The sequence below is a fragment of the Streptomyces sp. AA1529 genome (genome assembly GCF_000280905.1).
Taxonomy (GTDB): Bacteria; Actinomycetota; Actinomycetes; order Streptomycetales; family Streptomycetaceae; genus Streptomyces.
The window spans coordinates 1-57,671 of sequence record NZ_ALAP01000033.1; the positions used below are offsets into that span (position 1 = coordinate 1).

Genomic DNA, 57,671 nt, shown 5'->3' on the forward strand with positions numbered 1-57,671 from the left:
GCGTCCGTCGCGCCCGCCGCGTCGCCTGCCGCGCCCGCCGCGACGGCGTACCCACCGGCGGACACCGGGCCGCAGGCCGCCGCCGGACCAGGTGGGCTGCGGGAGGACATCGCGCTGTGGCTGACCCGGGTGATCGCCGGCGAAGTGGGCGTGGACCCGGCGGCCGTCGACCGCTGGGAGCGGTTCGACGCGTTCGGCGTGGACTCGGTGGTCCGGACCCGGGTGAACCAGTACCTCGCCCAGCGGTTCCCGGCCGCGTCCCGCACCCTGCTGTTCGAGTTCCCCACCATCGACGAGGTCGCCGACCTCCTGACCACGGACTTCCCGGCCGACTGCCGGACCGCCCTGCTCGGCGCCCAGACGGCTCCGGGCGAGCAGCAGCCCGGTGGTGCGGGGGCGGTTGCGGTGGAGCCGGCTGTGGTGTCGGCGGGGGTTGCGGGTGGTGTTCCTGCTTCTGGTGGGGGCGATGTGGTGGGTTGGTTGTCGGGTGTGGTGGGGGAAGAGGCGGGGGTTGCTGTGGGGGAGGTGGATCCGTGGCGGTCGTGGGATGCGTTCGGGATTGATTCGGTGGTGCGTACGCGGGTGAATCACCGGATTGCGGAGGTGTTTCCGGATGCGTCGCGGACGTTGTTGTTCGAGTTCGGCTGTGTGGCCGAGGTGGCCGAGAGTCTGGCGGCGGACTTCCCCGCCGACAGCAGCGCACTCACGGGCGTCGCCCCCGCGGTGACCGGCGCCCCGGCACCGCCCGCCGAGCCGATACCCGAGTGGCCCGCCGAACCGGCCTGGGCCGCGCCGTTCCCGGCCCGCGAGATCGGGTTCTCCGCCAGCCGGGTGCTGCTCCACCCGGAGGCCGACCCCGACGACACCCAACTGGTCCGCGAGCACCAGGCCGAACTGCTCGACGTGCTGCTCCGCGGCGAAGACCTCGACCGGGTCGGCGGCCTGTTCGACCTGCACGGCGCACAGGGCGCCGCGGGACTGCGCCTCGCGGCCCGCCACCGCGCCCTGCGGGTGCACCTCCGCACCGCCGACCCGGCGCAGGCCGAGGTCGCGGCCCGGGCCGCCAAGGAGCACGGTCTCGAGACGCGGGTCACCGTCGCGCACACCGACCCCGCTACTGCGCACGAGGTGGCGCTGGGTATCGAGGGCAGCCACCTGGCGGCGGACAAGGCCGGGTACCTGGCCGGGATCGCCGCTGCGCTGCCGGAAGGCGGCCGGCTGCTGCTGGCCGACTTCCTGTCCGTCGGCAGCGAGCGGACCGACCCGGGGCTGGGCATCCGGCTCCCCACCCCGGAGCAGTGGGCCGACCACCTCGCCGACGCCGGGTTCGTGCTCGACGACGCGGTCGACGCGAGCGCCCGCGTCGGGCACTTCCTCGCCGACTTCGACGTCGACCAGCACACCGCCGGTCTCGACCCCCGCGCCAAGGAACGGTGGCGGTTCCACACCGACCTGGCCGTGCCGCTGGAGCGCGGTACGGCTGCGTATCTGCTGCTGCGGCTGCGCAAGGACAGCACGGCCGGAGCGGCGGCCGGGCGCGCGGGCAACCGCGCCCGGATCGCCGCGGCCACCCCCTACGCCGAGGCGGTGAACCGCTGATGAGTACGCCGACGACGGCAACGACGCCGACTGCGGCAGCGACTGAGCAGGGCCGGCGTCCGGCCGAGCACGCGCAGCGGCTGCACGCCGCGGCCCGGAACGTGCTCGCCGGGGCCGACCCCGGCGCCGGGCTCGCGGCGCAGCGCGGCACCGACGCGCTGACCCTGCTGGCCCGGCGGATGCTGGCCGGGGCCCTCCGGCGGATGGGCGCCTTCACCGCGCCGGGCGAGGGCGGCACGCCGGACGAACTGGCCGCGGCGCTCGGGGTGGTCGACCAGCACCGGCGGCTGTTCGAGGCGCTGCTGGACATCCTCGTCACGGCGGGCACGCTGGGCCGCGAGGGCGAGCGGCTGGTCGCCGCCTACCCGCTGCGCGAGCTCTCCCGCGCCGAGTCGGACGCCATGGTCGCCGGGCTGGTGGCCGAGTTCCCCAGCGCGGAGCCGACCGTCCGGCTGCTGCGCCGCTGCCTGGACGCCTACCCGGAGGTGCTGACCGGGCGCCGTCCCGCCGCCGAGGTGCTCTTCCCCGACGGTGCCGGAGCCGAGCCGCCCGGCGCCGCTCCGGGCGGCGCCCCGGACAGCGGCGACGTCGTCGCCGCCGTGGCCGCCGAGGCGGCCCGCGCCCGGCTGGAGACGGCGACGGCCGCCTCCGTCGTCGAACTGGGCTCCGGCAGCGGTGCGACGGCCGCCCGGACGCTGCCCGCGCTGGCGCCCTTCGGCGACCGGCTGCGCTACGCCTGCACCGACCCCTCCTCCCGGTTCACCGAGCACGGCAGGCAGCGCTTCGGCCACCAGTACGGCTTCGCCGACTTCACCGTCCACGACATCGCCGTCGCCGCCGCGACCCCGGAACTGCCCGCCGGGGAAGCCGACGTGCTGCTCGCCGCGAACGTGCTGCACGCCGCCGCCGACCCGGACGCGGCCCTGGCCAACGCCGCGGCGCTGCTCCGTCCCGGGGGCGCGCTGGTGCTGACCGAGGCCGTCTCGGCGCCCGAGCCCTCGGTCATGCTCTTCGGGCTGACCGCCGAGTGGTGGCCGCAGCCGGGCGCGGCACGGGCCCGGCTGCCCCACGCGCCGCTGCTCTCGGCGGACGCCTGGCGGGCCGCGCTGGCCGCGGCCGGGTTCGAGGAGATCCGCGTCCACCCGCTGCCCCCCGGCGCGGACGAGGACGACGCGCCGGAGGCGGTGCTGGTCGCCCTGCGGGGCGCGCCCGCCGCGACCACCGCGGCTCCGTCCGTGCCTCCGGCGGCTGTCGCGGCTCCCGCATCGGCCGCGGCTCCCGCGGCGTCCCCGGCTCCGGCACCCCCGGCCGCGGAGGCGCGGCCCGCCGCCGACGCCGGGCCGGCCGCACCGGACGCCGCGGAGCCCGTCGCGATCGTCGGACTGAGCGTGCGCTTCCCCGGGGCGCCCGACCTGCGCAGCTACTGGGACCTGGTCACCGCCAACCGCAGCGCCATCGGCGAGATCCCGGCCCGGCGCTGGGACTGGCGGCAGTACTACACCCCCGACCCGCAGGGCATGGAGGTCATCAGCAAGAGCCACTCCAGGTGGGGCGGATTCCTGGAGGACTTCGACCAGTTCGACGCCGAGTTCTTCGGGATGTCCGAGCAGGAGGCCCGGAACACCGACCCCCAGCAGCGGATCTTCCTCCAGGAGTGCTGGAAGGCGATGGAGGACGCCGGGTACTGCCCGCACGCCCTCGACGCCAAGGTCCGCCGGGCGACCGGCGTGTTCGCGGGCGCCTCCAAGCTGGGCTTCGACCGGCTCGGCCCGGACCGCGGAGTCGACCTGCCGCGCACCTCGTTCGGGGACATGGTCAACCGCGTCTCCTACCAGCTCGACCTCGGCGGCCCCAGCAAACCGGTGGACACCGCCTGCTCCTCGGCGCTGGTCGCGCTGCACGAGGCCGTGCAGAGCCTGCGCTCCGGCGAATGCGCGATGGCCTTGGTCGGCGGGGTGAACCTGTATCTGCACCCCTCCACCTACGCCGAGCTGGGCGCCGTGAAGATGCTCTCGAACCGGCCGGAGTGCCCGGCCTTCGGGATCGGCGGCAACGGCATCGTGCCCGGCGAGGGTGTCGGCGTCGTGGTGCTCAAGCGGCTGGCCGACGCGCGGCGCGACAACGACCACGTGCGCGCGGTCGTCCGCGGCAGCGCGGTCAACCACAACGGGCGCACCGTCGGTTTCACCAGCCCCAGCCCCAAGCGGCAGGCCGACGTCATCACCGCCGCGCTGACGCGGGCGGGCGTCGACGGCGGCACGGTGAGCTACCTGGAGACCACCGTCAACGGCACGGAGATCGGCGACGCGGTCGAGATGACCGCGGTCACCCAGGCGTTCGGCGGCCGGGAAGGGGCCACGGGCCGCTTCCGGCTCGGCTCGGTCAAGCCCAACATCGGTCACGGCGAGGCGTCCTCCGGCATGGCGCAGCTGTCCAAGGTGGTGCTGGCCCTCACCGAGCGCACCCTGCCCCCGACCCGGCTGCCCCAGGAGATCAACCCCGCGATCGACCGGGACAAACTGCCCTTCGAACTGTCGGACCAGCCGGTGCCCTGGGACCCGCCGCAGGTGCACGGGCGGACCCAGGTGCGGCGGGCCGGGATCACCGGGATCGGCGCCGGCGGCGCCAACGCGCACATCGTCGTCGAGGAGGCCCCCGAGGCCGAGGTCCGGCGGAGCGCGGGCCCGGCCCTGTTCGTGCTCTCGGCCCGCACCCCGCAGCAGCTCGCCGACTCGGCCGGGAACTGGATCGGCTTCCTGCGCGGCAACCCGGACCTGGACCTGGCGCGGGTCGCCTGGACCAGCCAGGTGGGCCGGGAGCCGATGCGGTTCCGGCTGGCCGTGGTGGCCGAGGAGCAGGCGGAGCTCTGTGCCGCGCTGGAGCGCTGGCGTGCGGGCGACACCGCCGCCGTGCTCACCGGGGAGGCCAAACGCCCCGCGTCCGCCGTCCGCGCCGAGCGCGCCAAGGGCAGGCCGCTGCCGGAGCTGGCCCGGGTGTGGGCCGAAGGCGGCATGCTCGCCTGGAGTTCGCTGTATCCGCAGGGCACGCCGCTGCGGCTGGGCGGGCTGCCCACCTACCCCTTCGCCACCACCGGCTACTGGACCGACCCCCCGGCCGTCGCCGACCCTCCGGCCGTCGCCCCGCCTGCCGCTGCCCCGGCGGCTTCCCCGGCGCCGGCACCCGCTGCACCCCCTGCCCCGGCGGCCAGGCCCACGGCCGCACCCCCGGCACCGGCACCGGCCGCATCCCGGCCCCCGTCCCCGTCGCGGCCCCAGTCCCCGCCCCCGGTACCGGCCGGAGCCGGGGCCGCCACCCGGACCCCGTCCCCGTCCCCGGCACCGGTCGGCGCAGCAACGCCCGCACCGGCCGCCGCGCAGGGGGACGCCGCCCGGCACCCGCTGCTCGACCTCGCCGGAGCCGTCACCGGCGCGGACGGCACCCTGACCGTCACCGGCAGCGTCTCCCAGGCCGCCCAGCCGTGGCTCGGCGACCATCTCGTCAACGGCCGCGTGCTGCTGGCCGGCACCGCCCTGGTGGACATGGTCGGACGCGCGGGCGAGACCGTGGACACCGCCCGGATCACCGAGCTGACCCTGCACGCGCCGCTCGACCTGACCGGCGGGCAGGAGATCGCCGTACGGCTCGTGCTGGCGCCCCCGGCGGCGGACGGCACGCGCACCGTCGAGGTGACGTCGCGGCCGGCCGGCGCCGCCGCGAACCGGCCGTGGTCCCGGCACGCCGGCGGCACGCTGGCCCCGCTGCGCGGCACACCGGACTTCGACCTGGTCCAGTGGCCGCCGCCGGGAGCCGAGCCGCTTCCCGTCGCGGACTACTACGCCGCCATGGACGCCGCCGGGTACACCTACGGCCCGGCGTTCCAGAGCCTGCGCGCGGTATGGGCGCGCGGTACCGAGGTGTTCGCCGAGGTCGAACTGCCCGCGGCGGAGGCCGCCGAGGCCGGGCGCTTCGGCGTGCACCCGGCGCTGCTGGACTCGGCGCTGCACGCGATGGGCTTCGGCACCTGGATGGAGGGCGGGGGCGGGCTGCTGCCGTTCGCCTGGACGGGGATGTCGGTCCACAGTCCCGGGGCCGGAGGCCGGGCCCGCGCACGGCTGACCGGAGTCGACGGTTCCGGTGTCGCGCTGCAACTCGCCGACGGCGACGGGAAGCCCGTCGCACAGCTCGACTGCCTGGTACTGCGCTCGGCCACCGGCGAGCGCCCCGACCCGGCCCGGGACGCGCTGCTCAACCTCGCATGGGAGCCGCTGCCGCGCGCGGCGGCCCCGGCCGCGGGCGGCCCGTCCACCGGCACCTGGTCGCTGCTCGGCCCCGACCCCTACGGCATCGGCCAGGTGGTCCGGACCGCCGAGCGCGGCGAGTTCGCCGTCCTGTCGCTGCAGGGCCCCGGCGACCTGCCGGTCACCGGCGAGGCGCTCGTGCCCGCCGCGCACGAGGCCACCGGCGCACTGCTGGACACCGTCCGGGACTGGCTGACCGACCCGGCCAACCGCGGCCGCCGACTGGTCGTGCTGACCAGGGGCGCCATCGCCGTCGAGCCGGGGGAACCGGTGCCCGACCTGGCGAACGCACCCGCCTGGGGCCTGCTGCGGGCGGCGCAGTCCGAGTTCCAGCGCCGGCTCGTGCTCGTCGACCTGGACCGGCACGCACCGGTCGCCGACGTCCCCGCCGCGATCGAGACGGCGCTCGCCGCCGACGAGTTCCACCTCGCGGTGCGCGGCGGCCGGGTGCTGGTGCCGCGGCTGGTGCGGGCCGCCGACGACCCGGGCCTGGAGGTGCCCCGCACCCCGGCCTGGCGGCTGGATTCCACCGCGCCCGGCACCCTGGAGAATCTGGCACTGGTACCCGCCCCGGACGCCGTCCGGCCGCTCGCCGCCGGAGAGGTGCGGGTCGCCGTCCGCGCCGCCGCGCTCAACTTCCGCGACGTGCTGGGGGCGTTGGGCATGTACCCCGGCGACCTGGTGCTCGGCGCCGAGGGCGCCGGTGTGGTCACCGAGGTCGGCCCCGGCGTCACCGCACTGGCCGTCGGCGACCGGGTGTTCGGCCTGCTGCCCGGCGGCATCGGACCGGTCTGCGTGACCGACGCGCGGACCGTGCGGCGCATCCCGGCCGGCTGGACCTGGGCGGAGGCCGCCTCCGCCCCCGTGGCGTACCTGACCGCCTACTACGGACTGGTCGAGCTGGCCGGACTGCGGGCCGGCGAGTCGGTGCTGGTGCACGCCGCCGCGGGCGGGGTGGGCAGCGCCGCGGTGCGGCTCGCCGACCACCTGGGCGCCGACGTGTTCGCCACCGCGGCGCCCGCCAAGCACGCCGAGGTGCAGGCCATGGGCGTGCCCGCCTCGCTGATCCGCTCCTCGCGCGACACCGGCTACGCCGCCGCGTTCGCGGCCGAGAGCAGCAACCGCGGCGTGGACGTCGTCCTCAACTCGCTGACCGGCGAGCACATCGACGCCTCACTGCGACTGCTGCCCCGCGGCGGCCGGTTCGTCGAGATGGGCAAGACCGACATCCGGCCCGCCGGGGAGGTCGAGGGGAGCCACCCGGGCGTCCGCTACCAGGCGTTCGACCTCGTCGAGGCGGGACCGGAGCGGATCGGCGCCATGTTCGACGCGCTGCTGCCGCTGTTCGAGCGCGGCGTGCTGCCGCCGCCGACCCGCACCGTGCTCGACGTCCGCCGCGCCCGGGACGCGATGCGCACCATGAGCCGGGGCCGGCACATCGGCCGGATCGTGCTCACCATCCCCCGTACGTTCGCACCCGGCGGCACCGTGCTCGTCGCGGGCGGCACCGGCACGCTGGGCTCGGTGATCGCACGGAACCTGGTCACCGCGCACGGCGTGCGGCACCTGGTGCTCGCCTCCCGGCGCGGCGACGCCGCGCCCGGCGCCCGCGAACTGGCCGCCGAACTCACCGCGCTGGGGGCCGAGGTCCGGCTGGCGCGCTGCGACGCGACCGTCCGGGACCAGGTGGCCGAGGTGCTGGCCGGGATCCCTGCCGGCCATCCGCTCACCGGTGTGGTGCAGGCGGTCGGGGCGCTGGACGACGGCATGCTCGCCGGCCAGACCCGTGCCCGGCTCGCGCCCGTGCTGCGGGCCAAGCTGGACGCGGCCGTCGTCCTGGACGAGCTGACCCGCGCGGCCGATCCGGACGTCTTCGTGACCTTCTCCGGAGCCGCCGGAGTGCTCGGCAACCCGGGGCAGTCCAACTACGCGGCCGCCAACGCGTTCCTGGACGCGCTCGCCCGGCGCCGCCGCACCGACGGGCTGCCGGGACTCTCCGTCGCGTTCGGGCTGTGGGCCAGCGTCAGTGATCTCACCCGGGACCTGCTGGAGGACGAGCGGGCCACCGCCATGATGGTCCGCAGCGGCTTCCGGATGCTGTCCGACCAGGAGGGCGCGGCGCTGTTCGACGCGGCCGTGGCCGGTCCGGCGGAGCTGGCCGTGCCGATGCGGCTGGACCTCGCCGCACTGCGGGCGGCCCCCGTGCACCCGGTGCTGCGCAGCCTGGTCCGCCGGGACACCGCGGCCCCGGCAGCCGGACCCGGGGCGCCCCCCGCCGGTACGGCAACACCCGGGACCGACGAGACCGACAGGACCGACGGGACCGACCGGGCTGCGGGCACGGCACCGCCGCCGAGCGCCGCCGACCCGGCGTCCGGCACCGGGCCCGCGGCAGGCGTCCCGGCGGCGGACACCGGTGCCGGCAGCAGCCCGGCCGCCGCGTCCGGTACCGGCGCCCCCGGGACGCTGCTGGAGCAGCTCGCCGGTGCCGCGCCGGACGGGCGCCGGGCCCTGCTGCTGGCACTGGTCGCCCAGGAGGTCGCGGCGGTCCTGCCCGGCTTCGAGCCCGAACACATCGAGGCGGACAGCGGATTCGCCGAGCTGGGATTCGACTCGCTGACCGCCGTGGAGCTGCGCAACCGGCTCGACCAGGCGACGGGCCTGCGGCTGCCGGTGACCCTGGTCTTCGACCAGGCGACGGCGGGCGCCCTGGCCGGCCATCTGCTGGGGCTGCTGGCCGACCGGATACCCGCCACCGCCGCCGTCCCGCACTCGGCCCGCGGCGAAGCCGAGGCGGGCGGGGACTCCTGGACCGCGCTGCTGGCCCCGGAGAACCTCGCCGCGGTGGGCGCGATCGCCGACCTGGGCGGCGGCGGAGGCGAACAACTCGCCGCGCTCGCGGTCCAGCAGGGCACGGCGGTGCTCCACTCCGTACCCGCGAGCCCCGATGACGCCCTGCCCGGCACCTACGACCTGGTGGTCGCCCTGGGCCGGCTGGTGACCGTACGCCGCAAGCGGGACCTGTTCGCCCGGATCGACGCCGCACTGATCGACGGCGGCCGGATGCTGCTCGCCGACCATGTCGGCACGCTGCGCGGCGACCTCGACGACCGGGCCGCCGGGGTGCTGGTGCCCAGCGTCGACTCGTGGGTGGCGCTGCTGGGCTCGGCCCGCCTGGTCGTCGAGCGGGTCACCGCACCGCCCGCCGTGCTCGACCCGCTGCTGGAGCAGGACGGGCTCGCCGAGCCGTCCCGGCGCGGGTGGACCCGCCCGGCGCTGCTGCGGCTGCGCAAGGCGGCGGCGACGGCCGCGGAGGACAGGGACCGGGCCAACCACCGCGCACTGACCGAGTGGGCAGGCGCCTGAAACCGGGAGGGAGAGACATGTCCGAGATTGTGCGCGTGGTCGAGGAGGCCGCGGCCAAACTGAATCTGACCACCGTCGCGGGACTGGACCTGGCCAGGTCGGTTTCGCTGGTCGAGGCGATCAACACGGAGCTGGGGACGAACCTCTCCAGCGGGGTGGTCGCCGACCACCCCGACATCGGCCGGCTCGCCGCACACGTGGAGTCGGTGCTGGCCGCGCAGGGCCCCCAGGAGGAGGTGGCGATCGTCGGGCTGCACTGCCGGACCGGCGGCGCCGCCGGTCCGGAGGAGTTCTGGGACCTGGTGCGGGAGGGCCGCGACGTCACCCGGGAGATCGACGACCCGGTCGCGGTGCGGATGTTCCAGGAGGCGTTCCCCGGTGCGGCGCTGCCCCGCTACGGAGCGATGCCGGACACCGACGCGTTCGACCCGGGGTTCTTCCGGATCGCGCCCACCGAGGCCGCGGCCATGGACGCGGCCCAGCGCGTGCTGCTGGAGTCCAGCTACCACGCGCTGGAGGACGCCGCCATCGACGCCGCCACCCTGCGCGGGCAGCGGGTCGGCACCGTCGTGGGCACCACCGGGCTGGCACCCCAGGCCGAGTACAACGCGCACTCCCTGCTCGGCTCCGACACCAGCGTGATGGTCTCCCGGCTGGCCTACCACCTCGATCTGGCCGGTCCGGCCCTGGCGATGGACACCGCGTGCTCCTCGTCGCTGGTGGCCCTGGACCTGGCCGCCCGGCTGCTGCTGTCCGACGAGGCCGACCTGGTGCTCGCGGGCGGCGTGTACACGGCCAACCACCCGGGTGTGTTCCTCACCATGCAGAGCCTGGGCACCGTCTCGGGCACCCGCAGGTGCCGGCCCTTCGACGCGGCCGCCGACGGCATGCTGGTCGGGGAGGGCGTGGGCATGCTCGTCCTCAAACGGCTGTCCGACGCGCTGCGGGACAACGACCGGGTGCACGGGGTGATCCGGGCGAGCGGCACCAACCAGGACGGCCGCACCTCCGGCATCACGGCCCCCAGCACCCAGGCGCAGGCCGGACTGCTGCGCGGGGTGCTGAACCGCAGCGGCGTCGCGGCGGAGGACCTGGGCTACTTCGAGGCGCACGGCACCGGCACCACGCTGGGCGACCCCATCGAGATCGCGGGCATCACCTCCGCCTTCGACGGGCTCACCGACCGCACCGGGTACTGTCCGATCGGCTCGGTGAAGGCCAACATCGGCCACACCATGGGCGCCGCCGGCGTGCTCGGTGTCATCAAGGTGCTGCTGAGCATGCGGGCCGGAGTGGTGCCGCCCGCGGCGAACTTCAGCACACCCAGCCCGCACATCGACTTCTCCGCGGCGCCGGTCCGGGTGGCCACCGAGGAATCCGGGTGGGCGCCGGGAGCCGACGGCCGCCGGCACGCCGCCGTCAGCTCCTTCGGCTACAGCGGCACCAACGCGCATCTGGTCCTCTCCGACCTCCCGGCTCCCGCGCGGCCGCAGGCCGCCCGCCCCGGGCGGCACCTGGTGCCGCTCTCGGCGCGCAGCGAGGAGCGGCTGCGGGCCAAGGCCGCCGAGCTGGCCACCGCGCTGCGCGGGCCGCTGGCCGGTGCCGACCTGGCCGATGTGGCCTACACCCTCCAGGTCGGGCGGGAGGCGATGGCGCAGCGGGCGGCCGTGGTCGCGGACTCCACCGCCGAGCTGGCCGACCGGCTGGAGGGGATCGCGGCAGGGGAGAGCGCCGAACCGCAGGACCTGGCACCGCCGTTGGCCGAGGCAGCCAGGCAGTGGGCGGCCGGGGAGCCGGTGTCCTGGGCACGGCTGCACCTGGGTGCGGCGCCGCGCCGGATCGGGCTGCCGGGCTACCCGTTCGAGCGCCACCGCTACCCGCACGTGTGGGCCGACGGCACCCCCATCGAACGCCCCACCGACGGCTCGGCACCGATGTCCCCGGCCGCCTCCGCCGACAGCCCCCGCGGCGTGAGTTCCGCGCAGCCCGCCGAACCCGTCCAGGAGACCGCACCCGGAGTGCCGTCGGTGCTGCCGGAGCTGGACGCCGCGGCGGCCGCGCATCTCGCCGAGCACCCGGACCGCACCAGTCTGCGGGCCGCGCTGGAGGCCGAGGAGCTGGCGGACGAGCTGGCCGCGCTGTGCGAGCAGCTGCTCCTGGCGTCGCTCCGCCGGATGGGCGTCTTCGCCGCGGCGGGGGAGCGGTACACCGTCCAGGAGCTGATCGGGCGGCTCGGCGTGGTGGCCGAGCACCACCGGCAACTCGCCGGGCTGGTGCGGCTCCTGGTCGACGCCGGACACCTCGCCGAGGACGGCGACGGCTACGTCACCACCGAGCGGTGCGCGGCGGCCACCCTCCAGTGGGAGGAGACCGAGGTGGACCGCCTCACCGGCGGGCTGCTGGAGCGCAGGCCGGAGATGGCCGGCTTCGCCAAGCTGCTCACCACCTGCCTGGACGCCTATCCGGACGTGCTCACCGGCAAGCGCAAGGCCCACGAGGTGCTGTTCCCCGACGGCTCCTTCACCGCGGTCGAGGGCGTCTACCACAGCGACCAGGACGCCAACGCGCTGGTCGCCCGGCTGGTCGCGGAGTACACGGCCGCCCGGCTGGAGCGCGACCCGGAGGTGCCGGTGGCGGTCGTGGAGGTGGGAGCGGGCACCGGAGGCACCACCGCCTCGGTGCTGCCCGCGCTGTCCCCCTACAGCGACCGGGTGCGCTACACCTACACCGACATCTCCCGCGGCTTCACCCGCTACGGGGCCGACCGCTACGGCAGCGAGCACGACTTCCTGGACACCGCCGTGCTGGACATCGAACGTCCGGCGGCAGCACAGGGGTTCGCCGGGGGCGAGTACGACGTGGTGCTGGCCACCAACGTCCTGCACGCCACCGCGCGCATCGACCGCACGCTGGCCAACGCGCGGTCCCTGCTGCGGCCCGGCGGCATCCTCATCCTGCTGGAGGTCACCCGGGTGCAGCCGTTCCCGACCCTGACCTTCGGGCTGATGCCGGGCTGGTGGTCGTTCGAGGACACCCGGCTGCCGAACGGGCCGCTGCTCAGCGCCCCGATGTGGCGGCAGGCGCTGGAGCGGGCCGGACTGGGCTCGGTGAGGGCCTACTCGCTGCTGGCCACCCGCGAGGACCGGGCGCTGGAGTCGGTGCTGCTGGCCGAGAACGCCGGTGCCACCGACGCCGCCGCACCGGTCGAGCCGGCCGTGCCAGCGGCGGCCGCGGCGGCGGGCCGGCGCGCCGCGCCGGTTCCGGCAGTGGACGGCGGCGGGACCGCACCGGCCACCGCCGAGGGCGGTGCACTGGAGGCCATGGTGGCCGAGGCGGTCGCCGAGGTGCTCGGACTGGCCTCGGTGGCACCGGCGGACGACTTCCACGAGCTGGGCGGCGACTCGATCCTCGCCACCCAGGTCATCTCGCGGCTGCGGGACCACTTCCCGATCGAACTCGACCTCGGTGGCCTGTTCGAGGCCGGAACCGTCGCCGCGATGGCCCGGCTCGTCGAGACCGAACTGGTCGACCGGATCGACGAGCTCCCCGAGAGCGTCGTCGCCGACATGCTCGCCTGACCCGCGCCCCGGCCCCCACCCCACCGAACTCGGCAGAAGGAGCACTCCCCATGTCATTGGACGAGAAGGCCGGCGCGGGCAGCGATCGGCTGTCGCCGCAGAAGCGGGCGCTGCTGGCCAAGCTGGCCGGGGGCCGTCGGCAGCCGGGGTCCGCGGCGGGCGGCGGCATCCCCCGGCGCGATCCGGGGGTCCGGCCCCCGCTGTCGTTCGCGCAGCGCAGGCTGTGGTTCCTCGACCAGATGGTGCCCGGCAGCCCCGCCTACAACGTGGTGATGACCTTCGCCATCAGCGGCCCGCTGCGCCCGGACCTGATCGGCCGCGCGGTGGACGAGATCGTGCGCCGGCACGAGGCGCTGCGCACCACACTGCCGGACGAGGACGGCGAGCCGTGGCAGCGGGTGGCCGAGGAGCTGACCGTGCCGGTCGTCACGCACGACCTGCGCGCGGAGCCCGAGCGGCTGGACGACCGCGTCGCCGAGCTCGCCGGGGAGCCGTTCGACCTGGCGGAGGGGCCGCTGCTGCGGGTCGTGCTCTTCCGGCTGGCCGAGGAGCGCTGGGTCGTCTTCCTCAACGCCCACCACGTGGTCGTCGACGGATGGTCGCTGGGGCTGTTCTGGGAGGAGCTGCTGACCCTCTACGACGCCTACGACGCGGGCCGGCCGTCCCCGTTCGAGGAACTGCCGATCCAGTACCCCGACTTCGCGCTCTGGCAGCGGGAGCACCTGAGCGGCGAACGGCTGGAGAACCAGCTCTCCTACTGGCGTGAGCGGCTCTCCGGCATCACCGAGCACCTGGAACTGCCCTTCGACCGGCCCCGCCCCGCCGTGCAGAACTTCGAGGGCGGCGACGCCGAACTGGTCTTCCCCGGCGCGGTGCGCGACGGGCTCCAGGAGCTGGCCCGCGACCGGGGCGTCGGGCTGTACACGGTGCTGCTCGCGGCGCTCCAGGCACTGCTGCACCGCTGGACCGGGCAGCGCGACATCCCGGTGGGCTCCCCGGTCACCAACCGCACCCACACCGATGTCGAGCCGCTGATCGGGTTCTTCGTCAACACCCTGGTGCACCGCACCCAGGTCAGCGGTGAGCAGACCTTCGCCGACCTGGTGGCCGCGGTGCAGGAGGGCGCTTCGGGCGCGCAGCGCAACCAGGAGGTCCCGTTCGAGGCGATCGTGGAGGATCTGCGGCCCGAGCGCTACCTCAGCCAGAACCCGCTCTTCCAGGTCTGCTTCAACTTCCTGCCCGCACGTCCGCTGCGCTCCCCGGCCGGACTGACCGTGGAGCGCATCTCCGGCGTACGCAACTCCACCTCCAAGTTCGACCTGTGGATCAGCATCGTCGACCGCAACGACGACCTGCTGGTGGAGGTCGAGTACAACTCCGCGGTGTTCGACCACGACACCGTCGACCGGCTGCTGGCCGCCTACCGCACCGTGCTGGAGGCCGTGGGGCGCGACGCCGGCACCACCATCGCCCGGCTGCCGGTGATGACCGACCAGGAGCGGGCCCGGATCGAGGACGAGTGGGGCCCGCGGTCCGAGACCGTTCCGGTCCCCGCCGAGCTGGCCCACGAACAGTTCGCCGAGCACGCACGCCGCACCCCCGAGGCGGTGGCGGTACGGCACGAGGGCCGTGGCCTCACCTACCGCGAGATCGACGAGCAGTCCGACGCCCTGGCCCGCGTGCTGCGCGACCGGGGGGTGGGCCGCGGCACGCTGGTGGCGCTGGCCACCGAGCGGTCACCGGAGCTGGTCGCCGGCGTGCTGGGCATTCTCAAGGCGGGCGGCGCCTATGTGCCGATCGATCCGTCCTACCCCGCCGAGCGGATCCAGTATCTGCTCGACGACAGCAAGGCGCAGCTCGTCGTCACCCAGCGGCATCTGACCGACCGCCTCGCGGCCGGCGGCGCCGCGGTGGTGACCGTCGAGGGCCATCCGCCGGCGGAAGCACCGGGGCGGCTGCCCGGCGCGGGCCCGCAGGATCCGGCGTACGTCATCTACACCTCGGGTTCCACCGGCAGGCCCAAGGGCGTGCAGGTCAGCCACGCCAACATCACCCGGCTGTTCGCGGCGACCGACCGCTGGTTCGGGTTCGGTCCGCAGGACGTCTGGTCCCTGTTCCACTCCGCGAGCTTCGACATGTCGGTGTGGGAGCTGTTCGGCGCGCTCACGCACGGCGGCACCCTCGTCGTGGTCCCGCACGCGGTCAGCCGTTCGCCGGAGGACTTCCTGCGGCTGCTGCGCGAGGAGCGGGTGACCGTCCTCAACCAGACGCCGCTCGCCTTCCGGCATCTGGCCGCGGCCGAGGAGGCGGCACCGCCGGGCGAACTGGCCCTGCGCGTGGTGACCTTCGGCGGCGAGGCGCTGGACGTACCGGGGCTGCGCTCGTGGTTCGACCGGCACGGCGACCGGCAGCCCCGGCTGGTCAACATGTACGGCATCACCGAGACCACCGTGCACGTCACCTACCGCGAGATCACCCGGGCCGACCTGGAGTGGGCCTCGTCCGGGTCGCCCATCGGCGTCCCCATGCCGGACCTGTCGGCGCGGGTGCTGGACGGCTACGGCGAGCCCAGCCCGATCGGGGTGCGCGGCGAGCTGTACGTGGGCGGCAACGGGGTGACCCTGGGCTATCTGGACCGCCCGGAGCTGAACGCCGAGCGGTTCGTCGAGGGCCCCGGCGGACGCGAGTACCGCTCCGGCGACCTGGTGCGCTGGCTGCCCGGCGGCGAACTGGAGTACATCGGCCGCGCCGACCAGCAGGTCAAGATCCGCGGCCACCGGGTGGAGCCGGGCGAGGTCGGCGCGGCGCTCTCCGAGCACCATGGGGTGCGGGAGGCCGTCGTCCTGCCCGATGCGGACGGCAGCCGGCTCGTCGCCTATGTGATCCCGCAGCGGGACGCCGGCCCCGGCCCCGGCACCGGCGCGGAAGGCGCCACCGCCGCCGACGGCCCTGCCGACACCGCCGCCGCCCACGCCGCCCACGCCGCCGACGCCGCCGGGGACGGCGAACGCGGCGTGGAGTGGCGCGAGGTGTTCGACCGGGTCTACGACGAGGGCCCGGCCGTCGAAGCCGGCTTCGACATCCGCGGCTGGACCAGCAGTTACACCGGCGAGCCGCTGTCCCCGATGGACATGTGGGAATGGACGACCAGCACGGTCGACCGCGTGCTGGCCCTGGGCCCGGAGCGGGTGCTGGAGATCGGCTGCGGTACCGGACTGCTGCTGTCCAGGATCGCCCCGCACTGCGCCGAGTACCACGGCACCGACATGTCCGCGACAGCCATCCGGAACCTGCGCGAGACCGTGGTCGAGCCGCGGCCCGACCTGTCGGACGTGGAACTGCACGTACTGCCCGCCCACGACCTGACCGCGTTCGGAACCGGACAGTTCGACACCGTCGTCATCAACTCGGTGGTCCAGTACTTCCCGGACCCGGCGTATCTGCGCGAGGTGATCGCGGGAGCGCTGCGGGTCGTCGCCGACGGCGGCACGGTGTTCGTCGGCGACGTACGCGCGCTCCAGGTGTTCGACACCTTCCACGCCGACGTGGAACTGCGCCGCGCCGACGCCGCACCCGGCGCCGCCCAGGCGCGTACCCGGATCCGGCACGCCGCCGCGCAGGACCGCGAACTCGTCCTCGACCCCGCCTTCTTCGAACTGCTGCGCCGCGACCATCCCGGGATCAGCCGGGTCGAGACGCAGCTGCGGCGCGGCGAACGGGACAACGAGATGAACCGCTACCGCTACGACGCCGTCCTGCACACCGGCGCGCCGGTGGCCCGGCAGGTGCCCGGCACCGTGCTCGACTGGGCGGCGGACGGGACCACCCTCGCCTCCGTCGAGGAGCTGATCCGCACCCGCGACCCGGAGGCGGTCGTGGTGCGCGGCGTCCCCAACGCGCGGCTGGCCGACGTCGCCGCGGCGCGGGCCGCGCTCGACCGGGCCGGCCCCGAGGACCCCGCTCCGGCACTGCCCGCCGACGGCACCGGGCCCTCCGGCGGCGACGCGGTGCACCCGGAGCGCTGGTGGCGGCTGGCCGGACGGCTCGGCCGCACCGCCCGGCTCAGCTGGACACCGGGCGCCGCGGACGGCAGCTACACGGTGCTGCTCGCCACCCCCGGTACGGCCCCGCAGTGGATCGCCGACCGGCCCGCCGAGCACGTCCGCGCGGAGGACACCTCGACGGACCCGGCGTTCGCCAACACCGCCGCGGCGCTCCTGCCGCAACTGCGCGCACACCTGAAGGACCGGCTGCCGGACTACATGGTGCCCTCGTCGTACGTGCCGCTGACCCGCTTCCCGATCAACGCCAACGGCAAGCTGGACCGCACGGCCCTCCCCGAACCGCTGCCCGAGCTTGCCGACGACGCCGAGGGCGTGGTCGAACCCGCCACCGCGACCGAGCGCGCCCTGGCCGAGATCTGGCAGGAGGTGCTGGGCGCCGGCCGGGTCGGGGCGGGCAGCAACTTCTTCCAGCTGGGCGGCGACTCGATCCACACCATCCGGGTCGTCACGGCCGCCCGCAAGCGCGGCCTCGAACTCACCCCGCAGATGCTCTTCCAGCACGGCACCCTCGGCGAACTGGCCGCCGCCGTCACCGCGGACACCGAACCGGACGGAGCCGGGGCCGCCGGAGCGGACCGGGTCCCGTCCGGCGAGGGCGTCCCGTCCGCCGATGTGCTGGAGCGGCTGCGCGCCGACCCCGCCGTCGAGGCCGTGCACCCGCTGGCGCCGTTCCAGTCGTGGGCCCTGCGCACCCTGCTCGCCCACCCCACCACCGGCGCCTTCCAGGTGCACCGGCTCACCCCCATGGAGCGCGGAACGGTGGATCCGGAGGTGTTCGGCGCGGCGGCGACCGAACTGGCCCGCGCCTACGAGGCGCTGCGCACCTCCTTCGTCTGGGAGGGCGTCGAGGAGCCGATGCAGATCGTGCACCGCGAACCCCGGGTCGAGTTCGAGTACGCCGACTGGCGCGGGCTGTCCCCCGGCGAGCAGGACGCGGAGCTGGAGCGCCATCTGGCGGCCGACCGGGAGCGCGGGGTCGACCCTGCGGTACCCGGGGGGCTGCGCTACTTCGTCGCCGACATCGACGAGGAGCACTGCCTGATGGTCACCAGCCTCAGCTATCTGTGCCTGGACGGCTGGTCCTACGACATCATCGCCCGCCAGTTCGACGCGGTGATCGCCGATCTGACGGCCGGCCGGACCCCGGCACCCGAGACCGGGCTGCGCTTCGCCGACTTCGTCGCCGAGACCCGCGCACGCGACCGGGCGGCCGAGGCGGACCACTGGCGCCGCGCACTGGCCGGACTGCGCGAACCGGTCGCGCTGGCGCCCCGCGTCCCCGGCAACCGGGTGGGCGCCGAGGAGGGCTACGGCCGCCAGTGGATCAGCCTGCCCGACGACCTGGCCAGCGGACTGCGCGCACTGGTCCCGGAACGGAAGACCACGCTCAACACGCTGTTCCAGGCCGGATGGGCGCTCACCGTCGGAGCCTTCACCGGGAACGGCGACCGGGCCGACGTCGCACACGGCATGCTGCTCAACGGCCGCTCGGCCGCGCTGGAGGGCCTGGAGACCATGGTCGGCCCCACGCTGAACATCCTGCCGCTGCGCACCCGGATCGACGGTGCCGAACCCCTCCCGGAGCTCCTGCGCCGGGTGATGGCCGACATGGCGGAGGTCGCGGCCCACGAGTACACCGTGCTCGACGAGGCCCTCGCACACGGCGAACTGCCGCCCGGGCAACTGCCCTGCGAGAGCTACCTGGTCTTCCAGAACGTCGGGATCGACACCTCCGAGCGGTTCCCCCCGGGGTACTACGTGACCCGGATGGGCTTCCCGCTGCGGGTCGACGTCTTTCCCACCAGCACCATGACCCTGCACATGTCCTACTACCGGGACCTGTTCACCGACGAGACCGTCCGCTTCCTGCTGGGCGCCTACGCGGAGGTCATGCGGGCTCTGCTGGACGCCGGGGAAGGCCCGGTGCGCGACGTGCTGGCCGCGGCGCGCCGCGCCACGGCCCCGGCCGGTCCGGTCTCCGGCTTCCGGGAGGGGCGCTTCGTGATCAAGGACGTCCTCGCGCTCGCAGGAGGTGGGCAGTGAGCACCCCGACCGTCTTCATGTTCTCCGGCCAGGGCTCCCAGCACTTCGGGATGGGCGAGAGCCTCTACCACCAGGAGCCGGTCTTCCGCACCGAACTGGACCGGCTCGACACGATGGTCGCCGAACTGCTCGGCCGCTCGGTGGTGGCCCAGCTCTACCACGGCGGCCGGGTGGGCGAGCCGTTCACCGACACCCTGGTCACCCATCCCGCGATCGTGATGATCGAGCTGGCCGCCGTCGAACTGCTGCGCGCCGACGGCATCGTGCCCGATCTGCTCCTCGGGTCGAGCCTGGGCGAGTTCACCTCGGCCGCGGTCTCCGGCGTGCTCACCGTCCCGGAATGCCTGCGGTTGGTCGTCGAGCAGGCCAGGGCGCTGGAAGGACTGCCCGCCGGCGGGATGCTCGCCGTGCTCGCCGACCCCGGGCTGCACGCCCGGCTGCCCGCCCTGCGGGACCACACCGAGCTGGCCGCGCGCAACGGTCCCGAGCACTTCGTGGTCTCCGGGGCCGAGGACGGACTGGCGGCGGCCGAGACGGCGCTGCGCGCCGCGGAGATCCCCTGCCAGCGCGTCTCGGTCGAGTACGCCTTCCACTCGCGGCTGCTGGACGCCCGCCGGGCCGCGTGCCAGGAGCTGCTGGCAGGCCTGGAGCTGCGGGAGCCGCGCATCCCCCTCGTCTCCTGCGCCACCGGGGAACCGGTGGCGCGCCCGACGGCCGAGCACTACTGGCAGGTGGTGTCCGGCCCGATCGAGTTCGAACGTGCCGTCCGCGGCCTGGAGCGGACCGGCCCGCACCGCTACCTCGACCTGGGCCCTTCCAGCACCCTGCACAACCTGACCACCGCGCTGCTGGGCCCCGCGCGGGGCCGCTCGTATCCGCTGCTGAGCATCTTCGGCCACGACAGCCGGCAGCTCGCCAAGGTACGGGACACCTTCCGGCCCGCGCCCGGCGCCGTGCCGCCGACCGTCCGGCCCGCCCCGTCCGGCCGGCCCGCACCGCCTCCGGCGGAAGGAGCTTCGATGCAGGTCGCCAAGGTCTACGGATTCCCGGGGCAGGGCTCCCAGGCCCAGGGCATGGGAGCCGAGCTGTTCGACCGGTTCCCCGCCGAGACGGCCGCCGCCGACGCCGTCCTCGGCTACTCCGTCCGCGAGCTGTGCGAGCACAACCCGCAAGGACGGCTCCGGCAGACCGAGTACACCCAGCCCGCGCTCTACACCGTCTCGGCGCTCGCCTATCTGGCCCGCCTGGCGGAGGATCCCGTCCCGCCGGACTACCTGGTGGGGCACAGCCTGGGCGAGTACGCGGCGCTGTTCGCCGCCGGAGTCTTCGACTTCGAGACCGGACTGCGCATGGTCGCCCGCCGCGGGGAGCTGATGGGGCAGGTCGCCACCGGTTCGATGGCCGCCGTCGTCGGCTGCGACCTGCCGGCCGTCGAGTCGCTGATCGCGGGGATCGACGACGTCCACATCGCCAACATCAACGCCGCCGACCAGATCGTGCTGGCCGGCTCCGACAGCGGCCTGGACGCCGTCAAGCCGCTGGCCGAGGCGGCCGGGGCGCGCTACGGCAGGCTGCGGGTGGGCGGCGCGCTGCACTCGCCGTTCGTCTCCGAAGCCGCCGAGGAGTTCGGCCGGTTCCTCGCCGGCCTCCCGCTGAAGGAACCGCGGATCCCGGTGATCGCCAATGTCGACGCCCGGCCGCACGACGCGGCGGGACTCGTCCACCGGCTCACCCGGCAGATGGACCACCCCGTCCGCTGGCTCGACTCGGTCCGGTATCTGCGGCAGCGCGGCCCGTTCGAGTTCGTCGAGCTGGGCCCCGGCCGGGTGCTGCGCAATCTGGTGGCCCGGATCGAGAAGCAGGCGTCCGCGGAGGCGCCGGTCGCGGAGGCGCCGGTCGCCGCTCCGTCCCCGGCCGTTCCGTCCCCGGCCGTTCCGTCCCCGGCCGGGCCGTCCGCGGACGCCCGGTCCGCCGGTCCGGCGCAGACCCCGGGGTCGGCCGGGGGGCCGGACGCTCCGGCTCCGCAACCGGCGGGTCCGGCCTTCGCAGCGCCCGCTCGGGCCCCCGAACCGGCGGGTGCCGCCGCCCCCGGGCCCAGTGGAACCGGACCGGCGGAGGCGCTCCCGGCGCAGGCCGCGCCGCGGAGCACGGCCGGGTGGGCGGACCCGGACGGGACCACGGAGTTCACCGGTCTCGGCGCCGCCTCGTTCCGCGAGCGCTACGGACTGCGGCACGCCTGCGTCGCGGGCTCGATGTACGGCGGGGTCTCGGGTCCGGAACTGCTCTCCCGGCTCGCCAAGTCGGGTGGTATGGGCTTCTACGGCGCGGGCGGCCTCACCCCGGCCGAGGTGGAGAGCGGACTCGGCACGGTGGTCGCCGGGCTCGGCCGGGACAACCCCTATGGCGCCGCGCTGCCCTACCAGCAGGCCGACCCCGAGCGCGAGATGGCGCTCGCGGAGTTGTACCTGCGGCTGGGGGTGCGGGTGGTGGAGGCGTCCGGCCATCTGGAGATCACCCCCGCGCTGGTGAAGTTCCGGCTCAAGGGCGGAGCGGTGCTGGCGAAGGTCAACCGCACCGACCTGGCCGAGCAGTTGCTCTCGCCCGCCCCGGCGGATGTGGTGCGGCACCTGCGCGAGCACGGTCATCTCACCGAGGAGGAGGCGGCCGGTGCGGGCTCCATCCCCGTCGCGACGGACCTGGTGGTCGAGGCCGGCGCCGGGTGGCTGAGCAGTCCGGCGAGCGTGGCCACCGTGCTGCCCTCGGTCCTGCGGCTGCGCGACCGGCTGTCGGCCGGTGCCCGGCAGCGGGTGCACGTGGGCGCGGCAGGCGGGATCGGTACGCCGGAGGCGGCTGCCGCAGCGCTGTTCATGGGTGCGGAGTTCCTGCTGACGGGTTCCGTCAACCAGTGCACCGTCGAGGCGGCCACCAGCCCGCACACCAAGGACATCCTGCAGAGCCTGTCCGTGCACGATGTGGACGACGCACCCTGGCCCGAGATGTTCGAGCTGGGCGTGCGGAACACCGTCGTCCGCAAAGGGGTGTTCTACCCGGCCAAGGCGGCGAAGCTGCACCAGCTCTGGCGTGCCCACGACCGCTGGCAGGACATCGACTCCGGCACCCGGGACGAGATCGAGCGGCGGTATCTGCGCCGCCCGTTCGCCGAGGTGCTCGCCGAGGTCGGGCCGGGCGGCAGTCCCAAGCAGGACATGGCCGCCGTCTTCCGGAGCTACCTCGTCCAGGGCCTGGCCCTGGCACGGCAGGGCGACGCCACCCGGAAGGTCGATTACCACATCCCCTGCGGCCCCGCGATGGGTGCCTTCAACGACTGGGTGAGGGGCACCGAACTCGAACCCTGGCAGCGCCGCAACATCGATACGATTACCGAACATCTGCTCGGCGGCACAGCGAAGTTGCTCGACGCCCGACGGCGCGAGCCCGTCCGCTGACCGGCCGCCGGTCCCGGTGCGGCGGTTCCGTTCTCCCGGAGGTTTCCCGTAGTGAGTTTCGTGCTGTCACCCGTACCCGAGGGCACCGCGGAGGGCGGTGACCCGATCGCGGTCCTCGGGGTGTCCGGTGCGCCGGATCCGTTCCGGGGCGCGGTCCCCGCCGCAGCCGGTCCCGGGCCCGCGGCGCCGGGGCGACCGGATCCCGGGGCGACCGCGGTGTTCCTGGAGGGGCCGGCCGGCGGCGCCGAGGCGGATCCGGTGCCGGGCGCGCCGGTCGAGCGCCTGCCGCCCGGGGATCCGCCGCTGTGCAACGCCGTCGCGGCGGCGCTCTCCTGGCTGCGTGGCGGCGCCGCGCGAACCGCCGTGGCCGGTACCACGGCGCGGCCGGGCGGCTGGCTGCTGCTCAGGCGCCTGGCCGACGCGCGAGCCGCCGGGGAGCCGGGCCTGTGTCTGCTCGAACTCGCCACCGGCAGCGATCCCGCGGGCCCGGGGGTCACCGAACTGCTCGCCGCCGTACGGCGGTTCCAGGCGCCGCCGTCGGCCGCTACCGGCCGCGCCGCCCCGGCCGCGGCCCCGGAGCGGCCGGCCGCCGCCCCGGAGCCCGCCGCCGGGCCCTACCCGGACCGGACCGGCACAGCCGGGGAGCGGGCCATCCCCGCCGCGGACCGGGCCGCCCCCGGCCAGGAGCGGACCGCCCGCGACCGGGACCGGCCCGCGCTGACCGGTGCGGTGCCCTGGCCGGTGTCCGGCCGCTCGGAGACCGGGATGCGGACCGAGGCGCGGCTGCTCGCCGCGTATCTGCGCGAGCGCCCCGAACTGGACAGCCACGATGTCGCACACGCCCTGGCGACCGGCCGGGGTGCCGCCGAGCACCGTGCGGTCACGGTGGGCGCCGACCGCGAGGAACTGCTGTCCGGACTCGACGCGCTGGCCGCCGGGCACGACCACCAGGGCCTGGTGTGCGGCACCGCGCGGCCGTCCGGCGGCGTCGTGATGATGTTCCCCGGCGCCGGGGGCCAGTGGCGCGGCATGGGCGGCGGGCTGTGGGACAGCTCCCCGGCGTTCCGGGAGAGCGTCCAGGCCTGCGCGGAGGCGTTCGCACCGTACGTGGACTGGTCGTTGGCCGACGTGGTGCGCGGCCGCCGCGGCGCGGCCTCGCTGAACCGGGTCGAGGTGGTGCAGCCCGCGCTGTTCACCGTCACGGTGTCGCTCGCCGCCGTCTGGCGGTCCTTCGGAGTGGTACCGGCGGCCGTACTGGGGCACTCCCAGGGCGAGATCGCCGCGGCCCATGTCGCGGGCGCGCTCCCGCTGCCGGACGCCGCCCGCGTCGTGGCCGCGCGCAGCCGGCTCATCGCCGGGGCGCTGGCGGGCAAGGGCGCCATGCTGTCCGTGCCGCTGCCCGCCGAGCAGGTCCGCGAACGACTGGCGGAGCTCGGCGGCGGGCTCGCCGTGGCGGCCGTCAACGGACCGGCCACCACCAGCGTGGCCGGCAGCCCGGACGCGATCGAGGAACTGTTCGCGCGACTCGTGGACGAGGGCATCCGGGTGGCCCGCATCGTCTCGGACTTCGCCTCCCACTCGGCGCAGGTCGAAGCGATCCACGGCCCCCTGCTCGACGAGGTGGGGCCCCTTCGGCACCGCTCCACCGACACCCTGCTCTGCTCGACGGTGACCGGCCGTGTCCTGGACCCCGCCGCCCTCGACACCGAGTACTGGTACCAGAACCTGCGCCGGACCGTGGAGTTCGACAGCGCGGTGCGGACCCTGCTCAGCCTGGGATTCAGCACCTTCGTCGAACCCTCCGCGCATCCGCTGCTGACCGCCCCGGTGGCGGACATCGCCGCGGACACCGGGACCGAGGTCAGGGCTGTCGGCTCGCTGCGGATGGGGGAGAGCACCGCACAGCGCATGCTGACCTCCCTGGCCGAGGCCCAGGTGGCGGGGGTGCCGGTCGACTGGGGGAGCGCCTGCGCCGCCCGCGGCCGGGCCGAACTGCCCGCCGGGCCGCTGCCGCGGCAGTCCCCGCACCGGACCGCCGCGGGCACGGCGGAAGCCGCCCCCGGAGCGGATGCGGCGGCCGCGCCGGGCACGGCCGGGGACGGGTTCTGGCGCGCGGTGGACCGCGGGGATCTGGCGGGCGCCCTCGGGGTCGTACTGCCCGCGATGAGCTGGGCGAACGGCTCATGACCGGACCGGATGTGACACTCCATGGAGGTGTGGTGTCGGAAGAACGGACCAATCACAGGCTGATGATCCTGGGAGCCGGGGTGATGGGCGTCGGCATCGCGGCGCTGGGCATCGGCTCCGGACTGCCGGTCACCCTCGTCGACGTCGACGAGGCCCGGCTCGAACAGGCGCGGCGGCGGATCCGCCGGGAACTGAAGCTGGCCCGGCTGATGGGGGCGCTGCCGGATGCCGCCGCACCCGGTGAACTGGCCACCACCACCGCGGCGAAGGACGGCGCGGCGGCGACCGCCGTCATCGAGGCGGTCACCGAACTGGCCGAGGTGAAGGCCGCCGCGCTGGCCGAGGTCTCCCGGCTGGTCGGCCCCGGGACCCCGGTGGTCTCCAACACCTCGTCCATCCCGATCGACGAACTCGCCGCGTCCGTGGCCCGGCCGCAGGACTTCCTCGGCACCCACTTCATGAACCCGCCGTACCTGATCCCCACCGTCGAGGTGATCCGCGGCAGGCGGACCGGCGACCCGGCCGAAGCGGCGCTCGTCGCGCTGCTGACCGCGCTGGGCCGCACCCCGCTGGTGGTGGCCGACAACCCGGGCTTCGTGACCAGCAGGGTGCTGCACCCCATGATCAACGACGCGATCCGGACGGTACGCGAGGGCACCGCGCCCCCCGAGACGGTGGACGCGCTCTTCGAGAGCGGCCTCGGCCACCGCACCGGGCCGCTGCGCACCGCCGACCTGATCGGCCTGGACAACCTCGCCGACTCGCTGCGGGTCCTCCACGAGAGGACCGGAGACCCGGGCTGCGAGCCGGATCAGCTCCTGCTGGACAAGGTCCGGGCAGGCGACTTCGGCCGGAAGACCGGCCGCGGCTTCTACGACTACGGAGGGAACCCGTCATGACCACCACGCCCGAGCCGACCGCCGACGTCATCGCCGAGCGGATCTCCCGGTTCCTGGAGGAGCGCACCAAGACCTCCTTCGCGGTGGACACCGACGTGTTCGCCTCCGGCGGGGTCAACTCGCTCTTCGCCATGGAACTCGTGGTCTTCCTCGAAGAGGCGTTCGACGTCGAGATCGCGGGCAGCGACCTGCGGCTGGACAACATGCGCACGGTGACCGCCATGACCGCGCTCGTCCAGCGGCTGCGCGCCGAGGACGCGGCGGAGAGCGGGGACGCCGGGGACGGAGCGGCGCGTGGCTGACGGAACGGCCGCCGCCGGCCCGGCGACCGGCCCCGCGGCGGAGCCCGACCGGCTCCGGGCCGTCGCCGCCGAACTGGTCGACGAGACCTCGGCCGACGCCTGGGACCGGGCCGGACGCATCCCCGAGGAGGTCGTCCGCACGGCCGGCACGCAGGGGCTGATGTGCGCGCAGATCCCCCGGCGCTACGGCGGTCCCGGGCTCAGCAGCGCCGAGAACGGCGAGCTGACCGCGTTCGTCGGCAGCCGGTGCAGCTCCCTGCGCAGTCTGATGACCTCGCAGGGGATGGCCGCCTGGACCGTCCAGCGGCTCGGCGAGCGGCGGCAGCGCGGGGCGCTGCTGCCCCGGCTGGCGGGCGGCGAGCAGGCCGCCGTCGCCTTCAGCGAACCGGACGCGGGCAGCGACCTGTCCGCCATGGCCACCCGCATCGAACCGGACGGCGACAGCGTGCTGGTGACCGGCGAGAAGGTCTGGATCACCGCTGCCTGCTACGCGGACCTGCTCGTCGTCTTCGGCCGGTACGGCGACGGCGCCGCCGCGGTCGTGCTGCCCGCGACGGCCCCCGGCGTCACGGTGGAACGGGTGCCCGAGCCCATGGGCTGCCGGGCCGCCGGACACGCGCATCTGCGACTGGACGGGGTGCGGGTGCCCGCGGGCGACGTGCTCGGCGGTGCCGGGCAGTCCACCGAACTGCTGGTCGGCACCGCGCTCTCCTACGGCCGGATGTCCGTCGCCTGGGGCTGCGTCGGCATCCTGCGCGGCTGCCTGGCCGCGGTCGCCCGGCACGCCCGCGCCCGGCACCAGTTCGGCAAGCCGCTGGCCGGACACCAGCTCGTCGCCCGGCACGTGGCCGAACTGCTGGCCGCCGAGCAGACGGCGACCCGGGCGTGCGCGCACGCCGGCCACTGCTGGGACACCCGGTCCCCGGAGATGGTCTCGGCCACGGTGCTCGCGAAGTACGTGAGCTCCCGGCAGGCGGCGGCCGGGGCCGCCACCGCGGTCCAGGTCCTGGCCTCGGCGGGCGCCCGCGACGGCCATCCGGTCGCCCGGGCCTACCGGGACGCCAAGCTGATGGAGATCATCGAGGGCAGCAGCGAGATCTGCGAACTGCTGCTCGCCGAGCACGCGTTGAGCGTCTACACCTGAGGAGCCCGGCTCCCGCAACCCCCCGAGAGGACACCGGACGGTGAGCGAACACACGACCACGGTGAAGTGCCTGGTCTGGGATCTGGACAACACGCTGTGGCAGGGCACCCTGTCCGAGGACGCCGAGGTGCGGCTCGCCGAGGAGATCCGCGCGGTCGTCGTCGAACTCGACGCGCGCGGCATCCTGCAGGCCGTGGCCAGCAAGAACGATCACGAACCCGCCTGGGCCAGGCTGGAGGAACTGGGCGTCGCCGAGTACTTCGTGCTCGCCTCCATCGGCTGGGGACCGAAGTCGGAGTCGGTGCGCTCGATCGCCGACCAGCTCGACTTCGCCCCGCGCACCGTGGCCTTCATCGACGACCAGCCCGCCGAACGCGCCGAGGTCGAGTTCCACCTGCCCGAGGTCCGCTGCTACCCGGCCGAGCGGGCCGCGGACCTCCTCTCGCTGCCCGAGTTCACCCCGGCCACCAGAACGGTCGACTCCGGAAAGCGCCGTGCGATGTACCGGGCGAACTTCCGCCGGGACGCCGAACGCGCCGAGTTCACCGGACCCGACGAGGAGTTCCTGCGCACCCTCGGCCTGGATCTGCGGATCTTCCCCGCGACTCCCGTCGAACTCAGCAGGGTGGAGGAGTTGACCCTGCGCACCAGCCAGATGAACGCCACCGGTGTCCATTACTCCGACGAGGCCCTGCGCGGACTCCTGGCCGACGACGACCACGAGGTGCTCGTCGCCACCCTCTCCGACCGGTTCGGCACCCACGGCGCGATCGGCGTCCTGCTGCTGGAGCGGTACCCGGCGGCCTGGCATCTGAAGCTGCTGGCCACTTCCTGCCGGGTGGTCTCCTTCGGTGTCGGTACGGCGGTGCTGAACTGGCTGGCGACCGAGGCGGCCACCGCCGGGGTCCATCTGCTGGCCGACTTCCGGCGCACCGACCGCAACCGCATGATGGAGGTCGCCTACCGGTTCGCCGGCTTCGACGACCAGGAGTGCGACTGCCGCACCCCGCTGTCCGCCGCCGGGGCCGAGGGGGTGCAGCGGCTCCACCTGGTGGCCGAGCACCGCGACCCGCCCAGCACCATGCGGCTGACCGCACCGTCGCTGGCCGCCCCCGTCCTGGAGCAGGCCGCGGACTGACCCCGCGCCCGGGCCGGGACGCCCGGCCCGGGCGCGGCGTCCACCGCCGAGGTGGAGGCGCGTCAACCGGCGCTCAGCAGCGGTGGCCCCTCGGCCGGCGCGGGCCACCCGGCCGCCGACCCAGCCGGGCCGGGCGACCGGGCCTCCTGGGCGGTCGGGGCGCACCGGCGTGCGGCGAGGGGCCGGTCGCACACGGCGAACAGTCGGCTAGGCATCCTTCTTGCGGGCCAGGGTGATCCCGTCGGCGACGGGCAGTACGACGGGCTCCACCCGCTCGTCGGAGCGGAGGAGTTCGTTCACCTCGCGGATGGCGACCGTGTCGGGATCGTCGGCCGCCGGGTCGACGACCCGGCCGAAGAAGAGGGTGTTGTCGAGCACCAGCAGCCCGCCGGGCCGGACCAGTTCGAGGGACGCCTCGTAGTAGGCGGGGTAGCTCTTCTTGTCGGCGTCGACGAAGACGAGGTCGACGCTTCCGCCGCCGTCCTCCTGACGCAGCCGGGCCAGCGTCTCGTGCGCGTCGCCGAGCCGGAGGTCGATCCGGTCGGCCACCCCCGCGCGTTCCCAGAACTCGGCGGCGATGTCCGTCCACTTCCTGTTGACCTCGCAGGTGGTCAGCCTGCCCCCCTGCGGGAGGGCGCGCGCCATGCACAGCGTGCTGTACCCGGTGAAGGTGCCGATCTCCAGCACGGTCGACGCACCGGTCAACCGGATCAGCAGCGACAGGAACCGGGCCTCGGCGGCCGGCACCTGCATCGCGGTTCCCCCGGGCAGATCGGCGGTCAACTCGCGCAGCGCGCCCAGTACTTCGTCCTCGGGGCGGGAGACGGACTCGATGTAGGCGAGCAGTTCCTCGGTGGCAGCTATCTGAGTGGCCATGCCCTCAACGTAGCCTCCCCCGCCCCTCAACACGCCGTACAGCAGCCGCCTCGCCCCGCCTCTCCCGCTCTCCCGCCGCCGCGCCGGTCCCCGCTCCCGGCCCACCGAATCGGCCGGGACGATCCGGCTGCCGGGGTCCGTCCGGCCCGCGGGCCCTGCGAGCGCTGCGGACCGGGGCCCGGACCCCGGAGAGCGACCGGGCCGGTGCCCGGCCCCGGGACGGGCGGGCACCAGCCGCCGGCGGCGCCGCGGGCCTGGGTATCGTGCGCGTGATGAACGAGCGCACGGACACCTCGGAGCCGACAGCATTCCCGGCCGACAAGGCTTCCCCGAAGCCCCCGGAGCCGCTGCCGGTGGTCGACGTGCTGCTGATGGGCGTGGTGCTGGTCTTCCTCGCGGCGTACGCGTGGCCGATCCTGCAGCCGGACCTGAGCCCTCGGTGGCGGACCGCCTGCACCTGGGCGAGCTGGATCACCTGGGGCCTCTTCGCCCTCGACTACGTGGTCCGGCTGGTGCGGGCCGTGGACCGCTGGGTCTACTTCAAGCGCAACCTCTTCGCCCTGGCGACGGTGGTCCTGCCGTTCTTCCGGCCGCTGCGGATGCTGCGGCTGCTGACCGTGATGAGCGTCCTCAACCGCCGGGCCTCCGTCTCGCTGCGCGGCCAGGTCACCACCTATGCCGCCGGAGCCACCGGGCTGCTGATGTTCTGCGGGGCGCTGGCCGTGCTGGATGCCGAGCGCGGCGTCGAAGGGGCCACCATCGACAGCTTTCCCGACGCGGTCTGGTGGGCCTTCGCCACCGTGACCACGGTCGGCTACGGGGACTACTCCCCGGTCACCACGACCGGCCGGATGGTGGCCGTGCTGCTGATGATCGCCGGGATCGCGGTGCTCGGTGTGGTCTCCGCCTCCCTCGCCTCCTGGTTCATCGAACGCGTCTCGTCGGCCGGCTCGGAGGAGCGGACCGCGACCCGCCAGGAGATCCACGAGCTGACCGAGGTGATCCGCGCCCAGCAGCGCCAGCTGGAGGAGCAACGGGTCCTGCTCAGCTCCGTGGGACGGCAGTCCTCGGGGACGGACCCCTCCCCGGCGCCGGACGGGCATGGAGCGCCGCGGACCGGCTGATCCGCGGCAGCTCCCCGGGGCGTGCCGGGCCGCCCCGGACCGGCGCCCCGGTCGGCGGAGCGGAAATCCCGCGCGGCGGCGGCCGGCGCTGATACTGGTGAGTGGCGCGGAGGCTGTGCCCGGAGCCGCGGGGTCGCCCATCCCGCCCGCTTCGCCGGCTCCGCACCGCGCCGACCGCTCTGGAGGCACGCCGGTGCAGGACCACGACCCTTCGACTTCCGGTGCGCGGACCGGCGCCGGACGCCCGGAACCCGGACGCCGGGACCATCGACACCGGAACGGGGAACACCAGGACCCCGGACACCGGGACGACGGACACGCACACGGGGTGCGCGCGGACGCCGATCGCCGCTGGCTGGCGGGCGCGCTGACGCTGATCGTCGTCTTCATGGCCGCCGAGGTCGTCGTCGGTCTCGCTGCCGGTTCGCTGGCGCTGCTCTCCGACGCGGCGCACATGCTCACCGACGCGGCCTCCCTCGTGCTGGCGCTGGTGGCGATGCGGCTGGCCGCCCGGCCCGCACGCGGCGGCTACACCTTCGGTCTGAAACGCGCCGAGATCCTCTCCGCGCAGGCCAACGGCCTCACGCTGGTGCTGCTGGCGGTCTGGCTCGGCTACGAGGCCGTCCGCCGGCTGATCCGGCCGCCGGAGGTCGAGGGCGGCTGGGTCCTGGTGACGGCGCTGGCCGGGATCGCGGTCAACGTCGCCGCCACGTGGTGCGTCTCGCGGGCCAACCGGACCTCGCTCAACGTCGAAGGGGCCTTCCAGCACCTCCTCAACGACCTCTACGCGTTCCTCGGCACCGCGGTGGCCGGACTGATCGTGCTGACCACCGGGTTCGCCCGCGCGGACGCGCTGGCCTCGCTGGCGGTGGTCGCGCTGATGCTCCGGGCGGGCGGCGGACTCATCCGCGCCTCCGGGAGGATCTTCCTCGAAGCGGCCCCCGCGGGCATCGACCCGGACACGGTCGGCGACCGCATGGCGGCGGCCGACCAGGTCGCCGAGGTCCACGACCTGCACATCTGGCAGATCACCTCCAACCGCCCGGCCCTCTCCGCCCACGTCCTGGTCGTCCCGGACGGGGACTGCCACGGGGTGCGCCGCGCCCTCCAGCGGCAGCTGCGCGAGGACTGGGGCATCACGCACACCACCCTTCAGGTGGATCACCTGGGGGAGGACGACAGCGGCGCGCTCCTCCAGATCGACGACCGTCCCGGGGCTCCGCGCGAGGGCGGACACGACTCCGAGAGCGCAACCGGCACCGAGAGCACGACCGGCGCCGAGGACGCCCACGGGCCCACCCACCGGCCCGGCGAACCCCCGCACTGACCTGCGCCTGCGATCCCGCGCCATCCGCCGGGCCGTCACCCCGCCCGCTCGTACGGGCTCCCCGGCGCGTGTCGCACTGCGGGGCGCCGCCCGGCTCGTCCTAGATTCCCAGCAACCAGCAGGCTCGTACTGTCCGCGCCGCCGGGCGCCGGACGCACCAACCGGGAGCACACATGGTCTCGCCTGGCGGCAGGGGCGGCACGGCACCGGAGGCCGCGGGCGCGGGCCGGCTGCGCAGGCTGGGCGAGTGGTGCGCGCGGCACTGCGTCCTGGTCCTGGTGCTGTGGCTGGCCGCCCTGGGCGGACTGCAAGCCCTCAAGGCCACCGTCGGCGGGACCTACTCGGACGACTTCACGGTCTCCAGCGCGCAGTCCCAGCAGGGGCTCCGGGTACTGGGCAGGGCCGACCCGGGCGCGGCCGGTGTCGCCGCCGACGTCGTACTGCACTCCACGCGCTCGCTCACCGGCAGTGCGGACGAGATCGACGGCGCGGCCGGCTCGCTCCGGAAGCTGCCGCACGTGCTGTCCGTGCAGAACCCGCTGCCCGCCACCCCGGAGTCGAAGCCCACCGGAGCGCTCTCCTCGAACGGCCGCACCGGCTATCTGACCGTCCGCTTCGACACCAACCCGACCACGCTGGACTCCTCGTATCTGGACGGCGTCGACAGCGCCGTGGCACCGCTGCGGAAAGCGGGCGTCGAGGTCCAGTACGGCGGTCCGCTCGGTGAGCTGGCCCGGCCTCGGGCCGACGACGTCCGCAGCGAGGCCATCGGTTTCGCCGTGGCGGTGGTGGTGCTCCTGGTGGGCTTCGGCAGTGTCCTCGCCGCCGGTGTCCCGCTGGTCGTCGCACTGGTCGCGGTCCTGGTCGGGCTCGGGTGCCTGGGCCTGGTGGCGCGCGCCGCCGCCTTCGCCGACGTGGCCCCGACGCTGGCGACGATGATCGGCATCGGCGTCGGGATCGACTACGCGCTCTTCCTGCTCACCCGGCACCGGCAGACCCTGCTCGACGGGACCGATCCGGTGCGGGCCGCCGGCCGGGCGGTGGCCACCAGCGGTCACGCGGTGGTGGTCTCGGGCTGCACGGTCGTCGTCGCCCTCGCCGGGCTGTACGCCTCCCGGGTGTCGTTCATCGGGAAGCTCGGGCTGGCGGCCGGGATCACGGTCGTCACCGCGGTCGCCGGGGCCCTCACCCTGCTGCCGGCGCTGCTCGGCCTGGTCGGCGGCCGCATCGACCGCTACCGGGTGCGCACCCCCGTCGCCGAGGGCGGCAGCACCCCCGGGGACGCGGACGGCGCGCGGGCGGCGGGCGGCTGGCACCGGTACGCGCAGCGGGTCGAACGGCGGCCCTGGTGGTTCCTGCTCGGCGGGATCGTGGTCGTCGCGGTGCTGGCGGTCCCGGTGTTCTCGATGCGGCTGTCGCACATCGACGACGGCGCGGACCCGCCGGGTTTCACCGACAAGAAGGCGTACGACCTTCTCTCCTCGGGCTTCGGCCCGGGCGAGAACGGCACGCTGACCGTCGTCGTCGACCAGAGCGCGGTACCCGGCGGCGACCGCGCCGCGCTCTCCGACAGCGTGCGCAAGGCCCTCGACGGCACCTCCGGCACCGCGCGGGTCACCCCGCCGGAGCCCGCCGGGAACGGCGACGCCCTGACCGCCACCGTCGTACCCCGCGGCGGACCGCAGGACGCCTCCACCACCCGGCTGTTCGACGAGCTGAAGAACGAGGTGCTGCCCCGGGCCGTCCGGGGATATCCGGCGCACACCTACGTGACCGGCACGACAGCCGCGCAGCTCGACTTCGTCCAGCTCGTCTCCGGCCGGCTCCCGCTCATCATCGGGGTGGTCGTCGCGCTCGCCCTGGTCATCATCCTGATCGTGTTCCGCGGCGTCCTCGTCGCCGTCAAGGCGGCCGTCCTCAACCTGCTGTCGATCGGCGCCTCCTACGGTGTCCTGGTCGCCGTCTTCCAGTGGGGCTGGGGCGGTCCGGCGCTGGGCGTCTCGGGCACGGTCCCCATCGAGAGCTACGTCCCGATGATGATGTTCGCCATCGTCTTCGGGCTGAGCATGGACTACGAGGTCTTCCTGCTCTCCCGGGTGCGGGCCGCCTGGGAGCGCACCGGGGACAGCAGGGGGAGCGTGGCCCACGGGCTGGAGCGCACCGCCCGGGTCATCACCTGCGCCGCACTGATCATGGCCAGCGTGTTCGCCGCGTTCATCCTCACGGACAACATCGTGGTCAAGATGATGGGCCTCGGACTGGCCGTCAGCGTGCTCATCGACGCCACGATCGTGCGGCTGCTGCTCGTACCGGCGGTGCTGACGCTGCTCGGGCAGCGGGCCTGGTGGCTTCCGGGGTGGCTGGACCGACTGCTGCCGCACATGGAGCCCGAGGGGGAGCCGGAAGCGGCGCCGGGCACGGGCTCGCGGGGGAGTGCCGGGCGCTGAACCGCGGATCCCGCGGGTGCGCGGGCCCGGGCGAGCGGCCGGCCGCGGACCGTCAGCTCCGCGGCCCGGCCCCGAGGACGTCGAGCAGCGCGCGGGTGGCCGGGCTGGGGTTGAACCGGCTCCACGCCAGATACTCGACGCGGCGCGGCCCCTCGACCACGGGGACCAGCGCAAGCTGCGGATCGTCGGCGGCCAGCGGCCGCACGAACGCCGACGGCAGCAGCGCGATCCCGAGCCCGCGCGCGATCAGCTGGGTGATCAGCTCGGCCACGCCCGCCTCGTACGCGATGTCCCTGGCCAGCCCGGCGGCGGCGAACGCCTGGTCGGTCTGGGCGCGGCCGGGCGAGCCGTCCCGGAAGTCCACGAACGTCTCGTCCGCGACCTCGGCCAGGGTGACGCGGGAGGCGCCCGCCAGCCGGTGCCCGGCCGGCACCACCAGCACGTGCTCGTCGTGGTCGAGGACGAGGGTCTCCACCCCGGCCGGCTGTTCGCCCTCCGGCAGGCCGAGGAAGACGATGTCCAGCTCGCCCTTCCGCACCGCGGCCGCCAGTTCGTCGCTGCTGCCCGCCTCCAGACTCACCCGCACCTCGGGGTAGCGGGCCCGGTAGCGCTGGAGCAGCTCGGGCACGTCGACGGCGGCGGTGGTCCGGATCATGCCGACCGCGAGGCGGCCGCGGACCGACCCGCCCGCGGCTGCGGCGTCGGCGACCGCGCGGTCGGCCGCCGCCAGGCACTCGCGCGCGCCGACGAGGAACGCCGCCCCGGCACCGGTCAGTTCGGTACGGCGGCTGGACCGGGCGAACAGCGTGACGCCCAGCTCCCGTTCGAGCCCGGCGATCCGGTGGCTGAGCGAGGACTGCACCACATGGCACCGCTCGGCGGCGCGGGTGAAGTTGCGGGTCTCGGCGAGAGCGACGACGTACCGGAGCTGCTGGAGGTCCATTCGGCAATCGTTTCGCTTCATGGTTGTCATCGCAACCATGCTTTGAATGCATGGCCAGTCCGGGTCGACACTCCCCGTATGAACACTCCTGCCGAGGTGTCGCCGGGGGCGCCGCCCTCGTCCGCGCAGCGGGCGGCAACCGTCGCGCTGACTGCGCTCGCCCCCGCTTCCTGGGGCACCACCTACGTCGTGACAACGGAACTGCTGCCGCCCGGCCACCCGTTGTTCGCCGGGCTGCTGCGCGCCCTGCCCGCCGGGCTGCTCGCCCTGGCCCTCACCCGGGTGCTCCCGCGCGGGCACTGGTGGTGGAAGGCCGTCGTCCTCGGCACGCTCAACATCGGCGCCCTGCCGCTGCTGTTCGTGGCGGCCGAACGCCTTCCCGGCGGCGTGGCCGCCACGCTGGGCGCCGCCCAGCCGCTGCTCGTGGCCGCGGCGGGAATCGCGGTGCTCCGCGAACGGCCGACGCTGTGGCGCCTGGCCTGGGGCCTGCTCGGCGTACTCGGTGTCGGCCTCGTCGTGCTCGGTCCGCAGGCCCGACTGGACCCCGTCGGGGTGCTCTCGGGGCTCGGGCACACCACCGCCATGGCCGGCGGTGTCGTTCTCACCAAACGCTGGGGGCGGCCGCCCGGCGTCGGCCCCATGGCGCTGGCCGGCTGGCAGCTGGCGGTCGGCGGCCTGCTGCTGCTCCCGCTCACCCTTGCCGTCGAGGGGGTGCCCGAGCGGATCGACGCCGGAGCCGTCGCCGGCTACCTGTGGCTCGGCAGCATGGGCGGACTGATCGCCTATGCGCTGTGGTTCCGCGGCATCGCCACCCTGCCGGTCAGCGCCTCGGCGCCGCTGGTGCTGCTCTCCCCGCTGGTCGCGACCGTCATCGGCCTGGTGATGGGCGAGTCGCTGAGCCTGCCCCAGACCGGTGGTTTCGTCCTCGCCCTGATCGCCATGCTCGCCGCCCAGTTCGCGCCCGCCGACCTGTTCGGGCGCCGCCGCACCCGCGGTTCGCCCGCCGCGGTCCCGGCCCGGGAGGACCGGCCCCGGGCCGCCCCGGTGCGCACCGGGGCGGAAGACCCCCTGCAAGCAGTCCGGGAAGACCGGCTGCCGGAAGGACGACCCCGATGAAGAAGACGATGACGATCGCCGTGCTCGGCGCCACCGGAATGGTCGGCAGCAGAACGGTCCGGGAGGCCGTAGCCCGCGGACACCGGGTGCTCGCCGTCTCCCGGAAGCCCGTCGGCGACGACCCGGCCGTGACACCCGTCGCGGTGGACGTGAGCGACGCGCACGCCCTGCGCGAGGTGCTGACCGACCCGCCGGGACCCGGCGCACCGGACGCCGTCGTACTGACCGTGCGGACCGAGCCGGCCGACCGGGAGTTCCTGGTCGGCACCACACGCACGGTGCTGGAGATCGCCGCGCGGCGCGGCATCCGCGTCCTCGTCGTCGGCGGCGCCGGGGCGCTGCGCAGCCCGGAGGACGCCGAACTGCTGGTGGCCGACAACCCCCGGTACGTGCCGGCCGAATTGCGGCCCGTCGCCACCGCCGGGGTGGCCCAGCTGCGGGCCTGCCAGGAGAGCGCCCACGCCGACTGGGTCTACCTGAGCCCGCCGGGCCTGCTGGAGCCCGGCGCCCGCACCGGCCGCTACCGCCGCGGCACCGGCACCATGCTGACCGCCGCCGACGGCCGGCCGTGGATCAGCGCCGAGGACCTGGCGGTGGCCGCACTCGACGAGTTGGAGAGCCCCGGGCCCGACCGCCACCTCACGGTCGTCCACCGCGAAGCGGACTGACCGCCGCAGGACCGGGGAACGGCCCGCAAGCCGGCCGTTCCCCGGTCCGGAACGGCCCGCCCCGCTTCCGCACTTCCCTTCCTCCCCGTACGGCCTCTCCCCGCCGGAGCCGGTGAAGAGATTTCTGTTATAGAAGTCCGATCCGCTCGTCTCTCCATATAGGTGGGGACAGATGTCCGAGCCCAGAGGGAGAGTGGAGAGAACGTGAGCAGCAGTGTCATCGACGCCGCCGTGATCGAGGCGGCGCAGGCCGGGGACGAACGGGCACGGGAACTGGTCGCTGCGAAGTCCCTGCCGCTGGTCCACAACATCGTCGGCCGGAGCCTGCCCGGAGATGCCGACGTGGACGACGTCACGCAGGAGACCATGCTGCACGCGCTCGCCAAGCTGGACACCCTGCGCGACCCCGGCCGCTTCAGGTCCTGGCTGGCCGCCATCACCATGAACCAGATACGCGGCCACCGGCGGAAGGACCCGGGAGTGCTGCACGACACCGACGAGATCCGCGGACTCCCCGACCCCCGCGCCGACTTCGTCGACGCGACCATCACCCGGCTCGGACTCTCCGGCCAGTGCCGGGAGGTGGCCGAAGCCACCCGGTGGCTGGAGCCGGACGACCGGACGCTGCTGTCCCTGTGGTGGCTGGAGAGCACCGGGGAACTCACCAGGACGGACGTCGCGGCCGCACTCGAGATCACCCCCCAGCACACCGCCGTACGCGTCCAGCGGATGAAGGCGCAGCTGGAAGTGGGCCGGGTCGTCGTCCGGGCGCTGGCGGCCGAACCCTCCTGCGTGCTGCTCCAGTCGCTCCTCGAAGGGTGGGACGGCGAACCGTCCGGACTGTGGCGCAAGCGGATCGCCCGGCACGCCCGCGAGTGCACCGTCTGCTCCGGCCACTCGTCCGGACTCGTCCCCGCCGAACGGCTGCTCGTCGGACTCGCACTGGTCCCTCCGCCGGCCGCGCTGTGCGCCCGCTGGACGCCGGGACACCCGGAGGTGGCGGCCGAGCCGACCGCAGCCGGACACTCCCTGGACTCCGCGCCCGGCCGGGCGTCGGCACGCCGGGCGCAGCAGCGCGGGCGGCGCGCCCGACGGCGCACGGCCCTCGCCGTCGCCGCCGTGCTGGCGACGGCGGGCGGCACCGGAGCCTTCCTGCTGATCCCCGACCCGCCCGAGGGCCGCGACACCGCTTCGCCGACCCGCTCCGAGGACGGGATAGGGTCCCTCTCCCGGCCCAGCCCGTCGTCGAGCCCGTCCCCGAGCTCCTCGTCCGCCTCCCCCTCGCCCTCCGCCTCCCCCAGGACCACGTCGGCCAGTCCCTCGCCCTCCCGCACCGGGCCCCGCCGCACCCCGCGCCGTGCGCCCGCCACCCCGGCGCCCCCGCCCGCCGACCCGGCCGGCGGGAGCTACGCGCAGCAGGTGACCAGCCTGGTCAACGCCGAACGGGCCAAGAAAGGATGCGGTCCCGTCGGCAGCAACGCGACCCTCGACAAGGCCGCGCTCGGGCACTCCCGCGACATGGACGCCCGCGACTACTTCTCCCACCAGAGCCCCGACGGCAAGGGCCCGGGCGACCGCATCACCGCGGCCGGCTACCGCTGGAGCACCGTCGGCGAGAACATAGCCCGCGGCCAGCGCACCCCGGCCCAGGTCATGGAGGGCTGGATGAACAGCCCCGGGCACCGGGCCAACATCCTCAACTGCTCCTACAAGGAGATCGGCGTCGGCTACCACGACGCACCGGGCGGCCCCTGGTGGACCCAGGCCTTCGCGGCGAAGGGCTGAGCCCGGTACCACGGCACGCCGTCCCGGTTCCGGGGATTCCGCTGCTGAACCGGGTCCGTCCGGGACCGGGCCCGGGTTCCGGACCGCGGCCCTCGTGCCCTCGGCGCCGACTGCGCCCGTGGCGTTCGATGCACGTGCTCCCCCGATGCACTCTGCAACGGCATGCACAGCTCGGGCGGGACGGTGGTGTCGAAGATGAAGGTCGTGCCGGCCGGGGAAGACCGTGACAGAGCTGACAGCCCCGGAGCCGCAGGTCAGGGCCTGGAGCTCAGCATTCGATGGCGTTCACCGCGAGCCCGCCGCGCGCGGTCTCCTTGTACTTGACCTTCACGTCAGCCGCCTCCTGGAGGAGCTCCTCGACTTGCGGATTCACGCTCAGCTTGGTGACCGGCAGTGCGGCCAGGGACTTCTCAGGGACCTTCCGCCCCCGCCGGTTCGGGGCGAGCCAGGAGTCCATGGCCGCGAGGCCACGCCTGCCCGCCTCCGGCATGAAGTGAGCGTAGTGGTCGAGTGTGACCTTGGGGGAGGAGTGGCCGAGCCACTCTGCGAGGCTGACGATGGACTCGCCCGCTTCGAGTTGCACGCTGGCATAGGTGTGACGCAGGACGTGGTACATATCCTCGCGGGACACCTCGTAGACGGGGTGCTTGCGGGCCCGTTGGCCGTGCTCTTCACCTTCTCGCCGACGATCTTGATCAGGCCGGCAGAGGCCAGCGCGGGCTTCCACGAGCGCTCGTTCCAGGTGTTGTACTTGATCGGGTTGTCGTGGGAAGTGGTGAGGACGAGGTTCACCGTCACGGGTTTCCGCTGTCGGGCTTCCGACGGTGTCTCGGGAGCCTCGGGGGTTGCGCCACGGGAGAGTGCATTCGGTGGAGGGGAACCGCCGGAAATGCTCCCGAGCGCGCAGGGCTAGGTTCGGAGAGAGCGGAGCCGTCCTCGTCTTCTGCCCCTTCGGCAGGCAGAAGTATGGCCGGGCCTTCGCGTCCCAGCGAAGCTGCCGCCGGATGTGCACGACGCCAGCCTCGATGTCGAAGTCCTCTTCAGCGAGCCCGAAGGTTTCGCCTTGACGGAGTCCGGCTCCGAGCCCGACGTCGACCGCCAGGTGATACCGCTCCTGGAGGCCAGCCCGTACGGCGTCGACCGTCGCGCGGCGCCACGCTTTGGCCTTCTTCCGGGTACGCCTCGGAGCCTTCACCGTACGGAACTGCTTGCACGGGCTCTTGAGGATGCGCTTGTCGTCGACGGCCGCATTGAAGATGGTCGTGAGGTGAATCCAGACCACCTCGGCGGTAGAGGCTTCGACCCGAAAGAGGAGCTGCCCCTTGAAAGTATGACGAGGGTGACAGCTGCTGATGAGGCGGCCGCTGCTGCCGCGACCGGCAAGCTGTCGGAGCCCGAGAGGTAGGAACTGCGCCGGGTGCGCGAGGAGATTGCCCGCCGTCAGGCGGGGAACCCGACGCAATCGATCTACGCCGCTGCCTGCAGCCCGCGTTGGGCCGCTCGCTCCGGGCCGCCACCCAGGAGCCAGGCCAAGAGCGCGGCAGCACTGGAACCCACGCCCACCCAGCAGGCGCCGTACCAGCCCCAGTGGTCGTATGCCTGCGCCGACAAGGCCGCCCCCGCGGCACCGCCCAGCGCGAACGAGGTCATGTAGCCGCTGGCGATACGTGCTCGTGCAGCGGGATTCACCTCGTACACCACGCTCTGGTTGGTCACATGGACTGCCTGGATCGCTGCATCCATGATCACGGCGCCCACCACGAGCCAGACGATCTGGGTGCGGCCGACTGCCAGCACCCCGAAGGACAGGCCGAGCACAACGAGGCCGACGCCCGTCGACTGCCAGCGCCGGTGACGGAACCGGTCGATGAACCGGCCACCGGATGAGGTCATCAGCGCTCCAGCCACCCCCGACAGTGCGAAGACACCGATGCCCACCTGGCCGTACGGGAACGGCGGGCGGGCCAGGAGAAAGGCAATGCTGGTTCAGAAAGCCGTGAACGTCCCCATCGCGCAGGCACCCAGGAAGCAGCGGGTACGCAGGATCGGGTAGCGGCGGAACTGGGTCAGTACGGAGAGCACCTGGGTGCCGTAGGGCGTACCCAGCGCCGGTTTCTCTCCGGACACGAGGGAAGGGATGGCCAACGCCGCGGCGGCCATCAGCACGGCCGCCACCACGTACACGGTGCGCCATCCGCCCACCGCGGCGATGAGGCCGGCCACGGTTCGTGACAGGAGGATGCCGAAGAGCACCCCGCCCATGACGATGCCGAGCGCGCGCCCGCGTGTCGCGTCGTCGGCGAGACCTGCGGTGTACGCCGACAGGATTGGGAATCGCCACCGCACCCACACCGATCACGAAGGACAGCACCGCCCCAGACCACGGTGGGAGCCACCGCACTGCCCGCCAGAGCTAGGGGGTTGGCAGTGAACAGGCACGTCAGCAGCGTACGGCGGCGCATGATGTCTGCGGCAGGCACGACATCTCATCGGAGGTGGGGGAAGGGCGGCATTCTCATCGGTCGGCGCTGCCGGGCGGGACGACCCATTCGGTGGGTTGTCCGGTGAGGGAGGCGATCATGTCGAAGGCTCCGTCGTAGTGGAGGACCGTTCGCCGGTTCAGTTCCGCTGTGGCGGCGATCAGCAGGTCGGGGAGGGACAGAGCGCGGTGGAAGCCTGCGTTGAGAGCATGGCGCTGGATCTCGAGAGCGCGGGTGAAGGTGTCGTCGTCGTTGCGGAGGTAGTCGAAGGCATGGAGCCAGGTGCTGATCCGCGTTGCTTCTGAGCTGTCCCGTGCGGAGTGGATCATCTCGAACTCGGTGGGCTGAGATACCGCGAGGAGGTAACGCTCGTGCAGGGGCTTGAGCACCTCTTTGACGCTCGGTTTCGTCCAGCGGGCGAGGGCGGACTTGTCGATCAGGTAGCGGTCCTGCATCAGGCGGCCTGGCCCCCGTTGTGGTTGCCGCCGTGCTTGAGGGAGCCGTCGGCGTTGCGGGGGCCGGTGCTCTCGACGATCTCGCTGAAGTCGAGTTCGCCGGCATCCATGGCGTCGAAGAACTCCTGTCGCAGGTGTCGCTTGACGGCGTCTTCCATGGCGAGGCGGACGGCTTTGGCCTTCGTTTTGGTCCCGAAGATGCGCATGGCCTCGGTGACCATGTCTTCATCGAGGTCGATGACGGTTCTGGCCATGTGGACGGTCCCTTCGCAGATACTCTCGTGAGTAAAACGATACCATCTATCGACCATGGGAGATATCGTTTCGACCCGGAGGTCTCGTCGTGGAGGGAGACTGCGGCGTTCGTGGTGAAGTGCCGCCCGGTCGCTCCTTGCGGGAAATGGACAGTCGTCCTCATGTCAGGCTCCGCCCCTGCCAGGGTTCTCGTCAGAAGCGGTGGGACGGCGAGAGGTTGCTGGTCAAGCAGCCCCGCCGGTGGACAGCCGGTGGACAGACGCCTTTGGACGCTGCATCACGGGGTAGCACGGTCAACCTGCCGCACATGGTCTGATCAGGAGAAACGTCACTGGGCGGTACGACGGGGTACCACGCAGCATGAACGCTCGTGGTCTCGTAATGCGTAGGTCGGAGGTTCGTTGCTGCATGCGTGCTAGACGTGTTGTCCGAGCGTCAGGCGTCAGGTCTGAGCTGGGCGGCCACGGTCGGGAGACGCGTCCCCCGAGGGACGACGACCTAACTGCGCAGGTCACTGACCGGATCTGCAGGGACATCCCAGAGACTTTTCAGGGACTTTCAGCTCTGTCACAGGGACTTCTGAGGGACTTTTTGCCGTACAGAGAGGCAAGCCCGTGACAGCGCTGAAAGACGCGGATCACCTGCTCGGAAGTGGCGCCCTCAGCACTCGATGACGTTTACCGCGAGACCGCCGCGCGCGGTCTCCTTGTACTTGACCTTCATGTCGGCGCCGGTGTCGCGCATGGTCTTGATGGCCTTGTCGAGCGAGACGTGGTGGCGGCCGTCGCCGCGCAGGGACATCCGGGCCGCGGTGACGGCCTTGACCGCGGCCATGCCGTTGCGCTCGATGCAGGGGATCTGCACCAGGCCGCCGACCGGGTCGCAGGTCAGGCCCAGGTTGTGCTCGATGCCGATCTCCGCGGCGTTCTCCACCTGCTCGGGGCTGCCGCCGAGGATCTCGGCGAGGCCGCCGGCGGCCATGGAGCAGGCCGAGCCGACCTCGCCCTGGCAGCCGACCTCGGCCCCGGAGATGGAGGCGTTCTGCTTGAAGAGCATGCCGATGGCACCGGCGGCCAGCAGGAAGCGGACCACGGCGTCGTCGTCCGCGCCGGGGACGAAGTGGTGGGCGTAGTGCAGGACGGCGGGGATGATGCCCGCGGCGCCGTTGGTCGGCGCGGTGACGACCCGGCCGCCCGCCGCGTTCTCCTCGTTCACGGCCATGGCGTAGAGGGTGGTCCACTCCATGGCGTGCGCCTCGACCTGGCCCTCGGCGCGCAGCTGGCGGGCCGAGGTGGCGGCGCGGCGGCGCACCTTGAGACCGCCGGGCAGGATGCCCTCCTGGGTCAGCCCGCGGGCCACGCAGTCCCGCATGACCTGCCAGATCTCCAGCAGCCCGGCGCGGATCTCGGCCTCGGTGCGCCAGGCCTTCTCGTTCTCCAGCATGAGGCGGGAGACCGACAGGCCGGTCTCCCGGGTGAGGCGCAGCAGTTCGTCGCCGGTGCGGAAGGGGTGCCGCAGGACGGTGTCGTCCAGTTTGATGCGGTCCTCGCCGACGGCGTCCTCGTCGACGACGAAGCCGCCGCCGACCGAGTAGTAGGTCTTCTCCAGCAGCGGTGTCCCGGCCTCGTCGTAGGCGAAGAGGGTCATGCCGTTGGCGTGGTAGGGGAGGGAGCGGCGCCGGTGCAGTACCAGTTGGGTGCGCTCGTCGAACGGGATCGTGTGTGTGTCGCCTATCTCGGCGGCCAGCAGCCGCAGCCGGCCCTCCGTGCGGATCCGCGCCACGCGGTCGTCGGCGTTCTCCACGTCGACCGTGCGCGGGGACTCGCCCTCCAGGCCCAGCAGGACGGCCTTGGGGGTGCCGTGGCCGTGGCCGGTCGCGCCGAGGGAGCCGAACAGTTCGGCGCGCACGGAGGCGGTGTGCGCCAGCGCGCCCTCGTTCTTCAGCCGGCGCGCGAACATGCGGGCGGCGCGCATCGGGCCCACGGTGTGGGAACTGGAGGGGCCGATGCCGATCGAGAACAGGTCGAAGACCGAGATTGCCATGGTGCGGCTCCAAGCCCTTGGCGGGCCAGCGGGTTGTGTCCTGGTGCGGAGCGGTGGGTGCCGGAGGGGCCGGGTGCGGCCCCTCCGGCAGGGGAGGAGCCCCGCCGGGGGGCTCCGGGGAGTCCTGCGGGGGACTACTTGCCCAGCGTGGGGTACAGCGGGTGCTTCTCCGCGAGGGCGGTGACCCGCGCGGCGAGTGCCTTGCCCTTGGTGTCGTCGAAGCCCGGCAGCAGGGCCTCGGCGATGATGTCGGCGACCTCGGCGAAGTCCTCGTCCTGGAAGCCGCGGGTCGCCAGTGCGGGCGTCCCGATGCGCAGCCCGGAGGTCACCATCGGGGGCCGCGGGTCGTTGGGTACGGCGTTGCGGTTGACGGTGATGCCGACGTCGTGGAGCCGGTCCTCGGCCTGCTGCCCGTCCAGCTCGCTGTTGCGCAGGTCGACCAGGACCAGGTGGACGTCCGTGCCGCCGGAGAGCACCGAGACGCCGGCGCCGACGGTGTCCTCGCGCAGCAGGCGCTCGGCGAGGATCCGCGCGCCGGAGAGGGTGCGCCGCTGGCGGTCCTTGAAGTCGTCGCTGGCGGCGATCTTGAAGGCGACGGCCTTCGCGGCGATCACGTGCTCGAGCGGGCCGCCCTGCTGGCCCGGGAAGACCGCGGAGTTGATCTTCTTGGCGTACTCCTTCTTCGACAGGATCACCCCGCCGCGCGGACCCCCGAGGGTCTTGTGCGTGGTGGTCGTGACGATGTCCGCGTACGGCACCGGGGACGGGTGCAGCCCGGCGGCGACGAGGCCGGCGAAGTGCGCCATGTCCACCATCAGCAGCGCGCCCACCTCGTCGGCGACGCGGCGGAAGGCGGCGAAGTCGAGCTGGCGCGGGTAGGCGGACCAGCCCGCGATGATCAGCTGCGGGCGGTGCTCCTTGGCCAGCCGCTCGACCTCGTCCATGTCGACCCGGCCGGTCTGCTCGTCGACCTTGTAGGCGGCGACGTTGTAGAGCTTGCCGGAGAAATTGATCTTCATGCCGTGGGTGAGGTGCCCACCGTGCGCCAGATCCAGGCCCAGGATGGTGTCGCCCGGCTTGAGCAGCGCGAACATCGCCGCGGCGTTCGCCTGGGCGCCGGAGTGCGGCTGCACGTTGGCGGCCTCGGCGCCGAACAGCGCCTTGATCCGGTCGCGGGCCAGGTCCTCGACCACGTCGACGTACTCGCAGCCGCCGTAGTAGCGGCGCCCGGGGTAGCCCTCGGCGTACTTGTTCGTGAGGACCGAGCCCTGGGCCTCCATGGAGGCGACCGGAGCGAAGTTCTCCGAGGCGATCATCTCGAGGGTGGACTGCTGGCGGTTGAGTTCGGCGTCGACGGCGGCGGCGACGTCGGGGTCGACCTCGTGGAGAGAGCCGTTCAGAAGCGACATGGAAGAACCGTCCCTGGGAAGTGGCGGCGGGGTGGGCAGGCAGCCTCGGTCCCCCGAGGCGGACGCCTCAGTTGCCCGAGGCGAATGCGGCGTACTCGTCGGCCGAGAGCAGGTCGTCCGGCAGCGCGTCGACCTTCACCTTGAACAGCCAGCCGCCCTCCAGCGGGGCGGAGTTGACCAGCGCCGGGTCGTCCACCACGTCCTGGTTGATCTCGGTGATCTCGCCGGAGGCGGGGGAGTAGAGGTCGCTGACGGACTTGGTGGACTCCAGTTCGCCGCAGGTCTCGCCCGCGGTCACGGTGTCACCGACCTCGGGGAGCTGGACGAAGACGACGTCACCGAGGGCGCTGGCGGCGTGCTCGGTGATACCGACCGTCGCGACGCCGTCATCGGCGGCCGACAGCCACTCGTGCTCCTTGCTGTAGCGGAGCTGCTGGGGGTTGCTCATGAGTCTGATTCTCCCGGATGCGAAAGGTGCAGTGAACACGGTCTTGGCAGGTGGAACGGGGGGCGCGGGCCGCCCTTCGACGGCGGCGGGTGCTCAGGCCCGCTTGTAGAAGGGCAGCGCCACGACCTCGTACGGCTCGTGGGAGCCCCGGATGTCGACCGCGACCCCCTCCGTGCCGGGTTCGGCGTGTGCCGCGTCCACGTACGCCATGGCGATCGGCTTGCCCAGCGTCGGCGACGGCGCCCCGGAGGTGACTTCGCCCACAACCGCGCCGCCGGCGACCACGGGGTAGCCGGCGCGCGGCACCCGGCGGCCCTCGGAGACCAGCCCGACCAGCTTGCGCGGCGGCGCGGTGGCGGCCTTCTCGGCGGCAGCCGCCAGCGCGTCCCGTCCCACGAAGCGTCCCTCGTTCGAGGCCTTCTCGAACTTGACGATCCTGCCCAGCCCCGCGTCGAACGGGGTCAGCGCGGTGGACAGCTCGTGCCCGTACAGCGGCATCCCCGCCTCCAGGCGGAGCGTGTCGCGGCAGCTCAGCCCGCACGGGGTCAGCCCGGCCTCCCGGCCCGCCTCGGTCAGCGCCTCCCAGACCGCGACGGCGTCACCGGGCGAGACGAACAGCTCGAAGCCGTCCTCGCCGGTGTATCCCGTGCGGGCGATCAGCGCCGACTTGCCGGCGACCATGTCGCGCTCGCCGGCGTAGTAGCGCAGTCCGTCCACGTCGAACCCGGTCAGCTGCTTGAGGATGCCCGCGGCCGCCGGGCCCTGCACCGCGATGAGCGCGTAGCCGTCGCGGTCGTCCCGCACCTCGGCACCGAAGCCGTCCTGCCGCGCGACCAGCGCGTCCAGCACCGTCTGCGCGTTGGCGGCGTTGGCCACGACCAGGTACTCCTGGTCGTCCAGCCGGTAGACGATCAGGTCGTCGAGGATGCCGCCGTCCTCGTCGCAGATCATGGTGTAGCGGGCGCGGCCGACCGCCAGCTTGGACAGGTTGCCGACCAGCGCGTGGTCCAGCAGCTCGGCGGCCTGCGGCCCGGTCAGGGTGATCTCGCCCATGTGCGAGAGGTCGAAGAGGCCGGCGGTCGAGCGCACGGCCAGATGCTCCTCGCGCTCGCTGCCGTAGCGCAGCGGCATGTCCCAGCCCGCGAAGTCGGTCATGGTGGCGCCCAGCGCGCGGTGCGTGGCGTCCAGCGCGGTCTTGCGGGTGGCCGGTGGCTCAGTCATGCAGGCTCCCAGAGTCCCGATGAGTCCCCATGGGGGGATATGACGTGGATGTCCTCCCCATCTGTCATCGGAACCTGAGAGGTTCGCCGACAGCTCCCGAACGGCTGGAGCCCGGCTTGCACCTTGGGTGGGACCGCCGCTCCGCGCCGGGGCGGGGCACAGCGGTCCGCTTTTCAGATCTGCCTAGCCTGCGCGGTAACGGGGCCTGAGAGATTCAAGGGAGGATCTTGCTCCTTCGGCGCCCCGGCGTGCGCGTACTGCACACGCCTGCCGGGGACTCTCCCGCGCGGGTTCGAACGGCCGGTATGCAGTTTGGATGCGCACATCATGGCACGGGTGGGCGGGCCGTGGCTGCCCCCGCGGACCAGCTGTTCACCTTGAACCGCATTACTCCTTCTTTACATACTTGGGGCGGCGGCCGAACAGCCGCCAGGGGAGGGAGATCCAGTGGGCAGCCCGTGCCGTGCAGGAGCAGTACCGAGGGGCGCGCGAGCGGGCCCCGCAGCCCGCGCCGCGGTCCGGCACGATCTGCGCCGTACCGCCGGACCGTGGACGCTGCGCTATCCGGCCGGGGACGTGGTGGTGGTCTCCGGGCTGCCGGGCGGCGGCAAGTCCACCCTCATGCGGCGCGCGTTCCCGGCCCGGTCCGACGCGGTGCGCATCGACTCGCAGGACGCCCGCGAGCGCTGGGAGGCGCGGCTGCCGCGCTGGCTGCCGTACGGCGCCTACCGGCCCCTGGTACGGCTCGCGCACTACGCTGCGCTGCGCACGGCGCTCGGGTCGGGTGCGGCCGTCGTGGTGCACGACTGCGGCACCCAGAGCTGGGTCCGCCGCTGGCTGGCCCGGGACGCGGTGCGGCGCGGGCGCTCGCTCCATCTGCTGCTGCTCGACGTGCCCGCCGGGGACGCGCTGGCCGGGCAGACCGTGCGAGGCAGACGGGTGACCGGGTACGCCTTCCGGCGGCATCTGCGTGCCGTCGGAAGGCTGCGGGCCGCCGCCGAGGCCGCACGGCTGCCGCGCGGCTGCGTCTCCGCGGTGCTGCTGGACCGGGAGGCGGCAAGGGGAATGCGGTCCGTGTGCTTCGAGCCGCTGCCCGCCGCGGTGCCGCTGGTGCTCTCCCCGTGGGCGGGGCCGCCGGGCCCGGCCGTGCCGCCGTCCGTACCGCCGCCCGGAGGCGGGCGGACGCCCGCGGCCCCGGCACCCGCGAGGGGCGCCGGGGCCGCGGACGGGGACACCGGTGACCGGGTTCAGGGGGTGACCGGGGTCAGCGGCCCGCTGCCGGGGTGACCGGCTTGCCGAGCTGCTGCGCGGGGGACTGCTGCCCGGTCTGGCCGAGTGCGGGCTTGCCGGGCGCCTGCGGCCGCTGGGGCTGCTGTGCGGCGGGCTTCGCCGGCTTCCCGGGCTTCCCGGGCTTGGCAGGCTTCCCGGGCTTCCCGGGCTTGGCGGGCTCGCCGGGCTTCGCGGGCTCGCCGGGCTTCGCGGGCTGCTGCTCCTGGACCTGGTCGGACGGCTTCGCGGGCTTCGACGGCTCGGTGGGCTGCTGCTGTTCGGACGGCTTCTGCTGGCCGGACGGCTGCCGGCCGGGCTCGGGCGGCTTCGGGAGCTGGTGCTGCGCCATCGGGTCCTGCTGAGGGGCTGCGGGCTTCTGCTGCGGCGCCGACTGCCCCATGCCCTGGTCGTCCGACGGCTTCGGCTTGGCCTGCTCCGTCCCGGATCCCGGTCCGGCGGGCTGCTGGATGCCGGGCCGCTGCCCCGGGGCGTGGCCGGCCACCGGCGCGGCGGCGGCCGCACCCGCCGCGCCGAGGGCGAGCGAGCCGGCCAGGGTGACGGTGACGGCGATCCTGTTCACACGCATGTGCTCTCCTCCGATGGGCGTGCCGGGTGGCACGTATGGGGACGGAGTCCACCTTTCGGGCATCCGGTGCGGAACGCAACCGGGGCGTCGCTGTTCGTGTTCGTCCCGGTTCGTCCGGGGCCCGGGAGCGGTACTCCGGGGCCCCTCCGAGCGGGCGGGGATCATGGATAGGCTTGCCGTATGACAGTTCCCTCGCAGCCCCCGCAGCCCTCGCAGCCGCAGCACTTCGGGCCCGGGCACGGGGGCGGCTGGCCCGGCAACGAGCTGGAGGAAGCCCTGGCCGCCTCGCTCCAGGTGCCGCACGCGGGCGCCCGGCTGCTGGAGGTGCTGGGCCGCAGCAGTGTCTGGGTCCCGCTCCCGGACGGCGGCGACCGGGAGAGCCGGGAACTGGATCTGCCGACCATCGAGTTGGACGGCGCGGTCCACGTGCCGGTCTTCAGTTCCGAGCAGCAGTTCCTGAGCGTCGTCGGCGCCCATGTGTCCTTCACCGTCGCACCGGTCAGGGAATTCGCACGCGGCCTCCCCGCGGGGGTGGGCATCGCCGTGAACCCGGAGGGGACGGTGGGGGTTCCGCTCCCCGCCGAGGCCGTCGCCGAACTGTGTGCCAACACCCCCGCCGAGCAGGCCGCCACCGGAGCCGTGCGGGGTGCCCGGGTGCGGCTGTTCGAGCCGGACTGGCAGGACGACCCGCTCGCCTTCCTCGCCGCGGCCTCGACGGAGTTCGCCGCGCTCCCGGCCGTACGCAGCGCGCGCCGGGGCCTCGCCAGCACCGAGGGCGATCCGCCCTGCCTGTTCGTCGGCATAGAGCTCGACCTCCTCGATCCGGAGGCCCGGCAGGCCGCCCATGACGCGCTCGGCAGGGCGCTGCACGTGGCGCCGCCACGCTGGCCGGTCCAGATGGTGCTGCTCGATGCGGCGGACGACCCGGTCGTGGACTGGCTGCGGCAGTGCGTACGCCCGTTCTACGACCGCGAGACCCACGGCTGAGCGTGGTGCGAGGGGCGGTGGTGGACCGCGGTGCCGGTGAGGTGCCCACCGCGGCCCGGATGCGGAGCGGCACACGCCGGTTGCCGGACCCGAGCTGAGTACGAGTACCGATGTCCCGGTCCGCTCGTAAGCTGGTTGGATGGCGGTGCGGGGCGACGAGCCAGGAACGGCGGCAGAGGTGGAAAGGCGGCCCAGGTGAGCGCGGGTGAGAGCGTCGAGACGCTGCTGCGGCGGGTGGCGCCCGGCGGGCACGGCAGCCACGAGAGCTACGAGTCCTTGCTCCAGGCGCTCGCCGGCGGTCAGGTGTGGATGCTGCTGTGGAACGGGCAGGCCGGGTCCCCCGACGCGCAGTACGGCAACATGGACGTCGCCGGGTACGGCTACGCGCCCTGTGTCACCTCGGCCCAGGAGCTGGCGGCCTCCGGCTGGAACCGCGCCCACGAGGTCGTCGCAGGCCGGGAGATCGCCGCGGCCCTCTTCGCCGACCGCTGGGGGATCTGGCTGAATCCGCACGCTCCCGGCGGCGGCGTCGGCATCCCCTGGCTTGACCTGCGACGGATCGCGGTCGGCCTCGACCAGCTTCCCGCCGGGCCGCTGCGGATCAGCGAGCCGACCCTGGAAATCCCGCAGTTCTATGCGCTGCTGACGCAGAACGCGCACCGGACCCCCGTCGTCCGCTCGCTGCGCCGTGCCTGGGTGCGGCCCGCGCTGGGCGTCCCCTACCTGGCCGTGGGCCTCGACCTGTACGACAACGCCCCCGCCTCGATCGAGGCGGCCCGTCGGATGATGGCCCAGTCGGTGCTCGCGGTGCCCGACGGGCTCCCCGTCTCCAGCGTCGCGATGGCGGACGACTACGACCCCGTGGCCATGTGGATGCGCAGCCAGTCCCGGCCGTTCTTCGACCGGGACGCACACGCTCCGGCCGGATACGACGCCTCCCGGCCACCGGCTCCCGGCGCCGGTTACGGCTACCCGCGCGCCTTCTGAGCAGGGGCGGAATCCGGACGTATTTCCGGATCCGCAGACGGTCCAGATCAGGACAAAATCCCGACCCTCACACCGCTCAACGTCAATATCCGTCCGCATAACGGAACATGCTGCGTCACATCACAGTTGCGCATCCATTCCCCGGCAGGTCTGGCGACTGATCCTGAGCGCGATGAAGACTCCCGAGCCATAAGCCACCGGAAGGCCGCAGCCGGCCTCCCACCCACAACGGCTTTCGAATGTCTTCTGAACTCTGACCGCTACAGCGGTGTGCGTGGACTGGTCAACTGCCGGTCGAGAAGGGGTCCCCAACACGATGACGGCACCACTGCACGAGGAAACGATCGCGGAAACCGCGGCCGTGGAGCCGGCACCCGGCAAGGCCGAGAAGGCGATCGAGGGCCGCTCGCTCGGCCGGATCGCCTGGGAGCGGCTCAAGCGGGACAAGGTGGCGCTGCTCGGCGGCACGATCGTGCTGCTGCTGGTGCTGCTCGCGGTCTTCGCCCCGGTGCTCGCCGCGCTGACCGGACAGTCGCCGAACGAGCGCCACGAAGACCTGATCGATCCGCTCTTCAGCACCCCCAACGGCGCGCTGGGCGGGATGTCCGCCGACCACCTGCTCGGCGTGGAGCCGGTCAGCGGCCGCGACATCCTCACCCGGATCGTCTACGGAGCGCGCGTCTCGATCCTCGTCGGCTTCCTCTCCGCCTTCGTCGCCGTCATCTTCGGCACCATCCTGGGCACCCTCGCCGGCTACTTCGGCGGCTGGCTGGACGCGCTGATCAGCCGGGTGATGGACATGCTGCTGGCCTTCCCGCAGCTGCTGTTCATCATCTCCCTGATCTCCGTGATGCCCAACGACCTGCTCGGCCTGACCGGCACGGGCGTGCGGCTGCTGGTGATGATCCTGGTGATCGGCTTCTTCGGCTGGCCCTACATCGGCCGGATCGTGCGCGGCCAGGTGCTCTCGCTGCGCGAGCGGGAGTACATCGAGGCCGCCCGCAGCCTGGGGGCCGGCCGCGGCTACATCATCGGCAAGGAACTGCTGCCCAACCTGGTCGCGCCGATCACCGTCTACATGACGCTGATGATCCCGACCAACATCCTCACCGAGGCGGCGCTCAGCTTCCTGGGCGTGGGTGTCAAGCCGCCGACCGCCTCGTGGGGCTCGATGCTCTCGGACGCGGTGACGTACTACGAGTCCGACCCGATGTACATGATCATTCCCGGCGTCGCCATCTTCATCACGGTGCTCGCCTTCAACCTCTTCGGCGACGGCGTACGCGACGCACTGGACCCGAAGGGCACCCGTTGATCCCCCATCCCAGACCCCGGACCCGCCCAGCTCGTGCGGGCCGTGACCTATCACGGAGGTTGCGAGACGTGAAACCCCTACGCACATCGAGGCGCCGGTTGGCCGCGCTCTCGGCTGTTGCCGCCGCCACGCTGCTGGCCACCTCGGCCTGCGGCGGGGGCGACAGCGACAAGGAGGGCGGCGGCGAGTACAACGCGGGCGTCAACAAGGTCGCCAACGCCTCCAGCAAAAAGGGCGGGACCCTGAAGTTCGTGGGTGTCCAGGACGCCGACTCCTGGGACACCACCCGCATGTACTACGGCTTCGTCTTCGACTTCTCGCGGTTCTACAGCCGCCAGCTGGTGAGCTACACCCCCAAGCCCGGCAAGAAGAGCCTGGACCTGAAGCCCGACCTGGCCACGGACAACGCGCAGATATCCGAGGACGGCAAGGTCTACAAGTACACCCTGAAGAACGGCCTGAAGTGGGAGGACGGCAAGCCGATCACCTCCCAGGACGTCAAGTACGGCATCGAGCGCCAGTGGGCCCAGAAGACCCTCTCCGGCGGCCCGACCTACATCAAGGACGTCCTCGACCCGGACGGCAAGTGGAAGGGTCCCTACGAGGACGAGGGCGGCTTCGACGCCATCAAGACGCCCGACGACAAGACCATCGAGTTCCACCTGCCGAAGGCCAACGGCGACTTCGAGCAGATGCTGGCGATGCCCACCAACTCGCCGGTGCGCAAGGACAAGGACACCAAGTCCAAGTACACGCTGCGCCCCTTCTCCTCGGGTCCGTACAAGTTCAAGTCGTACACCCCGAACAAGTCGCTGCTCCTGGTCCGCAACAAGAACTGGGACCGCAACAGCGACACGCTGCGCAAGGCGCTGCCGGACAAGATCAAGGTCACGCTGCTCACCAACCCGGACGAGCGCGACAAGCGCCTGATCAACGGTGACGCGGACCTCGACCTCAACCAGCGCGGCATGGAGGTCCAGGGCCGGCAGACCGCCCTCAAGCAGCACAAGGGCAACGTGGACAACCCGCAGACCGGGTTCATCTCGTACGTGGCCTTCCCGCAGAGCGTGAAGCCCTTCGACAACATCCACTGCCGCAAGGCCGCCATCTACGGCACCAACCACAAGTCGGTGCAGACCGCCCGCGGTGGCCCGACCGCCGGTGGCGAGCTGGCCGTGAACATGCTGCCGCCCACCGTTCCGGGCGCCGACCAGAACGACGACCAGTACGGCATCCGCAAGAACGGCGGAGCCGCCGACGTCGCGAAGGCCAAGGAAGAGCTCGAGAAGTGCGGTAAGCCGAACGGCTTCAAGACCACCCTGGCGGTGCGCAACACCGACAAGGCCGACGTGAAGTCCGCCGAGGCCATCCAGGCGTCGCTGAAGAAGGTCGGCATCAAGGTCGAGCTGGACGAGTTCGACGGCTCGCAGGGCTCCTCGATCGTCGGCAACCAGGCCACGGTCAAGCGCAAGGGCTACGGCATGATCCTGTACGGCTGGGGCCCCGACTTCCCCAGCGGCCAGGGCTACGGCATCGAGCTGTGGCACAGCTCCAAGATCCGTGACAACGGCAACAACAACTACGCGCTGATCGACGACCCGAAGATCGACAAGGGTCTCGAGGACGCCATCGCCGAGCTCGACCCGGCGAAGGCAGCCGAGAAGTACGCCGAGGTCAACCACCGGGTCATGGAGGGCGGCTACTACCTGCCGCTCACCTACCTGAAGGTCGTCCAGTGGCGCTCGGACCGGCTCACGAACGTCTACGCGGCCGACTCCTTCAGCGGCTGGTACGACTTCGCGTCCCTCGGCGTCAAGTGACCCCGAGGGTCCACGGACCCTCGAAGTTCGCCACCGACATCACCATCTGACGGCGCCACCCGCCGCTGGCACGAAGGGCAGGTGAAGGCCGCTACGGGCGGCCCGGCCGCCGACTCCCGACCGGGGAGCGGCCGGGCCGCCGCCGGGCGGCCGGAGAGCAGTGCTCACATACCTCATCAGGCGGCTGTTCGCCGTCGCAGTGATGCTGGTCGTCATCATCCTGGCGGTCTTCTGCATCTTCTTTCTGATCCCCAAGTGGTCGGGGATCGATCCGGCCACCATGTTCGTCGGTAAGCAGGCCGACAAGGAGAGCGTCGAAGCCGTTCGCGAGAAGCTCCAGCTGGACGATCCGGTCCTGGTCCAGCTCTTCGAGTTCTTCAAGGGCATTTTCGCCGGCCGGGACTACACCTCCGGTGGCGACACGACGCACTGCTCCGCCCCCTGCTTCGGATACTCCTTCCGCACCGAGCAGGAGATCTGGCCGGTGCTGACCGACCGGCTTCCGGTCACCCTCTCCCTGGCGCTGGGCGCTGCCGTCATCTGGCTGATCATCGGCCTGACCGTCGGCGTGCTCTCCGCACTCAAGCGCGGCAGCCTCTGGGACCGGCTCGCCATGACCGGCGCGCTGGCCGGCGTCTCGCTGCCCGTCTACTTCACCGGTCTGATCTCGCTGGCCGTGTTCGCCTACCAGCTCGACCTGGTGAGCAACACCTTCACCCCGTTCGGCGACGATCCCGTCAAGTGGTTCAGCGGCATGATCCTGCCCTGGGTCACCCTCGCCTTCCTCTTCGGCGCCATGTACGCCCGGCTGACCCGGGCGACCATGCTGGAGGTGATGGGCGAGGACTACATCCGTACCGCCCGCGCCAAGGGGCTCAAGGAACCGGTCGTCATCGGCAAGCACGCCATGCGCTCCACCATGACGCCGGTCCTCACGCTCCTCGGTATCGACATCGGCGCCCTGATGGGCGGCGCGATCCTCACCGAGACCACCTTCAGCATCCCCGGACTCGGGCAGGCCGTGCTCAAGGCGATCACCGATCGCGACCTCCCGCTGATCCTGGGCGTCACCCTCATCACCGCAACCGCCGTCGTCATCGCGAATCTCATCGTGGACCTGCTGTACGGCGTGATCGACCCACGAGTGAGGCTGGGATGACCGACCACGAGCACAAGTCCCACAAGGACACCGAGACCGGCCCGGACGCCACCCGCGCGGACGCGCCGCCGGCGGCCGCCGCCACCGGCGCTGCCGGGGCCGCGATCCCCGAGCAGGGCACGGCAGCGGACCTGACCGGTTCCGGCACCGCGCCCGGCGAACCCGAGCTGGACCAGCGGCCCCCGTCCTCCTTCCTGGAGGTGCGCGACCTGCGGGTGCACTTCCCCACCCAGGACGGCGTGGTCAAGTCCGTCGACGGGCTCACCTTCTCGCTGGAGAAGGGCAAGACCCTCGGCATCGTCGGCGAGTCGGGCTCCGGCAAGTCCGTCACCTCGCTCGGCATCATGGGCCTGCACACGGTCGGCCAGTACGGCAGGCAGCGCCCGCAGCTCTCGGGCGAGATCTGGCTGGACGGCCAGGAGCTGCTCACCGCCGACGCGGAGACGGTGCGCAAGCTGCGCGGCCGCGAGATCTCCATGATCTTCCAGGACCCGCTCTCGGCGCTGCACCCCTTCTTCACGGTGGGCCACCAGATCGTCGAGGCGTACCGCGTCCACCACGACGTCGACAAGAAGACGGCCCGCAGGCGCGCGATCGAGCTGCTGGACCGGGTGGGCATCCCCGAGCCCGGCAAGCGGGTCGACAGCTACCCGCACGAGTTCTCCGGCGGGATGCGGCAGCGCGCGATGATCGCGATGTCGCTGGTCAACAACCCCGAACTGCTGATCGCCGACGAGCCCACCACGGCGCTCGACGTGACGGTCCAGGCGCAGATCCTGGACCTGATCCGGGATCTGCAGCAGGAGTTCGGCTCGGCCGTCATCATCATCACCCACGACCTGGGCGTCGTCGCCGAGCTCTCGGACGACATCCTGGTGATGTACGGCGGGCGCTGTGTCGAGTACGGCACCGCCGAGCAGGTCTTCTACGAGCCGCAGCACCCCTACACCTGGGGCCTGCTGGGCTCCATGCCGCGCATCGACCGGGACCGGGCCGACCGGCTCATCCCCGTCAAGGGCTCGCCGCCCAGCCTCATCAACGTCCCGTCCGGCTGCGCCTTCAACCCGCGCTGCCCGTACGCGGACGTCCCCGGGGACGACGTGACCCGCACCGTCCGGCCGGAGCTGCACGAGGTCAAGGACGGGCACCTGGCCGCCTGCCACATGGCGCAGGAGGACCGGGAGCGGATCTGGAACGAAGAGATTGCCCCGAAGCTGTGAGCGGCGTGAGTGAGGACGACGAGCCGATGACGAAACCCGTGAAGTCCCCGGGCTCCGAGCCGACGGCCGACTCCGCGGCAGCGCCGGACCAGGGCGAGACGCTGCTGCGGGTCAGCGGCCTCAAGAAGCACTTCCCCATCCACAAGGGCCTCTTCAAGCGGCAGGTGGGGGCGGTGCAGGCGGTCGACGGCATCGACTTCGAGGTCCGCGCCGGGGAAACCCTCGGCGTCGTGGGCGAGTCGGGCTGCGGCAAGTCGACGATGGGCCGGCTGATCACCCGGCTGCTGGAGCCCACCGCGGGCTCCATCGAGTTCGAGGGCCGCGACATCACCCATCTGGGCGTCAGCGGAATGCGCCCGCTGCGGCGCGACGTGCAGATGATCTTCCAGGACCCGTACTCCTCGCTGAACCCCCGGCACACGGTCGGCGCCATCGTCAGCGCGCCGTTCAAGCTCCAGGGGGTGCAGCCGGAGGGCGGTGTCAAGAAGGAGGTCCAGCGGCTGCTGGGGGTGGTCGGGCTCAGCCCCGAGCACTACAACCGCTACCCGCACGAGTTCTCCGGCGGGCAGCGGCAGCGCATCGGCATCGCCCGCGCCCTGGCGCTCAGCCCGAAGCTGGTGGTGGCCGACGAGCCGGTCTCGGCGCTGGACGTCTCCATCCAGGCGCAGGTCGTCAACCTCCTGGACGATCTGCAGGCGGAGCTCGGCCTCACCTACGTGATCATCGCGCACGACCTGTCCGTCATCCGGCACGTCTCGGACCGGATCGCGGTGATGTACCTCGGCAAGATCGTGGAGCTGACCGACCGGCAGTCGCTCTACAACACGCCGATGCACCCCTACACCAAGGCGCTGATGTCGGCGGTGCCGGTGCCCGACCCGCGGCGCAAGGCGGCGGACAGCCGGGAGCGGATCCTGCTGCAGGGCGATGTGCCCTCGCCGATGAACCCGCCGACCGGCTGCCGCTTCCACACCCGCTGCTGGAAGGCCACGGAGGTCTGCAAGACCAAGGAGCCGCCGCTGATCCCGCTGGCGACGGGCCACAACGTGGCCTGCCACCACCCGGAGAACGCGCCGGACCAGGAGCCGGGAGACACCGCGCTGCTGAGCGGCAGCGCCACCGCCAAGCGCTGACCCGCCACCGGAGGGGCTGGTTCCACAGCCCCTCCGGGGCCGGCGCCGCGGCCTTCGGGGCGGTGCAGGCGGGAGCCGGGGCGAGGCGCCGGGGGCGGTCCGGATACAAAGGAGCGGTGGAATCCCTCTTCAGTCCTCCGCTCCAACACTGGCTGGACATCGCCGGCATCTTCGTCTTCGCCGTCTCCGGGGCGCTGCTGGCCGTCCGCCGCAACTTCGACGTCTTCGGCATCGCCGTCCTCGCCGAGGTCACCGGCCTGGGCGGCGGCCTCTTCCGGGACGTGGTCATCGGTGCCGTCCCTCCGGCGGCCTTCACCGATCTCGGCTACTTCCTCACCCCGCTCGTCTCGGCCGCACTGGTCTTCTTCCTCCATCCGGAGGTGGAGCGGATCAACAAGGCGGTCAATGTCTTCGACGCGGCGGGGCTGGGGCTCTTCTGCGTGACGGGCACGCTCAAGGCCGACGAGTACGGGCTCAGCCTGACCTCCTCGGTCGTGATGGGGCTGGCCACGGCGGCGGGCGGCGGCGTGCTGC

At 73.2% G+C, this 57,671-nt stretch carries 38 protein-coding genes and 1 riboswitch (1 of these 39 running past the window's edge); of the genes, 26 read left to right on the forward strand and 12 right to left on the reverse strand.

Going from position 1 to position 57,671, the window contains the following annotated elements:
* The 10 genes from A949_RS33045 to A949_RS0110320 form a co-directional block, all read left to right on the forward strand.
* On the forward strand, positions 1-1,599 hold a 1,599-nt coding region (locus A949_RS33045; protein ID WP_037706104.1), incomplete at its 5' end, for a phosphopantetheine-binding protein.
* Complete coding sequence (locus A949_RS35510; protein WP_078565386.1) at positions 1,599-9,263, forward strand: SDR family NAD(P)-dependent oxidoreductase; 7,665 nt, start codon at positions 1,599-1,601, stop codon at positions 9,261-9,263. The genes A949_RS33045 and A949_RS35510, both read left to right, overlap by 1 nt.
* A gap of 17 nt (positions 9,264-9,280) precedes the next feature.
* Positions 9,281-12,841 carry a beta-ketoacyl synthase N-terminal-like domain-containing protein gene (locus A949_RS0110285; protein ID WP_020699827.1) on the forward strand — a complete coding sequence of 1,187 codons (3,561 nt, stop codon included), beginning with the start codon at positions 9,281-9,283 and terminating at the stop codon, positions 12,839-12,841.
* A gap of 50 nt (positions 12,842-12,891) precedes the next feature.
* Positions 12,892-18,948 (forward strand): non-ribosomal peptide synthetase, encoded by a 6,057-nt coding sequence (locus tag A949_RS0110290; RefSeq protein ID WP_019355924.1) that lies wholly within the window; start codon positions 12,892-12,894, stop codon positions 18,946-18,948.
* A complete protein-coding gene (fabD, locus tag A949_RS0110295) occupies positions 18,945-22,394 on the forward strand; it encodes an ACP S-malonyltransferase (RefSeq protein WP_019355925.1) in 3,450 nt (1,149 codons plus the stop codon). The genes A949_RS0110290 and fabD overlap by 4 nt, the downstream gene beginning before the upstream one ends.
* Before the next feature lie 51 nt (positions 22,395-22,445).
* Entirely contained in the window at positions 22,446-24,581 is a 2,136-nt protein-coding gene (locus A949_RS0110300; protein WP_019355926.1) for an acyltransferase domain-containing protein, read from the forward strand.
* Between the two features lie 62 nt (positions 24,582-24,643).
* Positions 24,644-25,480 carry a 3-hydroxyacyl-CoA dehydrogenase family protein gene (locus A949_RS0110305; RefSeq protein ID WP_051019454.1) on the forward strand — a complete coding sequence of 279 codons (837 nt, stop codon included), beginning with the start codon at positions 24,644-24,646 and terminating at the stop codon, positions 25,478-25,480.
* The gene (locus A949_RS33060) at positions 25,477-25,782 is read left to right on the forward strand and encodes an acyl carrier protein (RefSeq protein WP_019355928.1); all 306 of its coding nucleotides are present in this window, start codon (positions 25,477-25,479) and stop codon (positions 25,780-25,782) included. The genes A949_RS0110305 and A949_RS33060 overlap by 4 nt, the downstream gene beginning before the upstream one ends.
* A complete protein-coding gene (locus A949_RS0110315) occupies positions 25,775-26,926 on the forward strand; it encodes an acyl-CoA dehydrogenase family protein (protein ID WP_019355929.1) in 1,152 nt (383 codons plus the stop codon). The genes A949_RS33060 and A949_RS0110315 overlap by 8 nt, the downstream gene beginning before the upstream one ends.
* Positions 26,927-26,966: 40 nt before the next feature.
* Complete coding sequence (locus A949_RS0110320; RefSeq protein WP_019355930.1) at positions 26,967-28,064, forward strand: HAD-IIIC family phosphatase; 1,098 nt, start codon at positions 26,967-26,969, stop codon at positions 28,062-28,064.
* A gap of 207 nt (positions 28,065-28,271) precedes the next feature.
* Here A949_RS0110320 and A949_RS0110325 read toward each other — a convergent pair whose 3' ends face one another.
* Positions 28,272-28,940 carry an O-methyltransferase gene (locus A949_RS0110325; protein WP_019355931.1) on the reverse strand — a complete coding sequence of 223 codons (669 nt, stop codon included), beginning with the start codon at positions 28,938-28,940 and terminating at the stop codon, positions 28,272-28,274.
* A 272-nt stretch (positions 28,941-29,212) separates the two neighbouring features.
* Between A949_RS0110325 and A949_RS33065 the strand changes: the two genes are divergently transcribed.
* The 3 genes from A949_RS33065 (at position 29,213) to A949_RS0110340 (ending at position 33,838) form a co-directional block, all read left to right on the forward strand.
* Positions 29,213-30,064 (forward strand): potassium channel family protein, encoded by an 852-nt coding sequence (locus A949_RS33065; RefSeq protein ID WP_019355932.1) that lies wholly within the window; start codon positions 29,213-29,215, stop codon positions 30,062-30,064.
* A 193-nt stretch (positions 30,065-30,257) separates the two neighbouring features.
* Positions 30,258-31,391 carry a cation diffusion facilitator family transporter gene (locus A949_RS0110335; protein WP_019355933.1) on the forward strand — a complete coding sequence of 378 codons (1,134 nt, stop codon included), beginning with the start codon at positions 30,258-30,260 and terminating at the stop codon, positions 31,389-31,391.
* Between the two features lie 173 nt (positions 31,392-31,564).
* Entirely contained in the window at positions 31,565-33,838 is a 2,274-nt protein-coding gene (locus tag A949_RS0110340; protein WP_019355934.1) for an MMPL family transporter, read from the forward strand.
* A 52-nt stretch (positions 33,839-33,890) separates the two neighbouring features.
* On the opposite strand, the gene A949_RS0110345 is transcribed toward A949_RS0110340, so the two are convergent.
* The gene (locus A949_RS0110345; RefSeq protein ID WP_019355935.1) at positions 33,891-34,781 is read right to left on the reverse strand and encodes a LysR family transcriptional regulator; all 891 of its coding nucleotides are present in this window, start codon (positions 34,779-34,781) and stop codon (positions 33,891-33,893) included.
* Between the two features lie 78 nt (positions 34,782-34,859).
* On the opposite strand from A949_RS0110345, the gene A949_RS0110350 reads away from it, so the two are divergent.
* From A949_RS0110350 to A949_RS0110360, 3 genes are all read left to right on the forward strand, one after another.
* Positions 34,860-35,897 (forward strand): EamA family transporter, encoded by a 1,038-nt coding sequence (locus tag A949_RS0110350; RefSeq protein WP_026004521.1) that lies wholly within the window; start codon positions 34,860-34,862, stop codon positions 35,895-35,897.
* A complete protein-coding gene (locus A949_RS0110355) occupies positions 35,894-36,565 on the forward strand; it encodes an NAD(P)-dependent oxidoreductase (RefSeq protein ID WP_019355937.1) in 672 nt (223 codons plus the stop codon). Before A949_RS0110350 ends, A949_RS0110355 begins: the two co-directional genes overlap by 4 nt.
* 204 nt (positions 36,566-36,769) lie before the next feature.
* Complete coding sequence (locus A949_RS0110360) at positions 36,770-38,350, forward strand: sigma-70 family RNA polymerase sigma factor (protein WP_019355938.1); 1,581 nt, start codon at positions 36,770-36,772, stop codon at positions 38,348-38,350.
* A 268-nt stretch (positions 38,351-38,618) separates the two neighbouring features.
* On the opposite strand, the gene A949_RS39610 is transcribed toward A949_RS0110360, so the two are convergent.
* Positions 38,619-38,981 (reverse strand): hypothetical protein, encoded by a 363-nt coding sequence (locus tag A949_RS39610; protein ID WP_337463175.1) that lies wholly within the window; start codon positions 38,979-38,981, stop codon positions 38,619-38,621.
* Between the two features lie 375 nt (positions 38,982-39,356).
* Between A949_RS39610 and A949_RS38985 the strand changes: the two genes are divergently transcribed.
* Positions 39,357-39,755 carry a hypothetical protein gene (locus A949_RS38985; protein ID WP_019355941.1) on the forward strand — a complete coding sequence of 133 codons (399 nt, stop codon included), beginning with the start codon at positions 39,357-39,359 and terminating at the stop codon, positions 39,753-39,755.
* 62 nt (positions 39,756-39,817) lie between these two features.
* On the opposite strand, the gene A949_RS35530 is transcribed toward A949_RS38985, so the two are convergent.
* The 8 genes from A949_RS35530 to gcvT all read right to left on the reverse strand — a co-directional run bounded on the left by A949_RS35530 (position 39,818) and on the right by gcvT (position 46,661).
* The gene (locus A949_RS35530; protein ID WP_158687570.1) at positions 39,818-40,288 is read right to left on the reverse strand and encodes an MFS transporter; all 471 of its coding nucleotides are present in this window, start codon (positions 40,286-40,288) and stop codon (positions 39,818-39,820) included.
* 48 nt (positions 40,289-40,336) lie between these two features.
* Complete coding sequence (locus A949_RS35535; RefSeq protein WP_158687571.1) at positions 40,337-40,696, reverse strand: MFS transporter; 360 nt, start codon at positions 40,694-40,696, stop codon at positions 40,337-40,339.
* A gap of 169 nt (positions 40,697-40,865) precedes the next feature.
* Positions 40,866-41,285: a PIN domain nuclease gene (locus A949_RS0110390; protein ID WP_019355944.1), complete on the reverse strand. Its 420-nt coding sequence runs from the start codon at positions 41,283-41,285 to the stop codon at positions 40,866-40,868.
* Positions 41,285-41,539 (reverse strand): type II toxin-antitoxin system VapB family antitoxin, encoded by a 255-nt coding sequence (locus A949_RS0110395; protein ID WP_019355945.1) that lies wholly within the window; start codon positions 41,537-41,539, stop codon positions 41,285-41,287. Before A949_RS0110395 ends, A949_RS0110390 begins: the two co-directional genes overlap by 1 nt.
* Positions 41,540-42,200: 661 nt before the next feature.
* On the reverse strand, positions 42,201-43,583 hold the full coding sequence (locus A949_RS0110400) for an L-serine ammonia-lyase (RefSeq protein WP_019355946.1): 1,383 nt from the start codon (positions 43,581-43,583) through the stop codon (positions 42,201-42,203).
* 134 nt (positions 43,584-43,717) lie between these two features.
* Positions 43,718-44,992: a serine hydroxymethyltransferase gene (gene glyA, locus A949_RS0110405; protein WP_019355947.1), complete on the reverse strand. Its 1,275-nt coding sequence runs from the start codon at positions 44,990-44,992 to the stop codon at positions 43,718-43,720.
* A gap of 67 nt (positions 44,993-45,059) precedes the next feature.
* Positions 45,060-45,440, reverse strand: coding sequence for a glycine cleavage system protein GcvH (gcvH, locus tag A949_RS0110410; RefSeq protein WP_019355948.1), 381 nt, complete (start codon positions 45,438-45,440; stop codon positions 45,060-45,062).
* 93 nt (positions 45,441-45,533) lie between these two features.
* Positions 45,534-46,661, reverse strand: a complete 1,128-nt coding sequence (gcvT, locus tag A949_RS0110415) for a glycine cleavage system aminomethyltransferase GcvT (protein ID WP_019355949.1) — start codon at positions 46,659-46,661, stop codon at positions 45,534-45,536.
* Between the two features lie 183 nt (positions 46,662-46,844).
* Positions 46,845-46,956: riboswitch (glycine riboswitch) on the reverse strand.
* Positions 46,957-47,108: 152 nt separating this feature from the next.
* Here gcvT and A949_RS33080 point away from each other — a divergent pair.
* Positions 47,109-47,948 (forward strand): AAA family ATPase, encoded by an 840-nt coding sequence (locus A949_RS33080; RefSeq protein ID WP_432069496.1) that lies wholly within the window; start codon positions 47,109-47,111, stop codon positions 47,946-47,948.
* On the opposite strand, the gene A949_RS38045 is transcribed toward A949_RS33080, so the two are convergent.
* A complete protein-coding gene (locus A949_RS38045) occupies positions 47,926-48,516 on the reverse strand; it encodes a hypothetical protein (protein WP_019355951.1) in 591 nt (196 codons plus the stop codon). The genes A949_RS33080 and A949_RS38045 overlap by 23 nt on opposite strands.
* A 180-nt stretch (positions 48,517-48,696) precedes the next feature.
* Between A949_RS38045 and A949_RS0110430 the strand changes: the two genes are divergently transcribed.
* The 8 genes from A949_RS0110430 to A949_RS0110465 all read left to right on the forward strand — a co-directional run.
* Positions 48,697-49,503 carry an enhanced serine sensitivity protein SseB gene (locus A949_RS0110430; RefSeq protein WP_019355952.1) on the forward strand — a complete coding sequence of 269 codons (807 nt, stop codon included), beginning with the start codon at positions 48,697-48,699 and terminating at the stop codon, positions 49,501-49,503.
* Positions 49,504-49,698: 195 nt separating this feature from the next.
* Positions 49,699-50,490 carry an enhanced serine sensitivity protein SseB C-terminal domain-containing protein gene (locus A949_RS0110435; protein WP_019355953.1) on the forward strand — a complete coding sequence of 264 codons (792 nt, stop codon included), beginning with the start codon at positions 49,699-49,701 and terminating at the stop codon, positions 50,488-50,490.
* 316 nt (positions 50,491-50,806) lie between these two features.
* Positions 50,807-51,805, forward strand: coding sequence for an ABC transporter permease (locus tag A949_RS0110440; RefSeq protein WP_026004523.1), 999 nt, complete (start codon positions 50,807-50,809; stop codon positions 51,803-51,805).
* Positions 51,806-51,873: 68 nt separating this feature from the next.
* Positions 51,874-53,625 (forward strand): ABC transporter substrate-binding protein, encoded by a 1,752-nt coding sequence (locus A949_RS0110445; protein WP_051019453.1) that lies wholly within the window; start codon positions 51,874-51,876, stop codon positions 53,623-53,625.
* A 160-nt stretch (positions 53,626-53,785) separates the two neighbouring features.
* Entirely contained in the window at positions 53,786-54,784 is a 999-nt protein-coding gene (locus tag A949_RS0110450) for an ABC transporter permease (protein WP_019355956.1), read from the forward strand.
* Complete coding sequence (locus A949_RS0110455; RefSeq protein WP_019355957.1) at positions 54,781-56,004, forward strand: ABC transporter ATP-binding protein; 1,224 nt, start codon at positions 54,781-54,783, stop codon at positions 56,002-56,004. Before A949_RS0110450 ends, A949_RS0110455 begins: the two co-directional genes overlap by 4 nt.
* Before the next feature lie 26 nt (positions 56,005-56,030).
* The gene (locus A949_RS0110460) at positions 56,031-57,137 is read left to right on the forward strand and encodes an ABC transporter ATP-binding protein (protein ID WP_037706115.1); all 1,107 of its coding nucleotides are present in this window, start codon (positions 56,031-56,033) and stop codon (positions 57,135-57,137) included.
* A gap of 116 nt (positions 57,138-57,253) precedes the next feature.
* On the forward strand, positions 57,254-57,671 hold the 5' portion of the coding sequence (locus A949_RS0110465) for a trimeric intracellular cation channel family protein (RefSeq protein ID WP_019355959.1). The gene runs 278 nt beyond the window's last position; only the first 418 of its 696 coding nucleotides appear in the window; the start codon lies at positions 57,254-57,256; its stop codon lies beyond the right edge, outside the window.

What these genes read in the sequence shown, in the direction of transcription:
- A949_RS35510 (WP_078565386.1), top strand. Translation starts at nt 1,599, where the DNA reads ATGAGTACGCCGACGACGGCAACGACGCCGACTGCGGCAGCGACTGAG.
- A949_RS0110285 (WP_020699827.1), top strand. Translation starts at nt 9,281, where the DNA reads ATGTCCGAGATTGTGCGCGTGGTCGAGGAGGCCGCGGCCAAACTGAAT.
- A949_RS0110290 (WP_019355924.1), top strand. Translation starts at nt 12,892, where the DNA reads ATGTCATTGGACGAGAAGGCCGGCGCGGGCAGCGATCGGCTGTCGCCG.
- A949_RS0110305 (WP_051019454.1), top strand. Translation starts at nt 24,644, where the DNA reads ATGATCCTGGGAGCCGGGGTGATGGGCGTCGGCATCGCGGCGCTGGGC.
- A949_RS33060 (WP_019355928.1), top strand. Translation starts at nt 25,477, where the DNA reads ATGACCACCACGCCCGAGCCGACCGCCGACGTCATCGCCGAGCGGATC.
- A949_RS0110325 (WP_019355931.1), bottom strand. Translation starts at nt 28,940, where the DNA reads ATGGCCACTCAGATAGCTGCCACCGAGGAACTGCTCGCCTACATCGAG.
- A949_RS33065 (WP_019355932.1), top strand. Translation starts at nt 29,213, where the DNA reads ATGAACGAGCGCACGGACACCTCGGAGCCGACAGCATTCCCGGCCGAC.
- A949_RS0110340 (WP_019355934.1), top strand. Translation starts at nt 31,565, where the DNA reads ATGGTCTCGCCTGGCGGCAGGGGCGGCACGGCACCGGAGGCCGCGGGC.
- A949_RS0110345 (WP_019355935.1), bottom strand. Translation starts at nt 34,781, where the DNA reads ATGGACCTCCAGCAGCTCCGGTACGTCGTCGCTCTCGCCGAGACCCGC.
- A949_RS0110350 (WP_026004521.1), top strand. Translation starts at nt 34,860, where the DNA reads ATGAACACTCCTGCCGAGGTGTCGCCGGGGGCGCCGCCCTCGTCCGCG.
- A949_RS0110355 (WP_019355937.1), top strand. Translation starts at nt 35,894, where the DNA reads ATGAAGAAGACGATGACGATCGCCGTGCTCGGCGCCACCGGAATGGTC.
- A949_RS0110390 (WP_019355944.1), bottom strand. Translation starts at nt 41,285, where the DNA reads ATGCAGGACCGCTACCTGATCGACAAGTCCGCCCTCGCCCGCTGGACG.
- A949_RS0110395 (WP_019355945.1), bottom strand. Translation starts at nt 41,539, where the DNA reads ATGGCCAGAACCGTCATCGACCTCGATGAAGACATGGTCACCGAGGCC.
- A949_RS0110400 (WP_019355946.1), bottom strand. Translation starts at nt 43,583, where the DNA reads ATGGCAATCTCGGTCTTCGACCTGTTCTCGATCGGCATCGGCCCCTCC.
- glyA (WP_019355947.1), bottom strand. Translation starts at nt 44,992, where the DNA reads ATGTCGCTTCTGAACGGCTCTCTCCACGAGGTCGACCCCGACGTCGCC.
- gcvH (WP_019355948.1), bottom strand. Translation starts at nt 45,440, where the DNA reads ATGAGCAACCCCCAGCAGCTCCGCTACAGCAAGGAGCACGAGTGGCTG.
- gcvT (WP_019355949.1), bottom strand. Translation starts at nt 46,661, where the DNA reads ATGACTGAGCCACCGGCCACCCGCAAGACCGCGCTGGACGCCACGCAC.
- A949_RS38045 (WP_019355951.1), bottom strand. Translation starts at nt 48,516, where the DNA reads ATGCGTGTGAACAGGATCGCCGTCACCGTCACCCTGGCCGGCTCGCTC.
- A949_RS0110430 (WP_019355952.1), top strand. Translation starts at nt 48,697, where the DNA reads ATGACAGTTCCCTCGCAGCCCCCGCAGCCCTCGCAGCCGCAGCACTTC.
- A949_RS0110440 (WP_026004523.1), top strand. Translation starts at nt 50,807, where the DNA reads ATGACGGCACCACTGCACGAGGAAACGATCGCGGAAACCGCGGCCGTG.
- A949_RS0110455 (WP_019355957.1), top strand. Translation starts at nt 54,781, where the DNA reads ATGACCGACCACGAGCACAAGTCCCACAAGGACACCGAGACCGGCCCG.
- A949_RS0110460 (WP_037706115.1), top strand. Translation starts at nt 56,031, where the DNA reads ATGACGAAACCCGTGAAGTCCCCGGGCTCCGAGCCGACGGCCGACTCC.